This is a genomic window from Pseudomonas sp. A125 (genome assembly GCF_055409485.1).
Map to the genome: position 1 here is coordinate 1 of NZ_JBUZVP010000033.1, position 57671 is coordinate 57671.

Genomic DNA, 57671 nt, shown 5'->3' on the forward strand with positions numbered 1-57671 from the left:
GCGAGGCACCGAGTGGTGGGGCAAAGACCTTTTGGTTACTTTTGGGGCGTTTGCCAAAAGTGACCCGCTGTAAGAGCGGAACCATAAGAAGCCGTTACCTAAATAACGGATATGCCCACCCACCCACCCACCTTGAAAGGAGAACGATTGGGCTGCACAAACAACCCCCTCACCACAAAACCCCAATACATAAACCCGGGATAGGAAACATGAACTAAAAGCACCGACTGCTCCTGATCGCCAGCGACATATCGAACCTGCCCAGGCAGGCTATATGCAAGGCGCACGGCATGCCGCAAACGCCTTGCACTCAGGCCTTTGTGGCCAACTCGCGCAGCACCTTGAGCAACGTAGTTTCGCCCTTGACCACCTCGGCATACTCAAAACAGATCCAGCCTTCGTTGAACCCATCGACCATGCGCATCCGCGGCAGCGGATTCTGCGCACCTTGCTCACGAAACATCGGCTCCCAAGTATCGCGAGGCACCACCTGCGCGGTCACACCACGGTTGAGCACCTCGGTCAGCGTGCGGGCAATATCATTAGGGCTGACCCACTGGCCTTCCAGCTCAACCACCCGGCGCCCACTCCAGTGCTGCTGCAAAAGTTGCGCAGCGAGCCGGCCCACGTCGACGGTCGCAATCATCGGCACGGCTTTATCCAGCGGTTGCAGGAAACTGTGGATCACCCCGTGCTCACGGGCCGTGGCCACGTCATACGCCGCGTTCTCCATAAACCAGCCCGGGCGCAGGAAGGTCACCGGCACGTTCAACGCGTTCAGCGCCTGTTCCATCAAGGTGCGTTGGGTCAGCAGGTTAAGCTGCTCGGCCTGGGCGCCAATGGTCGAAAGGCACACCACTTTCTGCGGCGCTGCGGCTTCGATGGCTTGGGCGACAGCGGTAATCACCTTACGCGCTTCGGGAAAGCCTGGCTGCGGGTCGAAGTCCGAAGGCGGCAGGATGAACACGCCAGTGGCACCCTTGAACGCCTCGGTGAGGGCGGCTGCGTCGTCCATATGGGCGATGACCACCTCACAACCCAGCGCGGCCCATTCGGCGCCTTTGCCGGCATCGCGTATCACCGCGCGCACGGGTTGACGATCATTGAGCAGAAACCGCGCCAGGGCGCCGCCAACTTTGCCTGTGATTCCGGTAATGACATACATGGTGTTTACGCCTGTGGTTCCAATGTGTGGATCAAGCATAAACAGCGGGCCAGATGGACAGAATAGCGATCCCGTCACTGCATCAGTGACTCAAAGTCACGAGTCGCCCAGCGGCGGCAACCGGCGTTTTACCGGGGTTTTCTTGACGATGGCGGTGTTGGTTTCGGCATAGGCATTGAGCTTATCCAGCAGCGTGTCGAGTTGGTCCATGGTGCGCACATGCAAGCGCGCGATGAAGCAGTCATCGCCGGTCACCTTGTCGCATTCGGTAAACTCGGGGATGGCCTGGATCTGCCGTTCCACTTCCTGCAATTTCCCGGGCAACGGGCGAATACGCACGATGGCCTGCAGCAGATAGCCGAAGTGCCTGGGGTCGATGTCTACCGTGTAGTTTTTCAACACGCCACGTTCCTCAAGGCGCCGCAGTCGCTCGCTGACGCTGGGGGAGGAAAGGCCGGCGATGCCCGCCAAGGCCTTGAGCGAAAGACGGGAGTCATCCATCAGCGCCGCGATCAATTGCTGGTCAATACTGTCGATCATGCTTGCTCCTGAAGTGATTGCCTGGGTTCGCCTAATAAGAATAGGCGAAGTGCAAGTTCCGCCTTGTTTATGATCTGGAGTCGCTGCGCATCAGGTTGCCATAATTGGGCCTCACTTGAGGAGCTCAATCATGGACAAATCCATCCGTCGCGGGTCTTGGGAAATGGTCGCCGCCATGTTGATATCCGGCACCATCGGCTGGTTTGTGCTGGTGTCGGGCGTACCGGTTGTCGAGGTAGTGTTCTGGCGTTGCGTGATCGGCGCGGTGACATTGCTGGTGGTGTGCTGGCTGATGGGTTATCTGCATGTCGACCTGTTGAGCTACCCGAAACTCGGCCTGGCGATGCTCAGTGGCGTGGCGATTGTGGGCAATTGGCTGCTGCTGTTTGAGTCTTACTCCAGGGCTTCAATCGCTATCAGTACGGCGGTGTATAACGTGCAGCCGTTTATGTTGGTGATGTTGGCGGCAGTGTTTCTTGGCGAAAAAATCACCGTGCAAAAGCTCACCTGGTTGAGCATGGCATTTGTCGGGATGCTGGCGATTGTCACCGCCCATGGTGATCTGCAAAACACCGGGGATGACTACCTGGTGGGCGTGGCCTTAGCGCTGGGCGCAGCCTTTCTGTATGCGATTGCTGCGCTGATCATCAAGCGCTTGAAGGAAGTGCCGCCGCATTTGATGGCGCTGATTCAGGTGACTACAGGCGCCTTGTTGCTCGCGCCGTTGATGCAGTGGCAGAGCCTGTCGGCATCGATGGACGCGTGGGCGGCATTGCTGACCTTGGGCGTGGTGCATACCGGCGTGATGTACGTGTTGCTGTATGGGGCGATCCAGAAGTTGCCCACGGCAATCACCGGGGCGCTGTCGTTTATCTACCCGATCGCGGCCATTTTTGTGGACTGGATTGCCTTTGGGCATCGCCTGGGCTGGTTGCAATGGCTCGGCGTGGCGGCAATTCTGCTCGCGGCGGCGGGGCTGCAGCGGGGTTGGTGGTGGCGCCCGAAGGCCTTGACCGGGCATGTTTCATGAAGCAGTGATAGCACCTTGGTTACTATCTTGCGCTGTATATCTACCTTTACAGCGGAACCGCTCATGTTAAAGAAAACCCGTACCTGGCTGCTGAGTGGCCTGTTGCTGTCCACAGCACTGTCGGCCCAAGCCGAAAGCGCCATTCATGTGACCTACGCCGGCTCCATGGGCGTGGTGATGGACAAGGCCCTGGGCCCGGCCTTCGCCGAACGTGAACACCTGACGTACCAGGGGCAGGGCGAGGGCGCCTACGGGATGGCGCGGTTGCTGGCGTCGAAGAAGGTGGTGGCTGACGTGTTCGTCTCCATCACCCCTGGGCCTATCGAAGTGCTGCAAAAAGCCGGGTTGGTCGGGCAGGCGGTGCCGGTGGCCAGCACCCGGATGGTCATCGCCTATAACCCCAGGAGCGCGTTTGCGCCGGCGCTGCAAGCGAGCAAGAGCGCCAACTCGCCGGCCTGGTGGAAAGTGCTGCAAAGCCCGGGCCTGCGCTTTGGCCGCACCGATGCGGCCACTGACCCGCAAGGGCAGAACATCATTTTTACAGTGCAACTGGCCGAGAAGTATTACCAGCAACCGGGCCTGGCCCGGCAGATACTGGGCGAGCTGCAAAACCCGCAGCAGGTGTTTGGCGAAGGCGGCCTGTTGACCCGCCTGCAAGCCGGTCAGTTAGACGCGGCTTCCGGTTACGAGAGCGCGACGATCTCGGCCAAGCTGCCGTATATCGCGCTGCCGGACGAAATCAACCTGAGTAACCCGGCCTTCACCCAAGACTGGTACGACACGGTCAGCCTGCAACTGCCGGACAAGAACGGCCAGATGCAAACCCTCAAGCCGCAGCCGTTGGTGTTCTACGCCGCCGTACTGAAAAACGCACCCAATCCGCAAAAAGCCCAGGCGTTCGTGAGTTACCTGCAATCGCCTGAAGGCCAGAAGCTGTTTGCGGCCAACGGCTACGGCCAGCCAAAGGGCGGAGCGCTTTGATGTGCTGAAGGGCTCGCCCGCATTGTGGATGAGCGTGCCGGCGGCGGTGCTGCTGATCATTCCGTTTGTGGCGCTGGCCGGGGCGACGTCTTGGGGGCAGTTGCAACTGGCCTATGGTGACGGGTCGGCAGTGGGCGTGTCGTTGGGGTTGAGCAGTGTCTCGACGCTGTTGATTGTGCTGCTGGGCACGCCATTGGCCTTGTGGCTGGCCCGCACGGCATCACCCTTGCGCAGCGGGGTCGAGGCGCTATTGCTGGTTTCCCTGCTGACGCCGCCGCTGGCCATGGGCATTTTGCTGGTCACCGCCTATGGCCCCTATGCCACCTTGGGCGAAGCATTGGGGCGCCTGGGCATTTCCCTGAGCAACAACCTGCCGGCGTTTATCCTGGCGCAGCTCTACGGTGGCCTGGCCTATTACATCCTCTGTGCACGCACGGCGTTCGAGGCGGTGCCGCGTTCCCTGGAAGAAGCCGCCAAAGGACTGGGTTGTTCGCCGGTCGAGGTCTTTTTGCGGGTGACCTTGCCTGTCACCCGCAGGGCCCTGGCCAACGCCTTGGCGATTGTCTGGGTACGGGTAATTGGCGAGTTCGGGATCGTGATGGTGTTTGCGTATTTCCCGCAGGGCATTCCGGTCAAGCTGTACGTCAACCTGCAGAACGAAGGCGTAGACAGTGTCTACGCCTTGTTGTGGTTGCTGCTGCTGGTGACCTTGCCGTTTCCGCTGTGGTGCCTGCGGGTACGCAGCCGCGAGGGGATCAGTGCGGTGCGCGCGGGATGGTCTTGAGCAGGTCGTCCGGGCTGATGTAACCCACCACGCTGCCGGGTTGCGGCAGGCCGAGGATGTGGCCCTTGATCTTGCCGATCACGTGCATCTCACACGGCTTACAGTCGAACTTCAGGGTCAGTACTTCATCGCCGTGGATCAACTGCATCGGCGCCACCTTGGTCTTCACCCCCGTCACACCCTTGGCCTGTTTGGGGCACAGGTTGAACGAGAAGCGCAGGCAGTGCTTGGTGATCATCACCGGCACTTCGCCGGTTTCTTCGTGGGCTTCGTACGCCGCGTCGATCAGTTGTACGCCGTGACGGTGATAGAAGTCGCGGGCCTTCTGGTTGTAGACGTTGGCCAGGAACGACAGGTGTGATTCCGGGTACACCGGCGCCGGAGTGGTTTCTGCCTTGCGGCCGCCCCGTGGATGAGCCTGGATACGCGCCTCGGTCAGTGCCTCGATCACCTCGCGGCGCAAGGCCTTGAGCTGCGAGTTCGGAATGAACAACGCCTGCGGTGCATCCAGCTTGATCGCCGTAGCGTGGTATTGGGTGGTGCCCAGTTGGCCCAGCAGGTCGCGCAGGGTTTCCAGCGCCTGTTCCGGCTTGTTGGCCACGCCAAACGGGCCGGGCAGGGTCACACTGGCGCTGATGCCTTCCTCACTGGTGACGGTCAGGTCCAGGCGATCTTCCTGCAGGCGGGCCACCCACGACACACCAATACGGCGCTCGGCGGAGGTTTTGAGCAACGCCTGCTGCCAGTTATGGTCCAGGTTACGGTTCAACGGATGGTTCGGGCGCAGTTGGTGCAGGCCGGCCGGCATCTCGTTCGGCTCGACGCGGTAGCGGTAGCGCTTCTCGCCGTCTTCTTCGAACTCGCCTTTTGGCTCGGCAATGTTGGCGCGAAAACCCACCACTTCACGCTTGATCAGCACATTGAGGCCGTCGCCGTTGGACAGCGGCTCATGGGTAACCACTTGCAAGTCACGCTTGCCGGCTTTTTCCACCACACCCACCGGCAGGCCGGTAAAGGTCGGGGTGTCGAAGGCGCCGATGTCGACCTTGCGGTCGGTGACGAAGTAGTCGGTGCTGCCACGGTGGAAGGTCTTTTCCGGGTCCGGCAGGAAGAAATGCGCGGTGCGGCCGCTGGACGCGCGGGCCAGGTCGGGACGGTCTTCCAGAATCTCGTCCAGGCGCTGGCGGTAATAGGCCGTGATGTTTTTCACATAACCCATGTCCTTGTAGCGGCCTTCGATCTTGAACGAGCGCACGCCGGCATCCACCAGCGCGCGCAGGTTGGCGCTCTGGTTGTTGTCTTTCATCGACAACAGGTGCTTTTCAAAGGCAACCACACGGCCCTGGTCATCTTTCAAGGTGTAGGGCAGGCGGCAGGCCTGGGAGCAATCGCCACGGTTGGCGCTGCGGCCATTCTGGGCGTGGGAGATATTGCACTGGCCGGAGAAGGCCACGCACAACGCGCCATGGATGAAAAACTCGATGGCAGCATCGGTCTCGTCGGCAATCGCACGGATCTCTTGCAGGTTCAGCTCACGGGCCAATACCAACTGCGAGAACCCGGCCTGGTCGAGGAACTTGGCCCGGCCCAGGGTGCGGATGTCGGTCTGGGTGCTGGCGTGCAGTTCGATGGGCGGAATATCCAGCTCCATCACGCCCAAGTCCTGGACGATCAGCGCGTCGACACCGGCATCGTAAAGCTGGTGAATCAGCTTGCGCGCCGGCTCCAGTTCGTTGTCGTGCAGGATCGTGTTGAGGGTGGTGAAGACCCGTGCGTGGTAGCGCCGGGCGAACTCCACCAACTGCGCGATATCGCTCACCTCGTTGCAGGCGTTATGACGCGCACCGAAACTCGGGCCGCCGATGTACACGGCGTCGGCGCCATGCAGGATGGCCTCGCGGGCGATGGCGACATCGCGTGCAGGGCTGAGCAATTCCAGGTGATGCTTGGGCAAGGACATAGTTTTTTTAGTCAGGCTTGTCACGGAGGCGAGCATTGTAGCTGCGAAATGGCCTATCGACATCTCCCCAGCCCTGGAATGCACTCTCCTGTGGGAGCCGGGCTTGCCCGCGATGCAGGCGCCGCGGTGTATCAGTGAAACCGAAGCGACCCCATCGCAGCCTCGGCGGGGCTTCACAGCTTCCACATTTGATCATCGCGGGCCGATATAGAGCGTTCGGCTCAGGCCTTGGCAGCCATCGCGGTGACTTCAACGCGCATGCCTGCAACCGCCAGGGCTGCCACGCCAACTGCCGCACGTACTGGCCAGGGCTTGGCGAAATAGCGTTTGTAGACTTCGTTGAATGCGGCGCGATCGGCCATGTCTGTCAGGTAAATGGTCAGGTGCATCACCCGGTCAATCGAGCTGCCGGCGCGTTCCAGGGCAACTTTCAGGGCTTGCAGGGTGCACTCGCTTTGCAGCGTGATGTCGCCCAGTTCCAGGCTGCCATCGGCGCGGGTAGGGATTTGCGTAGAGACGAGGATGCCGTTGAAGCCGATGACGTCGCTGGAGATAGAGTCCGGGTCGAGGTCGGGGGTGAAGGCGAGGTCGTGGTTGGCCATGGGAGTCTCATGCAAGGAGGATGAAAGAAGGCCGCTATCGTCCCCGAAAAAAAGGCCTGGGGCAAACCCAGGCCTTTTCAGCTTTACAGCAACGTAAACGGATAATCCACGGTCAGGCGCAACTCACTCAGGTCACCTTCACCCTGATCGGCGTTGGCCACGTGGAACGCCTGGCGCAAGCGGAACGACAGGTTCTTCACCGGCCCTCCCTGCACGACATACTTGGCCTCCAGGTCCGTCTCGTGGTGCTTGCCATCCGCACCGTAATGGTCGAGGTACGCGCTGTTGGCCGGTGTGTGCGTGCCGTTGATATCCGAACCATCGATGTAGCGGGTCATGAAACTCAGCCCCGGCATGCCATAGTTCGCCATGTTCAGGTCGTAACGAATCCCCCACGATTGCTCGCCCGGCCCGTTGAAGTCAGACCATTGCACCGAGTTGGCCAGCAAGATCGAGTCGCCACCTTCGCCTGCGCCGTTGTTGCCGGTGCCCACGTAGTCGAATGGTGTGTCCCCGTGCACTTTCTGGAACGACAGCGTCAGCGTGTGCGCCGCCAGGAAGGAGTACGCCGCCGCGACCGAGTAGGTGGTGTTGTTGATCGCACCGGCCTTGGCGCTGCCGGTATCGAGGGTGCGGTACAGGTTGCCGTCAAAGGCCAGTGATTGGTCGCGGCCCAGCGGCAACACGTAGTTGAGGTTGGTGTAGTACTGGCGCCAGATGTCGGCCAACTCGCCGCCGTACAGCGTGGCGCTCAGGCCAGGGGTGAACGTGTACTTGCCACCGACGAAACTCGCGCTGGAGGCGGGCACGTTGGCGTACGTTGCATAGATTTCGTGGTCATGGTCGGCGGTCATGCCGCTGTTGGTGCTGGTGAAGTGACCGGCTTCCAGGTCCAGGTTGGCGATTTCACTGCTGGTCAGGTCAAAACCGGTGGCGGTCTGTGGCAGCAAGCGGGTGCCGCCGGTAGCAAACACCGGGGCGGTGGGTTGCATGTCGCCGTATTTGAGCTCGGTCTTGGAGACCCGGATCTTCACGTCTGCGCCGACCGAACCGTAGCTGTTCTCGGGGTCACCATGGCGATCTGTCGGCAGGTTGCCGGTGCCCGCGTATTGGCTTTGGGCATCGAGTTTAAGCCCGCCATAGGCGTACGCATCCACACCAAAGCCAAGGGTGCCCTGGGTAAATCCCGAGGCGTAATTGGCCATGACTCCCTGAGTCCAGTCACGGTTGTCAGCCTTGCCGTTTTCCCGGTTGCGGTTCAAGTAAAAGTTACGCAACAACCCCGTTACACTGCTGCCGTCGATAAAGCCCTTGGCGTCTGCCTGATCCGTTACTGAGTCTGCCAACGCCACTTGGCTCAGGCTGGTAGATACCACCAGCGCTAATAGGCTCCACTGTTTAACCATGGTTGTTACTTCCCCGAATTGATGAATCGCCACGCGTTACGTGCGCAGGTGCACGCCGTTGTTTTTATGGCGGATATAACGGTTGGGCAGGGATTGTTAAGGCTGGCGATGACGCCGGGTTCGCGTGTTGTTTTTTGCCGGGAACCAGACAGGCTGGTGGTTCTGGCTTTTGTGCGATGGGCGATTTTTAACCGGCTCGCAACAAAGGACCAGTGAAGGGATGGTTAAACTCGATTAATTAATATTCACTTTTTTTAACGGTGCGCTGGTGTAGCGTTAATGCTGTCTTAGCCGCTCTGCTTCGACAAAACCTTTGGTTTTCCGCCGCAGTTTCTGCGGCGGATTTTTTAAATATTGAATGTAGGTTTATTTAGTATTTATTTACACAGCGATTAACCAGCAACTTCTGGAACTCATTGACCTGCCTGTAACGGTCAAACACCAAGGTGTTTTGTATTTGTGCGTGAGGGGCCACGGCTCGGTCACTCCTGCGCGCCATCCCAACGTTTTAATATTTTCTTAAAAACATTTGTCTATGGTCCTGGCCTTTGCTCATCATCCGGTATTTGCGGATTGTGTTGCCCCATCCCAAGCAGCACACGAGGGCCTGCTGTGTACTTATTGTTGGTCGAAGACGATGCCATGCTGGCCGAAGCCATGTGCGATGGCGCGCGGCAAAACAGCTGGAACATAGACCACGTCAAGGACGCTTCCCAGGCGCGCCTGGCCTTGGTTGAACATACCTATAACGCGGTGTTGCTGGACCTTGGCCTGCCTGGCGAGTCCGGTTTAAGCGTGCTCAAGGCCATGCGCAAACAACACGACCCCACTCCCGTGGTGATCCTCACAGCCAGCGGGCAACTGAGTGCGCGCATCGTCGGCCTGGATGCCGGAGCCGATGATTATCTGGTCAAGCCGTTCCAACTCGATGAACTGTGGGCGCGGCTGCGGGCCGTGAGCCGGCGCAGTGAGGGCCGGGTGATTTCGTTGTTGACCCTGGGCGATATTGTCCTGGACCGCAGCCGCCACGTGGTGACCCGAGGCGGCCAGCGGGTGGCGTTGAGCGCGCATGAATACCGCACGCTGCTCGCGTTGCTGGAACGCCCTGGCCACGTGCTCGCCCGCGATCATTTGCAGGCGGTGGTCTATGGGCATGCCAGCAACATTGAAAGCAATACGATTGCCGTCTATATCCACCAACTGCGGCGCAAGCTGGGCGAGGAGCTGATCACGACGGTGCATGGCCAGGGCTATATGATCGTCGGGGCACGCAAATGAAATCGCTGCGCCAGCGCATGATGCGCGTGTTGTTGTTGACCATTGGTATTTGCTGGGCGCTGGCCCTGGCGGCGTTGTTGATTTACACCCAGGTCAGCTCCAGCAGCATCTGGGACAGTAAGCTGCAAACCATTGCCACCCAGTTGTTGCTGGCGATCCCGCACAATAATCAGCGGCTGCCAAACGGCGACGGTGGCCTGCGATTGAGCAGTACCGGGTTGGCCGAGGCGGGACTTTTAACGTACCAGGTGTGGGCGGGCCACGAACGCTTGTTGACCGGCGCGCCCGGGGCACCGCCAAGCCCATTGCAGGGCAGCTTCGAAGACGGTTTTTCGAGCCCGTTGATTGATGCAAGGAAGTGGCGGGTGTATTCCATCTCCGACAGCCGCCGGCAACTCACGGTCCAGGTAGGCTATTTGCACAGCGTCATCAGTGCGGATATGCGTCGAAAAGCATTCGTGGCCCTGTGTATCGCTTCATCACTGTTGGCGCTGGTGGGGCTGTTGATGTGGCAGGTTTTGCGGCGCGCGTTACGCCCGGTGCTGGTAATTGAACATGCCCTGCGCGGGCGCCGCCGCTTCGACCTGACGCCCTTGTCCGTGGTAGCGCTGCCCGGGGAGTTGCGACCGTTGGTGGAGGGGTTCAACCACTTGCTGCAGCAACTCGACCAGGCACTGGAAGGCGAACGGCGTTTTATCGCCAATGCGGCCCACGAGTTACGCACGCCGCTCTCGGCATTGCAGGCCCATGCGCAAATTGCACTGCGCGCCACCACACTGGCCGAAAAGGACGCGACCCTGCACAAACTGATGACAGTGGTCGCACGCAGCACACGCTTGTCCGAGCAGTTGCTGGACCTGGCAAGCCTGGATGCTTCTGTCCAGCGGCCACAGCGCACCCAGGTCGACCTGTGCGAGCTGGTCGGGTATGTGGCCGATGAGTTTGAAGTCCAGGCCGCTCAGTTGCAACGGGTGCTCCAGCTTCGGGTGCAACCGTGTTTGATCGACTGTGATATCGATGAAATCGGTATTTTGCTGCGCAACCTGATCGACAATGCGCTGCGTTATACCGGGCCAGGGCAGCGCGTCAGAATAAGCTGCGGCTCCTCGGCGCAGGGGCCCTGCCTGCAAGTCGCCGATGACGGGCCGGGCGTGGCGGCGGCTGAAAGAGACGCGATCTTCGAGCGCTTTTACCGGGTGCCCGGCAGCGGCGGGCAAGGCAGTGGGATCGGCCTGTCATTGGTGAAAAACATCGTTCAAGGGCACCGTGCCAATCTCGTCACCAGCAGCGGCCTGGCGGGCAAGGGGCTCGCCATCAGCGTGTACTTTCCAGAGGCTGCGACGCCTGCAGCACCTGCGTCATAACCTGGGCCTGCCATTCAAAATACGGGTTATACGTGAGGCGCGCATGTACCTTGCCCACCTCACGGTAACCCCAGTCTGAATACCACACGGCAGCCCCCGCCATGCAGTGCCGGTAGCCTTCGGCATTTTGCCCGTTGGAACACATCGGTTGCGTGCCGCGACGACCGTATTGGGGGTTTTCCGGGGAGAACAACACACTCATATGCGAAAACTGGCTGATATGTTCGCCAGGCAACTGGTCACTGCGCACCAGCATCCGCCCATTGCGCTGCGTGGACGCCAACTCGCCATACCAGATCATCCGTGACGCCGGGTTCGGGAAGCGTTGGCTGAAGGTTTCCCGCACAAACGCGACATCCACCACCGAATCATGTGCGGCGCTGACCAGCAGCACAGGCCGGTCAAACGTGTGCATCGCCAGCTTGGCGCGTACGGCAGTACTGCTCAGGTAGAACTGGGCAAACCCATGGGTCGGCACATTTTGATAGCGCAGCGGCGATTGCTGCGGCGCAGGGCCGTCGGGGTGGCGAAACCAGGGCTTGACCCAGGACACCCAGGGCAACAACCAATCGAAGGGCAGGCTGGCCTTGAACGCCGGGGAAAACAACAGCAGCCCGGCGATTGCCTGGTCATCCATGGCGTACTCCAGCACCAGGTTGGCGCCGGTGGAAAAACCGCCGAGGTACACCTGGCCGACCTCCTGGCGCAGCAACGCCACTTGCTGCGCCACGGTGAGCCGCCAGTCGTTGATGCTGACGTCCAGCATGTCGGAAGGTTGAGTCCCGTGCCCGGGCAGCAACAGTGTGCGTACCCGGTAACCCTGGCTTGCAAGCAGGGGGGCGATGTCGATGAAAGAGCCGGGCGAGTCACCCAGCCCGTGCACCAGCAAGATACCTTTGCCGTTAGGCTGATCGGGCGGCCATTCCCGCGGCGCGTTCCATGCCAGCTCCAGGGCATGGTCGGCGCTTTGAAAACGTCGGTCACGTTGCAGCAGCATGAGGGTTTGCTGGCGGTAGTCGGCAAACGTCGCCGGGGCAGTCGTGACAGTCCCGGTCGAAAGTTCGGCGCAACCGGCCAGGCAGGACAATAGCAGCGTCCCTAGTGTTTTCATTGGGGCTCCGTGTGAGCAAGCAAGCGAACGCAGGCAAGGCGTGTGGCGGCATTGGTGGTCAAAAACGGTACATGTACCAGAGCCGCGCCGCGCCGATGGTGGACCGGTCGACGATTGGGCTGTCTTCGATTTCACTGCCAAGGCGTGTGGCACTCAGGTCCAGGAAGACCTTCTGATTGGCCTCCAACTGGTAGCCGATGCGCAGCCCTGCCTCGATGTTGACGGTGGCATCGCCCGTGTAGGCGCGCCGCGCCGCAGTGGCTTCGCTGGCACGCACGCCGTAGTAGTAGTCGACGTAGTCTTCATTCAGGTGCACTGCCTCAAGGCGCGGGGTGAAGTCGAAGTTGTTCGCGGTAAACCGTCGCTCTACGGCCAGCCGGATCATTTGCCCGTCACTGTTGCCAGACGCATCGCCGGCCCACTGCGCGGAGAACTGCGCGACAGGGCTTTGCCAGATCGCCTTGCCTCCCAGCCAGACGCCCGGGTCGCGGTCGCGCATGCCGTCCAGGTCATCGGAGTCGGATGCGTCGTAGCCTTCACCCAGCCCATACCGGGCCTGCAAACGAAATGACAGCGCGCTGTCGCTGGGGATCTTGAAGTCAATGCCGGGGCCCATCACGCTGATCCAGCGATTTTCATAGGCCACCGCCGGCAACAATTGGCTGTCGTTGTCGTGCCCGCGGTAGGGGGAAGTGCTCACGCCGGCCCCAAGTCCCAGGCCCCAACCAAATTCCTTGTCGTTTTCTGGCGCTGCCTGGGTGGTGCCGGGCACCAGGGACAGGCCGGCCAGGAGCAGTGTCCCGACAAGCGCGGCCAAGGGGTTCACAGGCAGCGATTTAGTTTCGATGGGTGACATGTGTGTTTTCTCAGATGGGGGTCTGAGGCGGAGTATGTCGAGGAGGATTTAAGAAGTTTTTAGACGGATTAATCGCTGATTAAGATAACTGTCGATGGGGCGCCTCAAAAGAACAAATCCTTGGGCGACAGCATCTCGCTGAACGGTGAGCTGGGCTTGCGGGCGTGCTGCTTGATCACCTGTTTAACCACTGCGATGAAGGCAGTCGCGGCCTTGCTGCGCACGTTGCCCCGGCGGCTGACCACGCCGAGGATTCTCGACTTGGAGCCCTTGAAGGCGCTCAACGGCGCCACCGCACCGGCAAAACATTCGGACTTGAGCAGCAGGTTCGGCAGCACCGTCAGTGAGTCGGTCTGCAACAGCACCGGCAACAGGATCCCCGCCGAGTGCACGCTTACCACGTGGCTGGGCGGTGGAGACAAACGAAACTCGCGGTTCAGGTCGCTGATAAACGTGTTGTGCAGCGACGGTGGGTAGTTGGCCAGCCACTTCATGGCGTTCAGTTCATCGATGGAGCTGGAATGGCGCAGTGGGTGGTCTGTACGGCCCACCACATGGGCCTGGTAGGAAAACAGCGGCTCGATCGAGAACTCGTTTTCGGTAATGAAATTACTGGCCTGGATCAGCGCGAAATCCAGGTAGCCATCCCGAAGTTGTGGCACAGAAATGCCATGCAACCCCTCGAACACTTCCAGGAATACATGGGGATACTGCTGCTGGTAGAGGCTCAGGCACTCAGGCAAAAAGGTGAAATTGACAAAGGGCGCGATGGCGATGCGCAGTCGCTCGGCCTGCCCGCTGCGGATCAGGTTCAGGTCGGCCTTGGCCTTTTCGATCTCGCTGAGGATCAGCCGCGCATGGTGCAGCAGGCTTTTACCCGCCTCGGTAAAACGCACGCCGGTGTGGGTGCGCTCCAGCAGTTCCACGCCTTGTTGCTGTTCCAGGTCGCGCAGGGTGCGGGTGATTGCGGCTTGGGTCAGGCCGACGGATTTGGCTGCGCTGCGGATGCTTCCGGTTTCGGCGACTGCCACCAACGCGGTGAACTGATTGGTTTTCATCCTGCCCTCATGACAACGAAATGTTGTCACCGAGCCTAAAGCTTGTCTTTTCATTGTGTCAATACGAGGCAGAATCAAACCCGTATCGAGTCTGAGGAGACAACAAAAATGAAGATTCTGGCAGAGATCGAGCAGATTCAGGACGAGATGATAGCGATCAGGCACGCTATCCACGCGCATCCGGAATTGGGCTTTGAAGAGTTTGCAACCAGCGACCTGGTGGCGCAAAAACTTGCGCAGTGGGGCTACGAGGTGCATCGCGGCCTGGCTGGCACCGGCGTGGTAGGGCAATTGTGCAACGGTGATGGCCCGCGCATTGGTTTACGGGCCGACATGGACGCGCTGCCGATTACCGAGGAGACGGGCCTGGAATATGCCAGCACCCAGGCGGGCAAGATGCACGCCTGCGGCCATGACGGCCACACCGCCACCCTGCTGGCAGCGGCCAAGGTATTGGCGAGCACCCGGCGTTTCAGCGGCACCTTGAACGTGATCTTCCAGCCGGCGGAAGAAGGCCTGGGCGGTGCCCGCGAAATGGTCGAACAGGGTCTGTTTGAGCTGTTTCCGTGCGATGCGATCTTCGCCATGCACAACATGCCGGGCTTCCCGCAGGGCAAACTGGGTTTTCTCGCCGGGCCGTTCATGGCCTCATCCGACACGGCAACGATCACCCTGAACGGGGTCGGTGGCCACGGTGCGGTGCCCCACAAGACCGTAGACCCGGTGGTCATCGCGGCCACCTTGACCCTGTGCCTGCAAAGCGTGGTATCGCGCAATATCGACCCGCTCGATACCGCGATCGTCAGTGTTGGCTCCATTCATGCAGGTTCCGCTGCGAACGTGATACCGGCTTCCGCCAAATTGCAGGTCAGCGTGCGCTCTCTGCGCGCCGACACCCGCGACCTGTTGCAAACCCGCATCACGACGCTGGCGCAGCACATCGCACAAAGTTACGGCGGCAACGCAGACGTTCATTACAACCGCCGTTACCCGGTGCTGGTCAATGACGAGCTGGAAACCGAACTGGCGCGCAACGCAGCCCTGGAATGGTGCGGGGAAGAAGGTCTGATCGAGAATATGCGCCCGCTCACCGGCAGCGAGGACTTCGCCTTTATGTTGGCAAAGTGCCCGGGGTCGTACCTGATTATCGGCAATGGCGACAGTGCGCAGAACGTGATGTGTCACCATCCCAAATTCGATTTCAACGACCAGTGCCTTTTGGTCGGGGCGTCTTATTGGGTGAAACTGGTGGAAAAAATGCTCCAGCACACTGCTGCTGTTAATTGAGGCTCGGATTCGATCATGGAAACTACTTCATCTGAAGCGTCTGCCGTGCCCGCGCGTTCATCGGCGCCGGTCCAGCCCAGCAGGACCAAAAACATCGCGGCCGTCACTATCGGCAACGGCCTGGAGTTCTACGACTTCACGGTCTACAGCTTTTTTGCCACGGTTATCGGCAAACAGTTTTTCCCCATGGAAGGCTCAAACCAGCTGTTGTTGGCGTTCGCCACCTACGGCATCGGTTTTTTCATGCGCCCGCTAGGCAGCATTTTGCTCGGCCAATATGCCGACCGGGTAGGGCGCAAGGCCGCGATGGTATTGACCCTTTGGTTGATGGCCATCGGTTCACTGATTTTTGTGCTCACGCCCACCTATGGGCAAATCGGGATCGCCGCGCCGTTGCTGATCGTGTTCGCCCGGCTGCTGCAAGGTTTCGCGATTGGCGGCGAAGTCGGCGCTTCAACGACCTACCTGATGGAAAAAGCCGAGAGCCACGAGCGCGGTTATTTCACCAGTTGGCAGTTCTTCAGCCAAGGCCTGAGCGTGTTGCTCGGCGCCGTGGTGGGCCTGAGCGTGAACTACGCCCTGACCGAAGAACAGGTGATGGCCTGGGGCTGGCGCCTGCCGTTCGTGATCGGGCTGCTGGTAATCCCGGTGGGTTCGTACATGCGCCGCCACTTGCAGGAAAGTGACCAAGTGAAGCGCGGCGTCAGCCATCGCTTGCGCTGGAGCGAGCATAAGCGTGTGTTGGCCGCTGGAATCCTGATCGCCATCGGCGGCACGTCGGGCTCGTATGTGATCCTGCATTACCTGTCCAACTTTGCCGTGGCGCAGTTGCATCTGCCGCTGTCGGCGGGGATCTGGACAGGCTGCGCGGCGGGCGCCGTGCAAATCGCGCTGGCGGTGGCTTCCGGGCGGGCCTGCGATCGCTGGGGGCGCAAGCGGATGATCTTCTGGTCGCGGCTGGCGTTGTTGCTGTTGATCTACCCGGCGTTCGAGCTGGTGCAGCACTCGCCCACATTGCCCACGCTGGTGCTCGTGGCGAGCACCCTGGCCGCGCTGCTGGTGTGCAATACCGTACCGTCGCTGGTGTTGTTGGCGGAGATTTTTCCCGCTCAGGTCCGGGCCACCGGCCTTTCGGTTACCTATGCCCTGGCCAGCATCGTTTTCGGCGGCTTCGCGCAGTTCTTCTGCACGCTGCTGATCTCTCTTACCGGCAACCCCAGTGCGCCGGCGTTTTACCTGATTGTGTGCGGGCTGGTTTCCCTGCTGGGCCTCATGCTCGTCAAAGAACCCACTCAACGTTAACCCAGAAGTAACGGAGCTAATCATGACTACCTCAACTACGCGGTACGGGCGTGTTCGCCCTCAGTTCTTCCGGCTGTCGATGCTGGCAGCGGCAATGTTGTGTTCAACCCTGGCGGGCCAGTGCATGGCCAATGAGGCCAACGTGCGTGCTGAAGCCGATCAGGCACGGGTGGACGCCCTGCTGAAAAAGATGACCCTGGACGACAAGTTCAACCTGATCCGCGGCATGACCGAAGCCGATGCCACCAACCAGGGCCAGGCCGGCTACCTGCCGGGTGTACCGCGCCTCGGCGTGCCGGCCCTGCGCATGGCAGACGGCCCGCCCGGCATTTTGACCCGCAAGGCCTCGATCATTCCCACCTCGACCATGGGCCTGGCCGCCACCTTCAGCAAACAGGACGCCTTTGATAACGGCACGGTGATCGGCGAGGAGGCCAAGCGCCTGGGCATCGACGTAGCACTGGAACCCTTCATCAATATGTTCCGCGACTCGGGCTTCCGGCGCGGCTGGAACACCTACGGCGAGGACCCGCTGCTGACCGGCAGCATGGGCGCCGAGGTGATCAAGGGTATCCAGGGCCAGGGCGTGATGGCCCAGGCCAAGCACCTGGTCGGCTATGACATGACCGGCTTTGATGTGAGCATTCCCGAGCAGGCCCTGCACGAGGTGTACCTGGCGCCGTTCCAGGACGCGGTGGACGCGGGCGTGGCCTCGATCATGTGTTCCTACAACAAGCTCAATGGCGAATTTGCCTGCGGTAACGAGCAATTGCTGGAGCAGCTGTTGCGCAAACAGATGGGTTTCAAGGGCTTTGTCACCTCTGACTGGGGCGGCGTGCACAGTGCCCAGTACGTCAAGCGCGGCATGGACATGGAGATGCCCGGGCGCATCAATGAACAGCACCCGTTCTGGGACATCATGCGTTCCTACTACGACAACACCGAGCAGCAACAGCCGGCGTTGCACACGTCCATGGGCAGCATGAAAAAAGTCTTCGCCCGGCCAATGCCGGAGGAGTGGATGGTCGGCCAGCGGCCAAACGTGCTGCTGGGGCAGTTCCCCAACGACGAGAAGCCGAGCAACCTGTTTGAAGCCCTGCGGGACAAGACCGTCCGCGAGCAAGACATCGACAAGGCCGCCGGGCGGGTGCTGGGACAGATGGAACGTTTTGGCCTGCTGGACAAGGGCAGCCACCAGCCGCAGTCGACCCCGATGGTCGCCGGGTTGTCCGAAATCGTGCGCCGCACCAGCGAGCATTCGGCGGTACTGCTGAAGAACCAGGACCATGTGCTGCCCCTGTCGAAGGACGATCTCACAAGCCTGGCGATGATCGGCCCGGGCGCCTTGCAGCCGGTGGCACTGGGGGTTTCCGCCGAGCACGCAATCGGCATGCCCGAGCTGCAAGTCGGGCCGGCCAAGGCCCTCAAGGCCATTGAACCCAGCGCCGAGATCAGCGTGGCGGTAGCCAATGACATGACCGGCGTTGCTATCCCGGCAGACCGGGTGTCGTTTGAGGGCAAGCCTGGGTGGGTCAGAGTCGACGCAGGGCAGGGCAAGCGTGACAGCCAATTGCAATTCACCGGCGCGAACGCCCTGGCGGCCAACACCTTGCCGAGCTGGAAAACCCACCTGACGATTGACCAGGAAGGCGACTACAACCTCAACCTGCACATGCTCGGCGCGGGCGCCGTGCTGAAGGTCGACGGGAAAATCATCGGCGAAAGCAGTTCGTTGAAAAATGCCCTGCACGGTGATGTGGTGCACCCGGGGCAGGATGCCTTGATGCCGACCACCGATGGCCTCAACAACGTGCGGCGCATGGTCAAGTTAAGCCGTGGCGAGCATCTGCTCGAAGTCAGCACCTACAACGACACCTCCGCCGCACCGGTTCAAGTACGCCTGGCGTGGGTCACGCCGGCCATGCGCGAAGCCAACCGGGCCCAGGCACTGGCCGCCGCGCGCAACGCAAAAAAGGTGGTGTTTTTTGCCTGGGCGCGCACCGACCCGCAGTTCGGCTTGCCGGGTGACCAGGACAAACTGATCGAAGAGATCGCCGCAATCAACCCCAATGTAGTGGTGGTGCTCAACACCAGCACCCCGGTCGCCATGCCTTGGTTGGGCAAGGTCAAGGGCCTGGTGCAGATGTGGTGGACCGGCGATGAAGGCGGCCCGGCGACCGCGAACATCCTCACCGGGCACAGCAACCCGGCCGGCCGCTTGCCGTTTACCTGGGCCAGCAGCCTGCAGGATTATCCCGCCACCGACCCGCGCTTCCCCGAGCGTGGCCAGCAACTCGATGGCGTGGTCAGCTACACCGAAGGCGTCAATATCGGCTACCGCTGGTTTGAGTCCCAGCACAAGGCACCGCTGTTTGCATTCGGCTACGGGCTGTCCTATAGCCGCTTTGACTACAGCGCGCTGCAAACCCATCGCCTGGGCAATGGCGACCTCAAGGTCAATTTCAAACTGACCAACAGTGGTGGCGTTGCGGGGGATGAAGTGCCGCAGTTGTACCTGAGTGCGCCCCAACAGCAGGTCGACGGTGCCGAGTTCGCGCCGCAGACACTGGTGGGCTTTGATCGAGTCAGCCTCAAGGCCGGTGAGACCCGGGACGTGTCGATCATCGTGCCGCTGCGCAAGCTCCAGTACTGGGCCGTGAAGACTCAGTCCTGGGAACTGCCGCGAGGCCAGCGCACCGTAAAGCTTGCCAGCGCGTCAGACAACGTGAGGGTCAGCCAGCCCGTCTCGTTCTGATCGTTACACCCCATAAAAATAAAAATATCCAGGCTTTAGCGTCACCTACCTCTTGAACGTCTGCGCCATTGCCTGGTGGCGCAGCGGGAGCTTTTACCCATGAATTTCTCGATTCGTCCTGCGGGACAAGGCTTTTGCGTGCGTCATCGTTTTATCCTGGCATGCCTTCTGGCGCTGGGCAGTGTGCAGGCCGCCATGGCCATCGACCTGATCAAGACCGACAACGACCGCCTGGAGCTGCACGCCCAGGGCATTTTCGCGGCCAACGACAAGGTCTATATCCAGGGCCGCCACACCGGCAGCATCGGCCACCGTATCAACATGATCTACACCCATCAGCTCAACGCACAGTGGGCCGTGGGCATGCGCCAGGAGTGGGCCTACGACCCGTTCTACTACGACGGCAGCGCCGCCCAGACCAAGCGCTTCCAGTATGTGTTTGTGCGTAACGCGCGCTGGGGCCAACTGAGTTACGGGCAGCAAAAATCCCTGACCTTTGACATGGTTGGCTCGATCACTGATTGGTACCTGGGCTATGGCACCAAAGGCCAGGGCACGTTCAATGGGTACGGCGGCAACCAGTTGCTGGGTTTCTCGCGGCCGAACAAAACCTTGTATTACCGGGTAAGAAGCGACGATTTCGAATTTGGCGTGATGTATGGCATGGGCACCGGGCCGGTGCACAACTCCGTCAACCCAAGCAGCGTGGGTGCTGGCAAGTTTGTCGACAGCTCCCGCGATGCGTTGTACCAGGTCGGCACGGTCTGGCGCCCGGCGGAGCACTGGTCATTGCGCCTGGCCTATGGCTACACCGAAATGAGCGAACGCTCACTGGACGCACAGGCCCAGCTCAACACCCGGCACCCGAATGTCGAAGGCTGGTTGTCAGGGGTGACCTACACCAATGCACCCTGGTATCACGCCGTGGTGTATGGCGAGTACCGCAACCTGAACGCATCATCCCCAACTTCCAGTGGATACCGCGAGGCCAAGGCGCTGGAGTCCTACAGCAGCTATTCGTTTCCGGAAATGGGCGAACTGGGTTTTTTCAAGGCGTACGGCGGAATAAACCTGTTCTCTGACAAGAACAGCTCGGGGCGCAGCGGCTATTCGGTGGCCGGTTTTGCCCTGATCACCCTGCATGACAGCCTGGCCATCGGCCTGGAGCGTAAGTTCGACATGGCGAGGAACAAGCAGGGCGACTACACGGGCCAGGATGAGTACGAATTGGTTGCCAAGTACTACTTTTAACTAAGGTGCCTAGCCGTATCAGCATCCTGCTGGGCAATCGCCATTTCCCGCTGAAGCGTTCTTGATACCGATCCAGGACGCCGGGCTGCAAACCTACCTGCCCTCGACGGCTTCGACAAAGGCGGCCAATGCAACGAATGGCCGCTCGCGCCCTCATACACTAACCAACGGTGCGGCGATGCAAGTTCAAATGCAGTTGCCGGAATCGACTACTTCATGACGCAGGTGAGCGATGTATGACGGATGTTGAGCACAATCATGTGGCCTGGCTGGTAGAGCAATCGATGCTGCAGGCCGCCAAACAGCGCGCCAAACTCTACTCGGGGCAGGGCCGGTTATGGCAACAGCCTTACGCCCATACCCGGCCCCGTGATGCTTCAGCGCTGGCGTCCGTGTGGTTTACGGTGTACCCGGCGTCCATCGTCACCCGCGAAAACGGCAGCGTACTGGAAGCCCTGGGCGACGAAACCTTGTGGCATGCGCTGTCGAAAATCGGTATCCAGGGCATTCACAACGGCCCACTGAAACGCTCGGGCGGCCTCATGGGCACCGAGCACACGCCGACCATTGACGGCAACTTTGACCGCATCAGCTTCGACATCGACCCACAACTGGGCACTGAGGCACAGCTACAATCGCTGGTACGCATGGCTGCCGCGCACAACGCGGTGATCATCGACGACGTCATCCCGTCCCATACAGGCAAGGGCGCAGACTTCCGCCTGGCCGAAATGGCCTATGAAGACTACCCCGGGCTCTACCACATGGTGGAGATCCGCGAGGAAGACTGGCCGCTGCTGCCCGACATCAGTGAGGGCCGCGACGCGCAGAACCTCAGCCCGCAGCAGGTCGATGTGCTCAGAGACAAGCACTACATCGTCGGCCAGTTGCAACGGGTGATCTTCTTCGAACCCGGGGTCAAGGAGACCGACTGGAGCGCCACCGATGTGGTGGTGGGCGTGGACGGCAAGCCCCGGCGCTGGGTCTACCTGCATTATTTCAAGGAAGGCCAGCCATCGCTGAACTGGCTGGACCCCACCTTCGCCGCGCAGCAGATGATCATTGGCGACGCGTTGCATGCCATCGACGTGATGGGCGCAAAAATCCTGCGCCTGGACGCCAATGGCTTCCTCGGCGTGGAACGAAAACTGGAAGGTAACGCCTGGTCTGAAAGCCATCCGCTGTCGATCACCGGCAACCAGTTGCTCGGCGGTGCGATTCGCAAGGCCGGCGGCTTCAGCTTCCAGGAGTTGAACCTGACGGTGGACGATATCGCTGCCATGTCTCACGGCGGCGCCGACCTGTCCTACGACTTCATCACCCGGCCGGCGTACCAGCACGCGTTATTGACTGGCGACACTGAATTCCTGCGCCTGATGCTGCGCGAGATGCATACCCTGGGCATCGACCCGGGTTCGCTGATCCACGCCTTGCAGAACCATGACGAGCTGACCCTTGAGCTGGTGCACTTCTGGACGCTGCACGCCCATGACACCTACCTGTACCAGGGGCAGACCTTCCCCGGCGGCATCCTGCGCGAGCATATCCGCGAGCAGATGTACGAGCGCCTGGCTGGCGAACATGCACCGTATAACCTCAAGTTCGTGACCAATGGCGTGTCGTGCACCACCGTCAGCATCATCACGGCAGCGCTGGGCATTCGCGACCTTGAGGCGATTACCCCGGCAGACATCCAACAGATTCGCCAGATTCACCTGCTGCTGGTGATGTACAACGCGATGCAGCCGGGGGTGTTTGCGCTCTCCGGTTGGGACCTTGTCGGTGCGCTGCCATTGCCGGCAGAGCAGGTGGCGCACTTGATGCTCGATGGCGACACCCGCTGGATTCACCGCGGTGCCTACGACCTGGTAGACCTGAACCCCGATGCGTCGCACTCCGCCGGCCAGATGCCACGCCCGAAAACCCTGTATGGCAGCCTGCCCCGTCAATTGAACGAGCCGGATTCGTTTGCCTCCCAGCTGCAAAGAATCCTCGCGGTGCGCCGTGCCTACGACATCGCCGCGAGCCGCCAGATCCTGGTACCTGACGTGCAACACCCGGGCCTGTTGATCATGGTCCACGAACTGCCGGCGGGCAAAGGTACCCAGATCACCGCACTGAACTTTGGCGCTACACCCATCACGGAAACCTTGCACCTGCCCAATATTGCGCCTGGGCCTGTGGTGGACATCATCAATGAGCGGGTGGAAGGAGATTTGACCCCGGAGGGTGACTTCACCATTACGCTGGATGCGTATGAAGGGTTGGCATTGCGGGTGGTCAGCAGCTCGCCGATGATCTAGTCCGGGCCTCAAACAATCATCCGGCGAGGACTTGCTGGCCCACTCACAGGTGGTGCAAGACCTTGCAACCAGGTCGCGAGCATCCGTTGTTTATTTGCGCGCGGCAGCGGGACCAATCGAGGGTCTGGACGTCGGCATTGTTTCTGACCTTACCCTAACGTTCCCGGTCTCTAGCCACCATGGGCTGATACTTCATTATTCTGGCCAGGGACCGGCCGCCCCACCTCCTGATGGTGCGTGGAGCCAATAAACATATACATCGCCGGCACCATGAACAGCGTCAGCACGGTGCCGATCGACAACCCGGCAAAGATCACCAGCCCCATGTCATGCCGCCCCGCAGCCCCCGCGCCGGAAGCCCACACCAGCGGCACCACGCCCAGCACCATTGCGGCCGTGGTCATCAAAATTGGCCGCAGGCGCACGCCGGCCGCTTCTTCTATTGCCTCGCGCTTGCTGTGGCCCGCGCGCTGCAGCTCGTTGGCAAACTGCACGATCAGAATCCCGTGCTTGGTGATCAACCCCAACAACGTCACCAGGCCTACCTGGGTGTACACGTTGATGGAGGCGAAGCCCATGGTGATGAAAGCAAGTGCGCCAAACAGTGCAGGCGGCACCGAAAACAGGATCACCACCGGGTCGCGAAAGCTCTCGAACTGGAACGCCAGCGCCAGGTAGACGATCAGGATCGAGAACATCAGCAAGCCGAAGAACCCACCGGATTCCTGCATGAACTGGCGCGACTCGCCGGAGAAGTCCGAGGTGTAGCCCGAAGGTGCAATGTTGGTGAGGATCGTGTTGAGTTTCGCCAGCAGTTCGCCCTGGGCCACGCCACTCACGCCCGACAGGGTCGCGGAGTTGAGTTGCTGGAAGTGGTTGATTGACTCGGGCTGCGTCGAGGTCTCGATATGCGCCACGGTACGCGCCTGGATCATCGCGCCTGCGGGCGTGCGAATGTAGTAATCGAGGATCTGGTCGGGGTTGAGCCGGTCGACTTGCAGTACCTGGGGAATGACTTTGTACGAGCGCCCGGCGGTGGAGAAGTAGTTCACGTAGTTGCCGCCCAATGCGGCAGACAGTGCCGCGCCCACGTCAGCCTGGGTCATACCCAGTGCGGCGATTTTTTCTCGGTCCACCACCAGCTTGGCTTGCGGCTTGTCGAGTTTCAGGTCCATGTCGGAAAAGTAAAACAGCTGTTGTTTCTGGGCCTCGGCCACCACCGCCTGGGCGACTTCATTGAGGTTTTCCACCGAGTCGGTGGTGGTGATTACAAACTGCACCGGCAAACCTTGGGCGCCCGGCAGCGACGGCAACGGGAAAGCCGCGATGGTGGCACCCGGTACCTGGTTCCATTTTTGCTGCAGTTCCAGTATCACCTGGGCTTGGGAACGCGTGCGGTCATCCCAGGTTTTGAGCAGTACACCGCCCAGGCCCTGGTTGAGAATAGGCAGCCCGGTCAGCTGGAACATCTGCGCGTATTCAGGCTCTTTGTTGGCGATCTGGAAAGCCTGGTCGGCAATGCGCTCCATCTGCTGTGGCGAGGCAGTCGGCGGGCCTTTGATCTGCATGAACACCAGGCCCTGGTCCTCGGTGGGCGACAGTTCGCTTTTGGCGGTCAGGCCACTGGCGGCCACCAACAGGAACAGCACGAAGCCAAACGTGACCAGCACCGGCCACACGTTCAACCCGCCTGAGAGCACACGGTGGTAACGGCCCCGCAGCCAGTCAAAATACTGATCGAGCTTGCGCGCGAAGCGTCCTTCTTCCTGGCCGGACTTAAACAACCTTGAGGTCATCATCGGCGAGAGCGTCAATGCCACCACCGCCGAGACGGTCACCGCACCCGCCAGCGAGAAACAGAATTCCTTGAACAATGCACCGGTGAGGCCGCTGCGCAGCCCGATGGGCACGTACGCGGCAATCAACACCACGGTCATCGCGAGGATCGGGCCACCCAGTTCCCGCGCGGCGATCAGCGCGGCCTCCAGCACGCCTTTGCCTTCCTCCTTGATATGCCGGTCGACGTTTTCCACCACGATAATTGCGTCGTCCACCACCAGGCCGATGGCCAATACCAGCGCAAGCAGCGTCAGCAGGTTAATCGAGTACCCCAGCAGGTACATGATGAAGAACGTCCCGACCAGCGACAGCGGGATCGCCACCAACGGCACGATCACCGCACGGAACGAGCCGAGGAACAAGTAAATCACCACCGACACAATGATCATCGCCTCGACCAGGGTTTTCACCACCTCATAGATCGAGGTGTTGATGAACGCCGTTGAGTCGTAGACGATCTCGCCGCGCACCCCGGCGGGCAGTTGGGATTGCAGCTCGGGGAAGGCCTCGCGCACGCTGTCGGCGACCGTCAGGATGTTCGCATTCGGCGCCGCCTTGATGCCGATGAACACCGAGCGCTTGCCGGAGAACGCCACGCTGCTGTCGTAGCTTTCGGCGCCCAGGGTGACGGTAGCCACATCCTCAAGGTACACCAGTGCATCGCCTTTCTGCTTGACCACCAGCCGCTTGAATTCATCCACCGTGTGCAAGTCGGTGCCGGCCGTGAGGTCCACCGTCACCGTTTGCCCGCGGGTAGAACCGACGGCAGACAAGTAGTTGTTGTTGGCCAGCGCGGTGGAGACGTCCTGCGCCGTTACGTTGTGCGCCGCCAGCTTGTTGGGGTCCATCCAGGCGCGCAGGGCGAACTGGCGCCCGCCGAGGATTTCTGCGGTCTGTACGCCCTGGATCGAGTCCAGCTTGGGCTTGACTACTCGCACCAGGTAATCGGTGATGTTATTGGTGGCCAGGGTGTCGCTGTAGAAACCCAGGTACATCGCGTCTGTGGTCTGCCCGACCGCCACCGTCAGCACCGGCTCCTGGGACTGTGCCGGCAGCTGGTTCTTGACCGAGTTGACCTGGGTATTGATCTCGGTGAGCGCCTTGCTGGCCTCGTAGTTCAGCCGCAACGTGGCGGTGATCGTCGAGACGCCGGTAATACTCGTTGAAGACAGGTAGTCGATGCCCTGGGCCTGGGCGATGGCCGATTCAAGCGGCTGGGTGATAAAACCGGCCACGGTGGATGCGTCCGCGCCGTAGTAGGCGGTGGTGATGGTGACCACGGTATTTTCGGTGCGCGGCCATTGGTTCACCGGCAATTCGAAGATCGAACGCAGCCCCAGGATCAGGATGAACAGCGAGACCACGATGGCCCAGACCGGCCGATGAATAAAGGTATCGGTAAGCTTCATGGGACACCTTTAGTGTTCTTGGGGAGTCGGCGCTGGATCGTTCAGCGGGGCCGTGCTGTTATCGACTTTAACCGGCGAGCCGTTCTTGAGCTTCATCTGCCCGCTGGTGATTAACAGGTCGCCTTCCTTCACGCCGGACAGGATCGCGACCTGGTCGCCCCGGGTCGGCCCGGTGGTAATGAAGGTCTGCTGTGCGGTGAGTGTTTCCTCACCCTGGTCGTTCTTGCTCGACGTGGCGATGAACACCGTGGTGCCGTAAGGGTTGTAGGTGACCGATGTCTGCGGAACCGTGAGGTAGCGCTGCGTCACCCCGGCGGTGACCACGGCGCGGGCAAACATCCCGGGCACCAGGCTTTGTTTTGGATTATCGACGGTCGCTTCCACGGTGACGTTGCGCGTGGTCGAGTCGAACTGAGTGTCGATGGTGCTGATCTTGCCCGTGAACGTTTGCTTGGACAGGCCGTCAGCCGTGACGGCAACCCCTTGGCCGATGGCGATGGCTTCCAGTTGGGTCTGGGGCACCGTGAAGTCGATGTAGATCGGGTCAAAGGTTTGCAGCGTGGCGATCTTGTCGCCGGGGTTGAGGTATTGGCCGGGATTGACGCTGGTAATCCCGATGCGCCCGGCAAACGGTGCACGGATGGTTTTTTTCGCCACCAGTGCGCGCTGTTGTTCGGCGGCGGCGAGTTTGGCCTTAAGGTCAGCGGTGTCTGTGTCGACTTGGGCCTGGGATATGGCGTTGACGGCCAGTTGGGCCTTGTCGCGCTTAAGGACGATCACCGCCAGGTCGGCCGTGGCCTCCAGGGAATGCAGTTGCGCGATGTCCGAGTCGGCATTCAACTGCACCAGCAGCGCCTGGGCCGCCACCTCCTGGCCGGGCGTAAAGCCGAGGGTGCGTACGATGCCGCCCACTTCAGTGGTCACATCCACCCCTCTGACGGCCTTCATCGAGCCCACGGCGGTGACATTCGGTTGCCAATCGCTGAACGGTACCTGCATGGCTGTGACTATGGAGGCGGGCAACGGCTTCTTGGACTGGGCGATCAGCGCCGAAATCTGCACGTACTTCACCCCGGCAATGATCGCCACAATCACCAGCACCACCACGATCATGATGATCATCGGCCGCCACAGGCGACGCTTGCGCGGCGCGTCGGGTTCGGGAGGCAGGGCAGAGGCAGTCATCATGTCAGCCATGGGGCTTCTCGCTGTTTCAAGAGTTCAGTTCAGTCGAACCGTGCCGAATCGGCAGGCGCTGCTTTTTTGTTGGCCGGCATGATCTCTTCCCACGACGGCAGGCCGTATCGATCGGGGCGGCCCTTCGTGGCCGGATCCACATCCGTGCGGTTCCACCAGCCACCGCCCAAGGCCTGGAAGAGCGCGGTGGTATCGCTGTAGCGGGAAGCCTGCGCCTTGACGCGAGCAAGCACGGTGTTCTGGTAGGTTTGTTGCGCCGTGAGCAGGTTGATGTAGGCCACGGCTCCCAGCTTGAACTGGGCCTGCACCAGGTCGAGGTTGGCTTGCGCGGAGCGCTCGGCCACCACCTGCTGGTTCAGCGCATCGGCGTCGGATTCCAGTGCCCGCAGCGCGTTGGCCACGTCCTGGAACGCACCAATTACCGTGCCACGGTAGCGGGCGGCCGACTCGTCATACGCTGCCACGGCGGCGCGTTTGCGATGTTCGAGTGCGCCGGCATCAAAGATCGGCTGGGTGATCGAACCGGCCAGGCTCCACACGCCGCTGCCCGCCGAAAACAGCTTGGTCCCGCTGGCCACCGTAGAGCCCACCGACCCGGTGATGCTGAACTGTGGCAACTGATTGGCGACGGCCACCCCGATGTCGGCACTGGCCTGATGCAGTTGCGCCTGCGCAGAGCGCACATCCGGCCGCTGACCGACAATCGCCGAAGGCAGGCTTAAGGGCAGTTCTTCGGGCAAATGCAGGGAAGCCAGGTTAAAGCGCTCGTCCCGGTCCTGGTTGGGAAACCGCCCGAGGTAGGCCATCAACTGGTTGCGGGTCTGCGCCAGCTGCTTTTGCAGGGACGGCAGGCTGGCACGGGTTTGCGCGAGTGCGGTCTGCTGCGTAAGCACATCGGTATCGCCAATGGCGCCCAGCCGGCGCTGGGCCTGCAACAGATCCAGCTGGCCACTCTGGATGCGGATGATTTCCTCGGTGGCGGCGACTTGATCACGTACCGACGCCAGGCTGACGGCGGTGTTCACTACATTGGAGGTCAACGTGAGGTACGTCGCCTCCAACTGAAAGCGTTCGTACTCGGCCTGGGCCGAGGTGGATTCGATTTGCCGGCGGGTGCCACCGAATACGTCGGGCGCATAGGAAACACTCAGCGAAGCCGAACTTACCGTGAGAATCGGCGACTGCTCAATGCCCGAGGTGACGCCCGAGACTTTCTCGCGGGCCTTCTGCACATTGCCGCTCACGGAAGGGAACAGTGAGGCCTGGTCGGCATACACCTGCTCGTTGGCTTGGCGCAATGCGGCTTGGGCGGCGCTGACATCCGGGTTGGCGCGCAAGGCTTCCTCCACCAGCGCGTTCAGCGCCGGCGAGCGGAACAACGTCCACCATTGCCCGGGAATATCCATCCCGGCGATCAGCCGCTGCGCCGCACCGCCGGTATCAATGTCGGCCTTGGCGGTTGCGGTTAGCTTTTCACGTGAATAATCGGCGTTTGCGGGCACATCGGGCCGCGCGAAATCAGGCCCGACGGTGCAGCCGGCGAGGGCGATACACAGCAGGCTCAATGGGGCCAGAAGGTGTGGTTGTTGAAAAAGGGCGCGGATGTGCGCCACCTGTTGCGGTCCCGATGCAAGCTGCCGAGGCTGCTCTTTCATATTTACTCTGATTAATCAGTTGGTTAACTGCTTTATTTGTTGAGCAACGAATGCAGGTGCATCGGGCCAGACAGCCGAAAAGTGGCTCGATCGCAGCGGAATTCAAATCAGTGTAGGTGGTGCAGGCCGGTACGCAATGTCAGTGCACGATGATCCTTATTAAAAATGCATCACTCGCATTAATATTGAATTAGGTTATGCGTTATGGGTATTTTACAGGTGGCCGTTAGAGCCTCATCGTAGGTGCCCCTACGAATACTGCCGAGACCGTGTGCGCGGATCGACTTGAAATGCCTGAGAGGGCATCTGGAGCGAACGTGCGTTACCTGACAAAACTGGCGGCCGGGTTGGCTGCCACATTGCTGTGCCTGGGCGCGAACGCGCAAACGCTGGTGGTCGGAGACCAAAGCTACAACGCCCAGGCCGTGATGGAAGCGGCGGGGGTGCTCGATGACCTGCCCTATACCCTTGAATGGAAGCAATTCACGGCTGGGTCACCGGTCGCCGAAGCGCTCAACACCAACAGCCTGGACATCGGCTTGCTCGGAGATGCGCCCGTTCTGTTCCTGGGCGCACTGGGCGCGCCGATCAAGGTGATTGCCATCAGCCAGCAAAACCTCGACGGCGTGGCCATCCTGGTGAAAAAGGATTCGTCGATCCACACCCTTGCCGACCTGAAAGGCAAGCGCGCCGCCATCTGGAAAGGCTCCTGGAGCCAGCAATTGCTGCTGACCGCGCTGGATAAGGCGGGTGTGCCAAAGGACTCACTGGAACTGCGCTACCTCAGCGCACTGGATGCCTCCCACGCGCTGGAAGGTGGTTCCGTTGACGTCATCGCCACCTGGGAACCCTACGTCACACAACAAGAACGCCAGGGTGCACGCGTTCTGGCGACGGCTGACGGGTTGATCCCGGCCCAGAGTTTCATTGCCGCCAGCACCAAAGCCGTCGATACCAAGCGTGCGCAAATCAGCGATTTTCTCCAACGCTTGAAAAAGGCGCGTGACTGGACTCGCCAAAGCGAGGCCAACGCGGATGCTTATGCCGACGCCTGGGCCAAACGCACCCGGGCAGACGCGGACATCGCCCGCGCCTGGTTCGCCCGGGCGCGCACGACGGTTGAGCCAGTGACGGCACAGTCGCCTGTGGAAGCGCAAACGACCGTGGACTTTTTCGCACGCCAGGGCCTGGTCAAGTCGTACCCGGCAGCCACGCTGTTCGACGACTCCTTCGCGGCGTCGTTGCAGCCAGCCGTCGCCAAAACCCAGCCCTGAACAGTTCAAGGAATACGTTAGCCATGACCAAAAGACAGCTCAAACTTGGCGCCCTGACCATGGGTTGTGGCGGGCCAGGCCGCCACAATCTTTGGCTCGACCCGCAATTGCCGGCCGATGCCAGCGTCAACGTCGACTGGTACATCGACATTGCGCGCCAGGCCGAGGCGGCACTGTTCGACTTGATGTTCATCGTCGACAGCCAGTTCATCACACCGGGCTCGCCGTCCCACTACCTCAATCGCCTGGAACCGCTCACGCTGTTATCGGCACTGGCCGTGAGCACCCGGCACCTGGGTTTGGTCGGCACGCTGACCACCTCTTACAACTCGCCCTATAACGTGGCGCGACGCCTGGCCTCGCTCGACCTGATCAGCAAAGGCCGCGCGGGCTGGAACGTGGTCACCAGCGGCGACGCCGGCACCGCCGGCAACTACAGCCGCGACGAACATTATGACTACGACACGCGCTATGGCCGGGCAGCCGAGCACGTGCAGGTTGTGCAGGGGCTTTGGAACTCGTACGAGGAAGATGCCTTCGTGCGCGACCGTGCCACGGGCCAGTTCCTCGACCCGAGCAAACTGCACAGCCTCTATCACAAGGGCGAACACTTTTGCGTGGTCGGGCCACTGAATATCCAGCGCTCACCCCAAGGCCAGCCGGTGATCTTCCAGGCCGGTGATTCAGAGCAAGGCCGCGACCTGGGCGCCGCCACGGCCGATGTCATCTTCACCCACGCGGCCAGCATCGAGCAGGGCCAGGCGTTCTACCAGGACATAAAGGGCAGGGCGGCGAAACATGGGCGTGATCCAGAGCAGTTGCTGGTCATGCCGGGGGCGGAAATCTATGTGGGCGACACCGATCAGCATGCCCGTGAAATCGAACAGCACTACCATCACGCCGATCATAGTTTTGAATTGGCGCTGAAGGAGTTTGGTCGCAACTTCGGCTGGCATGATTTCAGCCAGTACGAGCTTGATGCACCGTTTCCCCAGGAGAGCCTGGAGGCCGCACGCAGCAGCTTTTTTACCGCCGCCAAACGCATTGCCGACCAGGCGCGAGAGAAGGCGTTTACGTTGCGCCAGGCCGTAGAGTTTGGACGGCAATTGCGCCCGGGGGCGTTCGTGGGTACAGCTGAAACGGTCGCGCGCAAGATGGCCGACTGGCTGCAAGCCCGGGCGGTGGATGGGTTCAATATCTACATCGGGCACCCCGAGCAGTTCAAACGGTTCACCCAGCACGTCATCCCGTTGTTGCAGGAGCGTGGCGTGTATCGCACCGCGTATGAAGGCACGACGTTACGTGAAAGCCTGGGGCTGGACATTCCGCGGTTCGCCAATAAAGCGCAGTAGAGGCGGTACATGCCGCTAACGTTTGTCTGCCAACCGCCGGCTGTAACGCCGCGCAAGCCTGCTGCAGGCGATGCAGGCCGGGAAAATAAATACCAGGTAAAAACACAGCGCCATGAGCGTGATAATAAAAAGTGCAGAAAACCTTATTTTCCGATGGTTCATGATGCCTTCCCTACTCGCGGCGGTATCACCAGTGTGAGTTTCGTGGCGGAGTATGGCGGGGCGTTTTTAAGAAAGTATTAGAGCTAATTCCTGCAATTGCTCGAAGTCCTCACCGCCCGTGACGTAGTGCGGTGTGAGGCGCAACAACACAGAGGTGCGCCATGTTTGCGCGCCTTGCCACATACAAATCGCAATAGTGATAGCCTCCAGCATTTTAAATGTGCTGAATGCTGAAGCGTTCTGGCCGGAGATCCAATGAATCGTCAGCTGTTTATTTCGCTGGATGGGCCCAAGGGAACCGGCAAAACCACGCTGTTGGAAGCCATTACGAAAGTACTGAGGGCCGACGACAAAAAGGTGATCCGACTGTGCGAGAAAAAAAGCGATCCCTACAGGGCTGAAACCATGGCCCTCGTTAACAGACTCGTCAGGAACCCTGACCGCGATTTGGAGTTAAAGGTTTGTGAGCGCCTTGCAGACAGCCGTGCCTGGATCTCCCAACACGTACTGCCTGAACAGCCAGCAGGCAGCATCGTGTTGATTGATCGCTGGTACCCGTCTGACGCCGCGTTTCGCCGGATACTCCCGTTTGCCGAGATTCTACAGTTGAACATTGAGCGAAACGTGCGAGTGCCAGACCTGCATGTGGGGGTTGTGACCGCGCCAGAAACTTCATGGGCGAGGGCAGCCGCACGGCGGCGAGGACTGAGCAGTACCGTGATCCATAAGCTGGAAGAACAGGTCGCGTGTACTAAGGCGTTCGAGCAAGCAGTGGCGGATCACAATTGGGTTTTATGCCGCAACGAAGGATCGATTGAGGACGCAACACTGCAAGTAGTTTCCCGGATTTATAAAGTCCTTGCGCTTGCCTCTGACGACTAGATCACCGGCTCCCGGACGGCCCACCGGACAACGAGTCGCTGCAACACAACCTCATATGCATGTATAGCCAGCATCGGCCGTGATGATTGAACCCGTCAGGAGGCTGGACGCATCCGATGCAAGAAATTGAACAAGCGAAGCGACTTCATGGGGCTGCCCCATCCGTTCGGTGGGCGTCATGTCCAGCCACTTCTGAATCAGGCCCGGCGGATTTTCCAGCCCGTGCAGCAGTGGCGTCTCTATATACGTGGGGGCTACGGCGTTGACCCGAACGCCGCGTTTTGCCCATTCCACCGCCAACGACTTGGTCAGCTGATGCACGCCTGCCTTCGATGCGTTGTAGTGGCACTGCGGCTGGGGTACGTTCACCACCAGCCCGGACATCGAGCCGATATTGATGATTGAGCCGCGCCCGGCCTCCAGCATTCGCCGCCCGAAGCCGCGGCACGTGCGGAATACGCCCGTCAGGTTGACGGTAATGACCTTGTCCCATTCCTCATCGGTCATTGCTTCAGCGGGGGTGTTGGTAACGATTCCCGCGTTACACACCAATATGTCCAGCGCCGGCAGGGAGGCAGCCAGGGTGTTGATCGCTGCGCTGTCAGTCACGTCCAGCGCTTCGGCCCGCGCTTTATAGCCTTTGGCGTTCAGGTCCTGCGCGGTAGCCTGGGCGCGCTCACTCAAAATGTCGGTGCAGATGACTTCGGCGCCGGTGGCGGCCAACGCCTCGGCGATGGCCGCCCCAATGCCTTGGCCAGCCCCGGTTACCAGGGCGAGCTTGCCGCTCAACGATTGTTTTTCACGGTAGTTCATCGTCGGTCTCTCAGGTCAGTGGGCAGCGCAGGGCTTCGCCACGAAGGCCACGCAGGGCTTCTTCGCTGGCCAGTCGTTGCAGTGCATCCACTGACGCGTCCGAGAAGAAGGCCGCATGCGGCGACATAAGCACATGCGGCGCTGTGCGCAGGGGCGAAGTGGCGGGCAGGGGCTCTTGTTCAAACACATCAAGCCCGGCGCCCGTCAGGTGCCCGCTGACCAGCGCGGCAGCCAACGCCACTTCATCGATCAGCCCACCGCGTGAGCAGTTGATCAGGATAGCGCCCTTGGGCATGCGAGCGATGGCGTCAGCGTCGATGACATGGCGCGTCTCGGGCGTCAGTGGCACGTGCAGTGATAACACGTTGGCGCAGTTGATCACCTCTTCGCGTGACAACGGTTCAATCCCGGCAGCGCGAGCCTGTTGGTTGGTGACGTAGGGATCATAGCCGACGACGGTACAGCCGAATGCCGCCATGCGCGCGGCGTAGGCACGGGCAATACGGCCCAGGCCGATCAGGCCGACGGTGGTGTCGCGCAAGGAGCGTATGCCGTCGACCATCTGCGCGATTTTCCATTCGCCGCCCTGAATGCCAGCGCCGTAATAATCCAGCTTGCGGGCCAGTGCCAGGGTCATGGCGGCGGCGTGGTCGGCCACTTCTTCAACCCCGTAGTCCGGCACATTGCACACCCGTATGCCCAAGGCCTTGGCGGCGGCCAGGTCGACGTTATCCACCCCGACGCCGTAACGCACTACCACCGCGCCCGGCGCCATGGCCTCCATTACGCGGTGGGTCATCGGCGCAAAATTATTCAACACGGCCTGCGCGCCACGCACGGCTTCCAGGGTTTCATCTTCAGTGCGGCACTGGTGTTCAAAGAATGCAGCGCCGGCGGCGGCGGCGGCAGCCTGTTCATGGCGGGTATTGCCGAAGGCCTGGTCGGTGACCACGAATTTCAGGTTTGCCTGACTCATAACAACCCCCGTTTTGCCAGGTTGCGCATCAGGGCGCGTGTGCCATAGGTCCATGGCGCTGCTTCGTCGCAATAGACCACCGTGTTGCGCAGGGTGCCGAGCAGCGGTGTGGATATATTCACCAGGTCGCCAGGCTTGTGGGTGAAGCCGGAACCTTTTTTCTCGCGGTCCTGGGTCGGCGCGAACATCGTACCGAGGAACAACATGAAGCCATCGGGATACTGGTGCGAGTCGTTGCACGCCTGCGCCACCAGGTTGGCCGGCTTGCGGCTGATCTCGGCCATGTCGGAGCCGCCGGACATCTCAAAACCGTCGAGGCCGCTGACCGACAGGGTCAAGGTCGCGTTTTCAATGTCGGTGAGGGTGAAGTGTTCATCAAACAGGCGGATAAACGGGCCTATCGAGCAGGAAGCGTTGTTGTCTTTTGCCTTGCCCAGCAGCAGGGCGGAGCGGCCCTCAACATCGCGCAGGTTCACGTCATTGCCAAGGGTGGCGCCGCGGATGTTGCCTTGGCTGTCCACCGCCAGTACCACTTCCGGCTCAGGGTTGTTCCATTGCGAGATACGGTTGATACCGACCTGTGCGCCATAACCCACTGCCGCCATGGGCTGGGATTTGGTGAACACCTCGGCGTCGGGACCGATGCCCACCTCCAGGTATTGGGACCACAACCCTTCGGCAATCAAGGCGGCCTTGATTTCGGCGGCCTTTGGCGAGCCGGCCTGAACATTGGACAGGCTATCGCCGATCAGCGAGCCGATCAGCGCGCGCAATTCGTTGGCGCGGCCCGGGTCGCCGGCAGTTCGCTCGTCGATCACGCGTTCGACCATACTTCTGGCAAAGGTCACGCCGCAGGCTTTCAAGGCTTGGAAGTCGCAGGGCGCCAGCAGGCATGGGCGGTTTGAGTGATAGCCCATCTCGGAGGGTTCAAGGATCAGGTCGGCGAGGTCGCCAACGGGTTCGCCGGAAAGTGTGTCGTAGCGTTCGGCGGGATTACTGTCGAGAAAATCGGCCATCGAGACCACTGAAGAGGTGACATCGATCAGCACGTTTTCCCGCAGGATAACCACGCAGGGGCCTTTGCCGGGAAGCCAGACCCGACCGACCAGTTTGGCGTTTTTAAGTGAGATGGGCAGCATGAGCAGGTTTCCTTATTGTTGATATCTAGTAATGCTACGTTTTGATTTTAATCACGGTCAAGCCATCTCGCATGAAAGAAATCGTTTTTTTCCGGTAAAAACCTGCTTTTAAGCACTAATATATTGAAATTTAAGACGAATATTAAGTGTTTCAGCCTTAAGCGATCCATTTGAGTGCGCAGCCGAGAGGAATGAATTTTCGGCGGGCTATTGCAAAAAGCTAGCAATACTATATTTTTGAATTAAGTCAGTGGTTCAACCGCAGAGATAGGTGACGGAGCAGTCCCATGCATAACAATAATTCTCTCTCCGAGTCGATTGCCGCGCTGCAAGGCGCTTTGTTCATCAATGGTGAATTGCGCCAAGGCGCTGGCGCCCGCTTGCCGGTGGAGAACCCGGCGACAGGCGAAGTGCTCGGCCACATCGCAGCCGCCACCGCGCAGGAAATACAAGAGGCGGTGTCTGGCGCCCATCACGCTTTTACCGCCTGGTCCCGCGAGCTACCGAAAACCCGCGCCAGTGCCCTGCATCGGTTGGGCGACCTGATCAGTGCCGATGCGCTGAACATGGCGCAGATCATGACGGCAGAACAAGGCAAGCCCGTGAACGAGGCCAAGGGCGAAGTGCTCAAGCTCGCCGAGGCCTGCCACTTCTATGCGCAGGAGGCGACCCGCGTACACGGCGAGATCGTGCCCAACGACCAGCCAGGTTTCCAGAGCCTTGTGGTGCGTGAACCGATCGGTGTGGTTGCGGCGATTACGCCGTGGAACTACCCGGCAGAGCTGGTGGGCTGGAAACTCTGCGCCAGCCTCGCGGCGGGTTGCACGATAGTGATCAAACCCGCCGAATTGACGCCCTATACCGCATTGGCGATTGCGCAAAAATGCATGGAAGCCGGGATTCCGGCCGGCGTGGTCAATGTGTTGACCGGCAAGGGCTCACACGTTGGACAAGCCTTGGTTGAACACCCGCAGATCAGCAAAGTGGCCTTTACCGGCTCCAGCGCCGTGGGCCTGCATATCCAGCGCACCTGCCCGCAGGTCAAGCGCCTGTCGCTGGAGTTGGGTGGCAATTGCCCGATGGTGGTGACGGCCAGCGCCGACCTCGACGCCGCCGTGAAAGGCGCGGCCCGCCGTAGCTTTCGTAACTGCGGGCAGATTTGTATCGCCATCAACCGCATCTATGTCCACCGCTCTCTTTACCAGGCATTCCTCAGCAAGTTGGGCGCCGCCGCCGATGCCCTGAGTGTGCACAACGGTCTGGAATATCCAGCTGCGGACCTCGGCGCGATGGCCTCCGCCGAACCCCTGAATAAAACCCGCGCGCACCTGGCGGACGCACTGGCCAAGGGCGCTCGCTTGATCGCCGGTGGCAAGGCGCCTGAAGGCGCGGAATATGCGAAGGGGCATTTTATGCGCCCGACCGTCGTCGCCGATTGCACGCATCAAATGCTGGTCATGAGCGAAGAAACCTTCGGCCCGCTGGTGGGTGTTGCACCGTTCGACGACCTGGCCGAAGCGATCGAATTGGCCAACGACACCCCCTATGGCCTGGCGTCTTACGCCTATACCCGCGACCTGACCGAGATTCATACGCTGTCAGCCCGGCTGGACTACGGCAACGTGGCCATCAACAACGTCGACGCCGGGATCATGAATGCGCCCTACGGTGGCCGCAAACAGAGCGGTGTGGGTTACGAGCATGGTCGCGAAGGGTTGCTGGAGTACTTCAACTTCAAGCATGTCCGTCTGCACCATGGCGTAGGGAATTGAGCCATGCAGGCACTCATTGGCATTGATATAGGCACCTCGGGTTGCAAGGCATTGCTGCTCGACATCCACGGCACGGTGATTGCTACCGACACGGCGATGTACCCGCTCTCGCAACCCAGGCCCGGCTGGACTGAACAAGACCCTGAACTGTGGATCGAAGGCGCACGCAGCGCCATTGCCGGCGTGCTGGCCAGGACGCCCGGAGTGGAGTTGCTGTGTGTGGGGCTGTCCGGGCAAATGCACGGGCTGGTGCCGCTGGATGCGTCGCAGCGCGTGTTGCGCCCGGCAATCCTGTGGAACGATCAGCGCAATGCCGCCGAATGTGAATGGATCACCGAGACTGCGGGTGGCATCGAGCGTTTGTTGGCGGCCACCAATAATCGGATGCTGGTGGGTTACACCGGCGGCAAGATCCTCTGGATGCAACGCCACGAGCCGCAACTGTTTGCACGCACGACCTGCGTGCTCAACCCCAAGGATTACCTGCGCCTGCGCCTGACCGGCGAGGTCGCCAGCGAAGTCTCGGATGCCTCGGGTACCGGGCTGTTCAATGTGCGCTCGCGGCAATGGGCGACCGGGCTGGTCGAGACGCTGGGGATTGACCCGGTCTTGCTGCCGCCGGTGTTTGAGTCCCAAGTGATTTCGGGCCGCATCAGTGCGACAGGCGCGCAGTTGTTCGGCCTGCCCGTAGGCTTGCCGGTGGCCGGCGGCGGGGGGGATTCGGTGATCCAGACCATCGGCTCCGGGGTGATTGCGCCGGGCGAATTGCAAACCACCATCGGCACCGCCGGGATCCTCGCGGCGGCCCTGGATGCGCCTCAGGACAACCCCGACGGTCGCTTGCAGGTGTTTTGCAACGTCGCGGCGGACAAGTGGCATTGCATGGGCGTGTCCTTGAATGCCGGTGGTGCGATGAACTGGTTCCGCGACACCTTTTGTGCCGGTGCTTCGTTCGATCAGGTCATGGCCGAGGCGGGCGACAGCGCGCCGGGCGCCCATGGCCTGTTGTTCCTGCCTTATTTGAACGGTGAACGCTGCCCCTATCCAGACCCGGAACTGCGCGCGGCCTTCGTTGGCCTGACTGGCCGTCATACCCGTGGCGACATGGCGCGTGCCGTGATGGAGGGAGCCGTGCACGCGCTCGCCGACATGCACGCGCTGATGCAGCCACTGGGCATTGCCGGCCGTGTGATCAAAGCCTCCGGCGGCGGCGCGCGTTCGCCGCTGTGGCGCCAGCTTCAGGCGGATATTTTCGGCTGCGATGTACTGACCACCGAGGGTGCCGCCGAAGGGGCCGCGTTCGGTGCCGCGCTGGTGGCCGGGCTGGCCGTGGGTGTGTGGGCCGATTCGGCCAGCGCGGCGGCAAGCTGCCGGGCGATTACGCGCCAGGCACCGGATGCGGCCACGGCCGAGGTCTTCGCTCAGGCGCATCGCATCTATCACAGTCTTTATCCGACGCTCAGGGAAACCTTTGTCGAGCTCGGTGCCCCTCTTTTTGATTAGGAGTCTTTTCATGTCCGTCTATAGCGCGCTCATTTTCGATCTTGACGGGACGCTCATCGACAGCGCATTCGATATCGCCAAAGCCCTGAATGTCGGCTTTGCGCTGAACGACTGGCCTGAACTGGACCCCGTGCATGTCGAAAGTTTTCTCGGCAACGGGCCTCGGCGCTTGATCGTCGACATCCTCGAAGACCTCGGCATTGCTTATGACGAGGAGCAGGTGCAGCGCGCGCTTGACGGCTATTTGCAGGCTTACATGGACGACCCGGCGGGCAGTACGCGGTTTTACCCGCATGTGCGTGACGACCTTCAGGCACTGCGCGATGCGGGGATACGCCTGGGGATCTGCACCAACAAAAACCACGCCGTCACCGGCAAGTTGCTGGAGCAGCTGGGCTTGGCCGGGTTGTTCGACGTGGCCTTGGGCGCCGACGCGGTACCGGCATGCAAACCGGACCCCGGGCACCTGCTCGCGGTGGCCGAGGCCATGAACCTGGTAGACCAGGCCTGGGCCTATGTGGGTGACACCCGGGTGGACCAGGTGACGGCGCAGGCGGCGGGCGTGGTGTTTTTTGCAGTGCCTTGGGGCGGTGGTCCCAATGTGGAAGTTTCTCGTGAGCAGCGCTTGAACCGTTTGGCTGATCTGTTACAACGCAGCCCACAAATCGCCAAGGAGCGGATATGAGCGACAGTTTGCTGCAACGCATTATTGATGAAAGCAAAGACATGCACCGGGCCGAGCGACGGGTGGCGAACTTTGTCTCTACCTCGCCGGCCAAGGTCCTGCAAATGAGCATGGCCAAGCTCTCGGAAACCTGTGCGGTCAGCGACCCGACCGTGATGCGGTTCTGCCGACGTTTTGGTTTTGAGAGTTACCAGGCATTCAAGCTGCACTTGGTGCAGAGCCTGGTGCCGTCGGCGCCGTTTGCCTACGAGCAAATCATCCCTGATGACAGCATCGAAAACATTGTGCGCAAGACCTGCCGCAATTCGCTGAACGCGATCCAGCGGCTGGAGGAAGACCTTCAGCCGGAAAAAGTCGCCGACGCTGCCCGCCTGTTGCTGGCCGCCAGTTGGACCGGGATCTACGCCACCGGCATTTCCGTGGTCAACGCGCTGGACGCCGAGCACAAGTTTCAGCGCCTGGGCATGCGTTGCCAGGCCCTGTTGGGTGGCAAGCGCCAGGAAATGCATGCCGAAGGCGCACGTGCCGGCGAAGTCGCGCTGATTTTTTCCCAGTCGGGGCACACCCGCCAGATGGTCGATGTGGCCATCGCGGCACGCAAGGCCGGGGCGAAAGTGGTGTCGATTGCTGCCGATGACAGCCCGCTGGCGAAGGTCAGCGACGTGCTGATCGCGGTAAAGCCCTATGAACATACCGAGCTGATGACGCCCCTGGCGTCGCGGCTCAACCATCACCTGGTGACCAACATGCTGGTCGCGGCGATTGCGATTGCCAGTGGCAGTCAGTTCCCCGACCAACTGACCGCCTTGGACTCATGGCGAACCGACAAGATTTGACCCACAGCCTGTGGGAACACTGCCCAAGTAGGAGGCGTAAATGAGTAACCAACAGAACGAAGCCAAGAAAGTCGCGGCGCGCCGAGTGATCGAAGAGTTCGTGCACGACGGCATGAAGCTGGGCCTCGGTTCCGGGACCACTTCGCACTTCTTCGTTCGTGAGCTGGGCAAGCTGGTTGCCGAAGGCCTGCAAGTGACCTGCACCACCACCTCCCGCTCCACCAACGACGTGGCGCGTGAAGTGGGCATCGAGATTACCGACCCGAACGAAATCGGTGAGCTGGACCTGACCGTCGACGGCCCCGACGAGATTGATCGCCAGTTCAACATGATCAAGGGTGGCGGTGCTTGCTTGCTATGGGAAAAGATCATTGCCCACGCCTCCAAACGCATGATCTGCGTGTGTGACGAAACCAAAATCGTCGATAGCCTGGGGCAGTTCCCGCTGCCGGTGGAAGTGGTGCAGTTTGGCTGGAAGCAGACCGAGCGCCTGGTGAAGCGGGTATTGGCAGAGCAGGGCATTACCGAGGTCAACATCATCCGCCGCCTGCGCAACGCTGAACCGGTGGTCACTGACAGCGGCAACTTTATTCTCGATTGCCATTGTGGCCCGGTCATCAGCGACCCGGCAGCGTTGGAGATCGAACTCAACCGTATTCCTGGCGTAGTGGAAAACGGCCTGTTCACCCGAGAGGCGGTGGGCATGGTGGTGGGATGTTTCGACGGGTCTTCCTACGTGCGGATGCGATAACTGTATCCGCTGCCTGGAGCAAGGCTGCACCTGCGTGAAAGAAGGCGAAAGACAGTATTAAACCTACAATAATAAGTCGGAGATACTTCCATGAAAAAAGTCGATCTATCAAACGTAAGCCGCCGTAACGTGCTGGCTGGCGGTGTAGTCCTTGGGTTGGGCGCGATGCTTGGGCGCAGCGCCTTTGCAGCGACGCCACTGTCGATTGCCTACTCCAACAAGAGTTTGGACTACTACTTCTTCGTGATCCAGGAGGAGTCAGTCAAGCGAGCCGTGCAGGCACTTTCCGGAAAATTCCAGGCGACCAACGCCAGCTTCGACACCACCACCCAGCTGGGGCAGTGGCAGAGCCTGATGCTGTCCCAGCCGACGGCGATCATCAGTGACCCCATCGACAGCCAGGCGATTGTTTCGGCGATCAAGCGCTACAACCAACGCAAGATTCCGGTGGGCATCATTGATACCCCGGCCGACGGCGGCGATGTGGCGATCACCGTCAGCTTCGATAACTTCAAGGGTGGCGTGATGGCCGCCGAAGAAATCGTCAAGCGCCTGGTGGACAAATACGGCAGCCCCAAAGGCACGGTTCTCAACTGTTTCGGCGCCCTGGCGTCGGTGGCCTGGCGCCTGCGCAAGGAAGGTATGGACTCGGTATTTGCCAAGTACCCAGAGATCAAATACCTGGCCCGGCCGACCGAAGGCCAGTTGGACAAAATGCAATCGGTAACGCTGTCCACCCTCTCGGAATTCCCCGACCTGGACGCGGTGCATGCCCCTTCGGACTCACCTTCGCGCGGTATCGTCGCGGCCCTGAAACAGAAAGACCGCTGGAAGAAAATCGGTGAAAAAGGCCATGTCATTTTCATCAACATCGATGGCGAGCCGGCAGCCCTTGAGTGGATCAAGGACCGCTACATGGACGGGTGCGTGTCCCAGGACCCAGTGGCTTACGGCCAGATTGCCGTCGAGATGATCACCAAGCACGCGCTCAAGGGCGAGGCCGTTCCCCTGGGCACCTACCAGAACAAGGATTACTTCTGGGAGACCGGTGAAATTGTGCAGAGCAAGACCGGTCCTGCGCTGATTATTCCGGCGTTCCTGATCACCCCGGAAAACGCCGACGACAAACGCCACTGGGGCTACGTCGCCGAGAAAGTGTGGGGTGTGTCCTCCAAGTGATGGGCTGTCGTTGCAGAGTGAACCTCTGCTGCGATGTTTCTGCGACATGGTGATGGTGAGAACAATAAAATGACCTTACACCCAACGCCCGCCGACACGATTCTTGCGATCGATAACGTCGCCAAAAGCTATGGCCCGGTGCACGCCTTGCGGGGGGTGTCCACGCAGATTCGTCGCGGCTCGATCCATGGGCTGCTGGGCGAAAACGGCGCGGGCAAGTCCACGCTGGTCGGGATCATCTCGGGCCAGGTCATCCCAACCTCCGGGCAGATCCTGCTGGATGGGCGTGTGCTCAAACAGGTGGACGTCAAGGCGATGGAGCAGGCCGGGGTGTTTCTGGTGACCCAGGAGCCGATGATCATCGGCAACCTGACGGCGGCAGAAAACCTGATGCTGGGCATCTGGCCGACCCGTAACGGGCTGATCGACTGGAAACAGTTGGGGGCCGATGCGGCGCGGATGCTCGATGGTTCGGGCATCGACCCCCGGTCCCTGGCCGGCAGCCTCGACGCGGTGGCGCGGCGCAAGCTGAACATCCTGCGGGCGATGTTTTCCGGGGGCAAGGTCATCATTCTCGACGAACCAACGGCGTCGTTGACGGTGGTCGACCGGCGACAGCTGTTCGAATTCATGCTGCGCCTGAAAAGCGAAGGCGTGACCTTCATCTTCATTTCCCACTACAACGACGAAATTCTCGAGATCTGCGACGCGGTCACCGTGTTGCGTGACGGCAGCCTGGCCGGCACGCGCGATGACCTCACCGCGTTGACCTCCGAGCAGCTCACCGAATTGGTGATTGGCCACGGCGTGGCGTTGTTCCAGCGCAAGCGCCGTGACCATGACGGCAAGGCCCCGGCGGTTTCGTTGCGCGGTGTGCGGGGCAAATGCCTGGCGTTGGAACGCCTCGATATTGCCCCCGGCGAAGTGGTGGGGTTCACCGGCCTCCCGGGCGCGGGTGCCAAGGAAATGGCCCGTGCGATCTTCGGGCTGCACCCGTCGATGGGCACGCTTTCGATCAATGGCGAGGCCGTGCGGCCGTTGCCCAGGTCTCCCAGCGACGCCTTCGCGGCGGGCATCGCCTACCTCTCCGATGATCGGCGCAAGGACGGGGCGGTAGGGCAGATGTCGATCGGCAGCAATATCGCCATGTCCTCACTGGGCGCACGGACCCGGCTGGGTTTCATCGACACCCAGGCTGAAACCTCGGTGATCGATCACTATTTTACGGCGATGGGGGTCAAGTCGCCCAACCCGGATTACTCGGTCAACACCCTCAGCGGCGGCAACCAGCAGAAGGTCTGCCTGGGCCGGGTGCTTGCCACTCGGCCACGCTTGCTGATGGTCGACGAGCCGACCCGAGGCATCGACATGGGGGTGAAACAGGACGTGCTGCGCATCATCGACGCACTCAGCGATGCCGGCGTAGCGGTGATCATCGTCTCCAGCGACACCGATGAACTGGTACGCGCGGTGGACCGGGTGTGCATCTTCGACCAAGGCACGATCAAGGAAACATTGACGGGAGAGGACATCACCGTCGAGCGCATTCGCGCATCCGTACAAGGATCCAGCAGTTGAAAAAGAATAAGAGTGGAGACGCCGAAATGGAAACTATCGCCAGGCCTGTCAACCGGGTGTCGCCTGCCGCGACCAAAGTCAACGGCCCCGCTGTATTGGGCTGGGTTTTACACAATGTGGTGTGGATTTGGCTGATCGCGCTGGTGGCCCTGTTCGGTGCCTTCAACGAGTTCTTCTTCACCCTGTTCAACCTGCAGAACGTGATGGTGCAGGCCACGGTGCTGGGCACCCTGGGGTTAGCGGTAGCGTTGCCGCTGCTGGTGGCGGAAATCGACCTGTCGATCCCGGCCAATGCCGGATTTTCCTCGGCGGTGGGGGCACTGGCCTACTCCAGCTGGGGTTTGCCGTGGTACCTGGCCGTGGCCATCGGCCTGCTGGTGGGCACCTTGATCGGGTTCTTCAACGGGTTGTGCATTACTCGCCTGAAGATGGTCTCGCTGATTGAAACCCTGGCGATGATGATCATTTTGCAAGGTGCCTTGCTGGCCCTGACCCAGGGCACCACGTTGACCAACATGGCCGACGGTTATATCTGGATCGGCCAGGTGACGATTGATGGCTGGCCGCTGATGCCGGTGGTGTTTCTGCTGGCGCTGGTGGTGATGGGCGTCGTGCTGCGGCGCACGGTGCTGGGCCGTTCGATCTACGCGGTGGGCGGTAACCCGATTGCGTCGAACTCCGCCGGTATTCGCGTGGACCGGGTGAAGATCATCACTTACACCATTTCAGGCTTTTTGGCCGCGCTGGCAGGCTTTCTGCTGGCCTCCTGGCAGATGGCGATTACGTCGAGCCAAGGCTCCAGCTACCTGCTTTATGCCATTGCGGCGCCGATTATCGGCGGCGTCAGTGTGTTTGGCGGGCGCGGCAACGTGAAGGGGGTACTGGGCGGTGTGTTACTGCTGACGGTCATCCAGGTCGGCCTGGCCATTGTGAATGTGCCTTCGTTCTACGTCGGCATGATAGGTGGCGTGATGATTTTTATCGCGGTCGCCATCGACGCCATCCGCGTGCGTTATTTCGGTTAACTCAACCCATTTCAGGAAACGCCAATGTCTTTTACTGCGCACGGCAAGCACCTTATCGCGGGGCAGTGGGTCGCGACCGACACGACCTTTTCCAACGCGCCTACCCACGGCCCGGCCAGTGACTTTTCGGCCGGTAGCGTCGAACTGGTGAACCGGGCCTGTGAAGCGGCCGAGGAGGCTTTCTGGAGTTTTGGCTACTCGACGCGGGAAGCGCGGGCGACGTTTCTGAATACGATTGCCGATGAAATCGAGGCGCGCGCCGAGACGATCACCGCCATCGGTTCACTGGAAACCGGCTTGCCCGAGGCACGGCTCCAGGGCGAACGTGGGCGCACCGTAGGGCAACTTCGGCTGTTTGCCGCGCATATTCTGGCGGGCGATTACCTCGACCGCCGGCATGACGTGCCACTGCCGGATCGTCAGCCGCTGCCGCGTCCGGACATTCGATTGATGCAGCGTCCCCTCGGGCCTGTAGCGGTGTTTGGGGCGTCGAACTTCCCCCTTGCGTTCTCCACTGCGGGAGGTGACGTAGCCTCTGCGCTGGCCGCCGGTTGCCCGGTGGTGGTCAAGGGGCACGAGGCGCACCCGGGGACGAGTGAGATCGTGGCCGAAGCGATTCACGCTGCGATTGAAAAATGTGCGGTTCACCCAGGCGTGTTCAGCCTTGTCCACGGAGGCTCCCGGGCGGTGGGGCAGCGCCTGGTGCAGCATCCGCTGATCAAGGCGGTCGGCTTTACCGGTTCGCTTGCCGCAGGCCGGGCGCTGTTCGACCTGTGCGCCAAGCGCTTTGAGCCGATTGCGTTTTATGGTGAGTTGGGCTCGGTGAACCCGATGTTTCTGATGCCTCACGCCTTACGCGAACGTGGGTTGGAGATTGCCAGGGGCTGGGCCGGTTCGCTGACCCAGGGCGCCGGGCAGTTCTGCACCAACCCGGGGGTTGCCGTGCTGGTCGAGGGCGAGGAGGCCACTGCGTTTATCCGGGCGGTAGTACAGGCGCTGGGACCGGTGGGCGCGCAAGTCATGCTTACCGAGGGAATTGCCGCGGCCTATCGGGCCGGGCGTGATCGGCTGGCGGAGTCGGTCGGTGTGCGCGAGGTGCTGACCACCACCTGTGAGCTGCGCCAGGCAACGCCCTATCTGTTTGCCACAACGGGCCGCGAATGGCTGGCCAATGCCTCACTCGGGCACGAAGTGTTTGGCCCGCTTGGCCTGGTTGTGACCGTGGCGAATGTTGATGAGTTATTGCAGGTGGCGCGTTCGCTTGAGGGGCAACTGACCTGCACCCTCCATATGGATGCGGCCGATACCGATGAAGTCCGGCGCCTGCTGCCGATTCTGGAGCGCAAGGCTGGGCGCATCCTGGCCAATGGTTTCCCGACGGGGGTCGAGGTGAGCGAGGCGATGGTGCATGGCGGGCCGTATCCGGCGTCGACCAACTTTGGCGCCACATCAGTGGGCACCATGGCTATCCGCAGATTCCTGCGGCCGGTCAGCTATCAGAACATTCCGAGCACGTTATTACCTTTGGATTTGCGGTACTTGTCGGCGCCATAGCAAGCGTTGAGATTGGCGGCGGTAAACGAAGTTTTTTGGGGCTTGTGTCGTTCCGTCGCCACAAAGCTTTTGCCACGGTTTTTGCGATAGCCATAGATTCAACTGCTTTGCAGCCATTAAACCCGGCAATACCGGTGGTGGCCGTTCAGCGTCATTGAACTCAATTTAAGGTAAAGACGTGCGCAGCGTGTATTCCGTAGCTGACTCTTGAAGCATATTACGCATCCAACGATGGGCCGGGTCACTGTCGAGCACCTTGTTCCACAGGGTGAACTCGCGTAGCAGCGGCAGTTCAAACGGCGGCGTCAGTGCGCGCAATGACAAAAAGTCGCCGTACAGGGTCGCCAGGCTGCGGGGTATCACCGCCACCCGCTGAGTGCCCACCAACAGGTGAGGCACGGTGTTGAAGCTGCTGGTAGTCAGCTCCACACGACGGGCCTGGCCGTAGCCCTGCAGGATTTTTTCGCTGAAGCTTGGTTCGCGGGCGCTGCCGAAGTTGACCGCGATATGGCCCAGCTTCAAATACCCTTCCAGGCTCAGGTGCTCACCCACCTGGCTGTTTTGCGCCCAGACTACACACTGGTAGTCGTCCTCAAATAACAACTCCTTGGCATGCAGGTCGGACAAGTACTGGTCCGGCATGATCACAAAGTCCACTTCGCCCTGGGTAAGCATCTGGTTGTAGTGATCGGAGGCGTGTTGGATGTCCAGCGTGATGTACGGCGCGCGTTGCTGCAGGCGCTGCGCCAGCGGGCCGAGAATCACCGTGGTCACAAAGTCGGTGGCAATCAGCTTGAAGTGCCGCTTGCAGGTCAGCGGGTCGAATTCGGGCTTGTTGACGATGGTCGACTGAATGTCCAGCAACACCCGCCGCACCGGCTCGGCCAGGCCTTGGGCGAGTGGCGTCGGCAACATCTTGCGCCCCACCTGCACCAGCAACTCATCATCGAAATAATCGCGCAGGCGCCCGAGCAGGCCGCTGGCCGCCGACTGGCTGACGTTCAGGCGCGCGGCGGCGCGGGTGATGTTCTGCTCGGTAAGCAGCGTATCGAGCACCACCAGCAAGTTTAAATCCAGGTGATGAAAACGCATGGTCTTGCCTCTAGGTGAGCGTGGTGCGTTGTATCACTTTTTATGGATGGATGGCATCCCGATAATCGATTGTTCGGATTGTTTGACCGTCCCTATGATTGATCCAGAGCCTGCAGGAGCGCAGCTTCGCAACAGACCTTTCAAGACAAAAATAACAAGTCAGAGGTTGGTACAGATGAGACGGATACCTATGAGTAGCCGCCAAGCGGCGGCCCTGGCTACTGCGCTGGCCGCAGTTGGCTGCCTGCCTCACGCGGGCGCTTTTGAAATCGACACTGGTGACTCCGACCTGCGCCTGCGGTGGGACAACACCCTCAAGTACAACGCTGCCTGGCGTGTCAAAGACCGGGACAGCAAGCTCGTCAACACAGTCAACCAGGACGACAGTGACCGTAACTTCAACAAGGGCCTGATCTCCAACAGGCTGAATATCCTGTCTGAATTTGATGCGCGCTATAACAACTTCGGCGCCCGCGTGAGTGCGGCCGGTTGGTATGACAGCGTGTACGAAGGCGGCAACGATAACGACTCCCCGGCCACCGCCAATCAGCGCTCAGTGCGCTATGACCACTTCACGGACGACACCCGCAAGCTGCACGGCAGCAATGCCGAGATCCTCGATGCGTTTGTCTTCGGCAAGGGCAACGTCGGCGAGCTGCCCACCAGCTTCCGCCTGGGCCGGCACACCGTGTTGTGGGGCGAAAGCCTGTTTTTCGGGGCCAATGGCATTGCGGGTGGGCAGGCCCCGGTGGACATCATCAAGGCCACCTCGGTGCCCAATACGCCGTTCAAGGAACTGATTCGCCCGGTCAATCAATTCTCCGGGCAGGTCCAGTTGCGGCCGAACGTCTCGGTGGCGGCGTACTACCAGTTTGCGTGGGAAGAGAACCGCATCCCCGCGGTAGGCAGTTATTTTTCCACCTCGGATGTGGTGGGCGAGGGCGGTGAACGCTTGATCGTGGGTGGCCCGATCGGCCCCAACCAACAACCGCTGGCGTTCTTCCACGGCAAGGACATCAAGGCGGACGACAAGGGCCAGTACGGTCTGTCGCTGCGGTTTTCGCCTGAAGACTGGAACACCGATTTTGGCCTCTATGCGATCCGCTACCACGCCAAGGACCCGATGGTTTATACCCGCGCCAATCCGGGCGGCCCCAACCCGTTGACCGGTCAACTGGGCGAATACCAATTGGTGTACGCCGAAGGGATTCGCGCATTTGGCGCCAGCTTCAGCACCTCGGTGGGCGATGCCAACGTTGCCGGTGAAGTCTCGGTACGGCGCAATACGCCGCTGGTGAGCGTGTCCCAGGCTAACCCGACGGGCCTGGGAGACAACGACAGCCATGCCTTGTACGCCGTGGGCAACTCGCTGCATGCCCAGCTCTCCAGCCTCTACTCGTTCAACAGCAACGGCATTTGGGATTCCGCCAGCCTGGCGGGTGAAGTGGCCTGGCACCGGCGTACCAGCATCACCAAAAACGCTGCCGCGCTCGACCCCAACAGCGAGCGCGATGCCTGGGGACTGCGCATGAGCTTCACCCCCAACTTCTTCCAGGTGTACCCCGGCGTCGACCTGAGTGTGCCGCTGGGGCTGGGCTACAACCCGAAAGGGCGCTCGTCGGTGATCAGCAAATTCAACAACGGCGTGGGCGACAAAGGCGGCGATCTGAGCATCGGCCTGCAGCTTGAATACCTGCAAACCTGGAAGGCCGGCCTCAACTACACGCACTACATCGGCGGCAGCGACAACTTCCTCGATAGCCACAACGCCAACACCTATGGGCAACCGCTCAAGGACCGCGACTTTATCGCCTTCACCGTCCAGCGATCATTTTGACCGTGGCTGCACAACAACAATAAATAGAGGTGCGTTTCATGAAATTCCAACCGTTGATGCTTGCAGGTCTGTTGGTGGCTGTTGCGCCCGCAGGCTGGGCTGCAACTGATGCCCAGGCCCAGCAACTCAAGTCCACGCTGACGCCGTTGGGCGCCGAGCGCGCCGGTAACGCCGATGGCAGTATTCCCGCATGGGACAAGGGTTTTGCCCAGGTTCCGGCTGGCATCAACCCGGGCCCGCGCCTGCCGGACTACTTTGCCAGTGACAAGCCGCTGTACTCGGTCACCCCGCAAAACGTGGCGCAGTACGCCGACAAACTCAGCGACGGGCAAAAAGCGTTGTTCGCCAAATACCCGACCTACCGCATCGACGTGTACCCGAGCCGGCGCACCGCCGCCGCGCCGCAATGGGTCTACGACAACACCCTGAAAAACGCCACGGCCGCGCACCTCACCCATGAGGGCAACACGCTGGAAGGCGCCAGTGGCGGCATACCGTTCCCGATTCCGACCACCGGCGCCGAAGTGATCTGGAACCATCACCTGAGCTGGCGCGGCGTGGCCTGGAGGAACGACTACAACGTGTACGTGATCACCGCCAGCGGCCAGCGCATTCTGTCAGCCACAGTACAGGCGCAGCGCGAGATGCCGTATTACTTCCAGGACGGTAAACCCGAATACAAAGGGGTGTACTGGATGACACGCCTGGTCAACCTCGGCCCGCCGCAACGTGCCGGTGAAGCCTTGCTGGGCCGTGAACCGCTGGATTACGCCAACGGCGGGCCGCAATCCTGGGTCTACCTGGCCGGTCAGCGTCGTGTGCGCAAGCTGCCGGTGTCGTCTTACGACACGCCCACGCCCACCAGTTCCGGCGTGGCCAACTTCGACGAGGTCTCGGTGTTCACCGGCCCGCTCGACCGCTATGACTGGAAGATAGTCGGCAAGCAGGAAATGCTGATTCCCTACAACAGCAACAAGATCCTGCCACCGGCCAAAGACGACGCGATCCTCGGCGAACGCTTCCTCAACCCCGACCACATGCGCTGGGAACTGCATCGCGTGTGGGTGATTGAAGGCAACCTGGTCGCCGGCAAACGCCACAGCATGCCCAAGCGCCGCTTCTACGTAGACGAAGACACCTGGATGGCCGTACTCGGCGACAGCTGGGATGCCAACCACCAACTGTGGCGCACCTACTTTCAACTGCCGTACCTGATGCCGCAATTGCCGGGGTTGGTGCGTGGTTTGTACGGCCAGTACGACCTGCAGACCGGTGCGTGGATGGCTCACAACGTGGTCACCGAAAAACGCGTGCACAACGACGTCGTCGCACCGTTCCCCGACAGTGATTTCAGCCCGGACGGCCTGGCTGCCGATGGTGTGCGTTGATGCCTGGTTATCCGTTCTGGCTGGCGCTGGGAATGCTCGGTGTGAGCCTGGCAACCCAGGCCGCTGATGCGCCGGTCAGCGATGTTTTGCTGCGCCCGGCGCTCAAGGTCAGCGCGCCGGAACGAGCGGTGCTGATCGACATCACCCGCGCCGGCAACCGCCTGGTGGCCGTCGGCGAGCGAGGGCTGATTCTGCTCTCGGACGACAACGGCCAACATTGGCGCCAAGCCTCGGTACCTGCCAGCGTGAGCCTCACGTCGGTGAGCTTTGCGACGGCCTTGCAAGGCTGGGCAGCCGGGCATGCGGGCGTGGTACTGCACACCGTCGATGCCGGTGAGCACTGGACGCTTCAGCTGGACGGCAAACTCGCCGCGCAACAAGTGCTTGATGCGGTGCCGGCGGGCAATCAGCTGCAGCTCAAAGTTGCTCAAGGGTTCGTCGCCGACGGCGCCGACAAACCCTGGCTGGCAGTCAACTTCAGCAACGAGCTCGAAGGCACCGTGGTGGGCGCTTTCGGCCTGATCCTGCACACCACGGACGGCGGTGCCACCTGGCACTCCTGGGTCGACCGCCTGCCCAATCCGGCAGGCAATCACCTGTACGCAATCGCTGCCCGGGGCTCGCGCATCTACATCGCCGGCGAGCAGGGCAGCCTGTGGACATCGGCGGACGGCGGCGCAAATTTCACTCGCTTGAGCCTCCCCTATGACGGCAGTTTTTTTGCCATCGACCTGGCTCCGGGCGGCGAGGTTTTAGTTGCCGGCTTGAAGGGCAACGTTTGGCGCAGCAGCGATCAAGGCGAGCACTGGCAAGCCGTGAGCAATCCGTTCAACAGCAGTGTGATGGCCGCGCGGTCGCTGGGCGGCGTGGGCGTGCTGCTCGCCGACCAAAGCGGCCATTTGCTGCTCTGCACGCCGGGCGCTGCGTTGCGTGAGCAAGGGAAGTCGAGCGCCGTGGCGTCATTTACCCAGGCGGCAGACGGCCAATGGATCACGGTAGGCGCTCGGGGCATCCAGCGCGTGGAACAGGTGAAAGCGCAATGACTGATCTGAGTAATCCCGCGCTACAGAATCTCAAGGCATTCGACCGTCGTTCCGGTTCGCTGGTCGAGCGCGCGCTGTTCAACCATCGCGGGCTAGTGCTGTGGCTGTGCCTGCTGCTGACCCTCGGCCTGGGCGCCGCGGGCACGCGCCTGGGGCTCAACGCCAGCTTCGAAAAAATGATCCCCACCGGGCACCCCTACATTGCCAACTACCTGGCCAACCGACAGGAACTCACTGGCCTGGGCAACGCCGTGCGCATCGCCGTCGAAGCGCCGGGCGGTTCGATCTACGACACGCACTACCTGGAGTTGCTGGCGCGTCTCAACGACAAAGTGTTCCTGTTACCGGGTGTCGACCGGCCCTTCATGAAGTCGCTGTGGACCCCCAACATGCGCTGGATGGCCGTGACCGAAGAGGGCGTGGAGGGCGGTCGGGTGATCCCCGACGACTACGACGGCTCGCCCGACAGCCTGGAAACCGTACGCCTGAACGCCGCGCGCTCGGGTGAGATCGGCCAGACCATCGCGCTCGACGGCCACTCCAGCCTGATCTTTGTGCCCTTGATGGACATCGACACGCAAACCAGCAAGCCGCTGGACTACAGCGCCTTGTCGCAACAATTGGAACAACTGCGCAGCGAGTTCCAGGCCCAGGGGCTGACCCTGCACATCACCGGTTTCGTCAAAGTGGTGGGCGACCTGATCGAGGGCTTGCGCCAGGTGCTGCTGTTTTTTGCCGCAGCGATCGTGATCGCCACTCTCATGCTCTACGTGTTCACCCGATGCCTGCGCAGCACCTTGCTGGTGATGGCCTGTTCGTTGGTTGCCGTGGTGTGGCAACTGGGCTTGGTGGCGTTACTCGGGTTTGAGCTTGACCCGTATTCGGTGCTGGTGCCGTTTCTGGTGTTGGCCATCGGTATGAGCCACGGCGCGCAGAAAATGAACGGCATCATGCAAGACATCGGGCGCGGCATGCACCGCCAGGTAGCGGTGCGTTTTACCTTTCGGCGGCTGTTCCTCGCCGGCCTCACCGCGTTGTTGTGCGATGCGGTGGGCTTCGGCGTGTTGATGCTGATCGATATCAAGGTCATTCAAGACCTGGCGTTGATCGCCAGCATCGGCGTCGCGGTACTGGTGTTTACCAACCTCATCCTGCTGCCGATTCTACTCAGCTATTGCGGGGTCAGCGCCCGCGCTGCAACCCGCAGCCTGCGCAGTGAAGAGGCCGCCCGGCACGGGCAAAAGCATACGCTGTGGGCGTTTCTGGATCGCTTCACGCAGCGCCGTTGGGCGACGGTCACATTGATCGTCAGCGCATTGCTCGGCGGTGGTGGCTGGTGGATCAGCCAGCAACTGCAAGTCGGCGACCTCGACGCCGGCGCGCCGGAGCTGCGTGCCGACTCACGCTACAACCGCGACAACGGGTTTATGGTGGCGCACTACGGCGCCAGCAGCGATGTATTCGCGGTGATCGTGCGTACGCCCGAGAGCACCTGCTCCGACTACACCACCCTGATGCGCGTGGATGCGCTGGAGTGGCGCCTACGTCAACTGCCGGGCGTGGAGGCCACTGCCTCGCTGGCCAGCCTCAACCGCAGCCTGCTGGTGGGCATGAGCGAAGGCAACCCGAAGTGGTACGACCTGACGCAGAACCAGGCGCTGCTCAATTCGATCACCGAGCGGGCGCCGCGCGAGCTGTTCAATCAGAGCTGCAACACCCTCACGCTCTACGCCTACCTACGCGACCACAAGGCGGTGACGCTCACGCGTCTGGTGGACGAAGTGCAAGCGTTCGCCCAGGCCAACGACACTCAGGATGTGAAGTTTTTGCTGGCCGCCGGCAATGCCGGAATCGAGGCCGCGACCAACATCGTCGTCAAGCAGGCCAACCACGACATGCTCTATTGGGTGTACGGCGCGGTGATCGTGCTGTGCCTGCTGACTTTCCGTTCGGTGGCGGCGGTGGTCTGCGTGATTCTTCCGCTGATGCTCACCTCTATTTTGTGCGAAGTGCTGATGGTGTGGCTGGGCATCGGCGTCAAGGTCGCGACCCTGCCGGTGATTGCGCTGGGCGTAGGCATCGGCGTGGATTACGCGCTGTATGTAATGAGCATAGTGCTGGCGCGACGCAAGGCCGGGGACAGCCTGTCCCAGGCGTATTACCAGGCGCTGCTGTTTACGGGCAAAGTGGTGATGCTGACCGGCGTGACCCTGGCAGTCGGCGTCGCCACCTGGGCGTTTTCGCCGATCAAGTTCCAGGCCGACATGGGCATTCTGCTGGCGTTCATGTTTGTGCTGAACATGGTGGGCGCGCTGGTGCTGCTGCCGGCCCTGGCGCACTTCCTGCTACCCGCGCGGGCAGCGGTTGTCTCTTCTGAACACTCGATAACAACAACAGGAAAAGCCTCATGAGTCAGTTCTCGCAAGCCGCTCCCGTGCCGCGTCGGCGCGGTTCTGGCGCATTGTTGTTGCTGGGCAGTTGCCTGCCGGTGCTGGGCGGCGTGTTGATTGCACCGGTGTTGCCACGTATCGCCGACCACTTCGCCGGCACGGCCAATGTCGGGCTGCTGGTGCCCATCGTGCTGACATTGCCGGCGCTGATGATCGCGCTGTTTTCGCCGTTCGCCGGCTGGCTCTCCGACCGCATCGGGCGCAAGCGCCTTTTGGTCTTGGCGATGCTGTTGTATGGCATCTGCGGGCCGCTGCCGTTGTTACTGGATGACCTCAACGTGATCCTGCTCAGTCGTGCCGGGTTGGGGCTTGCGGAGGCGGCGATCATGACCTGCTGCACGGCGCTGATCGGTGACTACTACGAGGGCCGCAAGCGCATGCAATTGCTCTCCTGGCAGACCATCGTCACGTCGCTCTCGGCCACCGCGTTTTTCATGCTCGGCGGGCTTATCGGCGAGCACGGCTGGCGCGTGCCGTTTGCGCTGTACATCGTTGGCCTGGTGTTTGCGCCGCTGATGCATCTGGCCTTGAGCGAACCTCTGCGCCGCGCCAGTGCGGTGGTTCAAGCGCAACAGACCAGTGAGTTTCCGCTGCGTTCGCTCTCGGTGATTTGTGGCATGACGATCCTCGTCGCGCTGGGCTTTTTTATCGTGCCGGTACAAACCGGTTTCCTGTTGGAACACATTGGCATCGACTCGCCGCAACGCATCGGCATGGCGATCGGCCTGGGTCATTCGGCAGTGTTTCTCGGCGCGCTGCTGTTCCGCCGCTTGAGTCGCTTCGGGCCGGGTTTGCTGCTTGCGCTGGGGTTTCTGATCTCCGGCGCTGGCATCCTGATGCTGGCCAATGCGGTGGATTACCGCACGGCCATCATCGCGGTGATGGTCAACGGATTAGGCGGGGGCCTGGCGTTACCTACGGTGCTGAGTTGGGCGCTGTCGACCTTGAGCATCGAGCACCGAGGCAAGGGTACAGGCCTGTTCAACGCGGGTTTTTTCGGCGGTCAGTTTGCCAGCCCGTTATTGGTGATGGCGCTGTCTGGCGCGGCGGATGGTCGAGTTGGCGCGGTAGCGCTGCTGGGCTGGGGGCTGTTGCTGGCGGCGTTGGTGTCGCTGATTGCTCCGGCCATTGCAGGCAGGCGCCTACTAGACCCGATTCAGGTCGCCGATGACTTGGTGCTGCATTGATGCAACCGCTGTTTGCCCATTAGAAGGAGGCTATGATGAAACTCGCTACGTTAAAAAACGGTCGGCGCGACGGCCAGTTGGTAGTGGTCGCCCAGGACTTGCGCCACGCCGTGATCGCGCAACGCTTTGCAACTTTACAACAGGCTCTGGAAAACTGGGCTCTGGCCGAACCGGTGTTGAGACAGCAGTATCAAGCACTCAATCAGGGCAACGCGCCCGAGGCGTTTGCCTTTGATCCAGCTTTCGCCGCTGCACCGCTGCCGCGCGCCTACCAATGGTGTGACGGTTCGGCATTTCTCAATCACGCGCACCTGTTGCAAAAAGCCTTCGATCTGGCGCCGATCAAAGACCAACGCATCCCGCTGATGTACCAAGGCGCCAGCGATGACTTCCTCGGGCCTTGCGACGATGTGCGGTTGCCGGACGTAAACCACAACATTGATTTTGAGGGCGAATTCGCGGTGATCGTCGACGAGGTGCCAATGGGCTGCCCCGTCGACCAGGCGCTGCAATACGTACGGCTTGTGCTGCTGGTCAACGACGTGAGCCTGCGCGGGTTTCTGCTGCATGAAGTAAGCACCGGTTTCGGCTTTTTGCAGGCCAAGCCCTCATCGAGTTTTTCGCCGGTGGCTGTCACTCCGCATGCGCTCGGCAATGCCTGGCGCGACGGGCGGGTGTGCCTGCCATTGAGCGTGAGCTGGAACCAGACATGGTTCGGTTCGCCCAGCGGCGCGGAAATGAGCTTCAGCTTTGCCGACCTGATCGCACACGCCGCGCGCACTCGGCGCCTGCGGGCCGGGACCATTATCGGGTCGGGCACCGTGTCCAATGTCGACCGCACCGTGGGCTCGGCGTGCATCAGCGAGCGCCGCGCCATCGAGATGATCGAGCAGGGCAAACCGTTGACGGGGTTCATGAGTTTTGGCGACCGGATTCGCATCGAGGCGCTGGACGCAGAGGGCCAGTCGGTGTTCGGTGCGATCGACCAACGCGTAGTGGAGGCCTTGTCATGAGCACACGTAATCGTCGCCTGGTGGACCTGTCCGTCGCCCTCGAAAACAATCCTTACACCGATCCGCCACCGTTGCTGCCGAAGATCGATTACATGGACCACCAGGCCGGTATCGATGAGCTGTTGGCGATGTTCCCCGGGTTGAACATCAAAGACATGCCTGGCCAGGAAGCCTGGGCGGCCGAACGCCTGAACATAACCACCCATAGCGGCACGCACATGGACGCACCATGGCACTATGCTTCCACCACCGATGGTGGCAAGCCGGCCTATGGCATTGACGAACTGCCGTTGGATTGGTGTTTGCGACCCGGAGTTAAGCTTGATTTTCGGTATTTACCTGATGGGCATGTAGTGACCGCTGCAGAGATCGAAACTGAGCTCAAGCGCATTGAATATGTGCTGCAACCGCTGGACATCGTGCTGGTGAATACCCGTGCCGGCGCGTTGTTTGGGCAGCCGGGCTACCTCGATGCCGGCGTGGGTATCGGCCGCGAGGCTACGCTCTATCTGCTGGAGCGCGGGGTACGCGTAGTGGGAACTGACGCATGGAGTTGGGACGCACCGTTCAGCTATACCCGTGCGCGTTTTGCTGCCACTGGAGATAGTTCTCTTATCTGGGAAGGTCACAAGGCTGGGCGCGACATTGGCTACGGGCAGATGGAAAAACTGGCCAATCTCGACTTACTTCCTGCTCATGGTTTCGAGGTGTCGTGTTTCCCCTATAAAATCAAACACGCCTCGGCAGGTTTTGTTCGGGCGGTTGCGATCTTTGAGGATTGTCTGTGAGGGCGGTGACTCAACAGTAGCTCTTCAGTCATAAATTCCGAGCCTAGACAATGAATCAACATCCAGGGTGTCGAGCGCTTCAATTGAGCAGAGCAGGGCGTCGATGAAAGCCCGTACTTTGGTCGAGAGACTGTGGTGATCCGCATAGACTGCATATACCTCTACACTCAGAGGCGGCTGATCAGAAAATAGACGAACCAGTTCGCCATGCGCAATGGTTGGCAGGGCTAAGTAGTCAGGGAGCAGCCCAATGCCGCCG

Annotated in this window: 46 protein-coding genes (1 of these 46 running past the window's edge); 30 read left to right on the forward strand and 16 right to left on the reverse strand. The window is 60.9% G+C overall.

Annotation, left to right across the window (positions count from 1 at the left end; translation table 11 throughout):
• Nucleotides 1-310 precede the first annotated feature (310 nt).
• Together ACZRN6_RS30685 and ACZRN6_RS30690 are read right to left on the reverse strand one after the other, a co-directional pair.
• Nucleotides 311-1165, reverse strand: a complete 855-nt coding sequence (locus ACZRN6_RS30685; RefSeq protein WP_464009590.1) for an NmrA family NAD(P)-binding protein — start codon at nucleotides 1163-1165, stop codon at nucleotides 311-313.
• A 96-nt stretch (nucleotides 1166-1261) separates the two neighbouring features.
• Nucleotides 1262-1705, reverse strand: a complete 444-nt coding sequence (locus ACZRN6_RS30690) for an Lrp/AsnC family transcriptional regulator (RefSeq protein WP_464009591.1) — start codon at nucleotides 1703-1705, stop codon at nucleotides 1262-1264.
• Between the two features lie 130 nt (nucleotides 1706-1835).
• On the opposite strand from ACZRN6_RS30690, the gene ACZRN6_RS30695 reads away from it, so the two are divergent.
• From ACZRN6_RS30695 to ACZRN6_RS30705, 3 genes are all read left to right on the forward strand, one after another.
• A complete protein-coding gene (locus tag ACZRN6_RS30695) occupies nucleotides 1836-2735 on the forward strand; it encodes a DMT family transporter (RefSeq protein ID WP_464009592.1) in 900 nt (299 codons plus the stop codon).
• A gap of 63 nt (nucleotides 2736-2798) precedes the next feature.
• Entirely contained in the window at nucleotides 2799-3716 is a 918-nt protein-coding gene (locus ACZRN6_RS30700) for an extracellular solute-binding protein (protein WP_464009593.1), read from the forward strand.
• Between the two features lies 1 nt (nucleotide 3717).
• Nucleotides 3718-4500 (forward strand): ABC transporter permease subunit, encoded by a 783-nt coding sequence (locus ACZRN6_RS30705; RefSeq protein WP_322145114.1) that lies wholly within the window; start codon nucleotides 3718-3720, stop codon nucleotides 4498-4500.
• On the opposite strand, the gene ACZRN6_RS30710 is transcribed toward ACZRN6_RS30705, so the two are convergent.
• The 3 genes from ACZRN6_RS30710 to ACZRN6_RS30720 all read right to left on the reverse strand — a co-directional run bounded on the left by ACZRN6_RS30710 (nucleotide 4472) and on the right by ACZRN6_RS30720 (nucleotide 8468).
• Nucleotides 4472-6460, reverse strand: a complete 1989-nt coding sequence (locus ACZRN6_RS30710) for a peptidase U32 family protein (protein WP_464009594.1) — start codon at nucleotides 6458-6460, stop codon at nucleotides 4472-4474. The two genes, ACZRN6_RS30705 and ACZRN6_RS30710, sit on opposite strands and share 29 nt — an antisense overlap.
• 221 nt (nucleotides 6461-6681) lie before the next feature.
• The gene (locus ACZRN6_RS30715; RefSeq protein WP_322145116.1) at nucleotides 6682-7062 is read right to left on the reverse strand and encodes a RidA family protein; all 381 of its coding nucleotides are present in this window, start codon (nucleotides 7060-7062) and stop codon (nucleotides 6682-6684) included.
• An 83-nt stretch (nucleotides 7063-7145) separates the two neighbouring features.
• A complete protein-coding gene (locus ACZRN6_RS30720; protein ID WP_464009595.1) occupies nucleotides 7146-8468 on the reverse strand; it encodes an OprD family porin in 1323 nt (440 codons plus the stop codon).
• Between the two features lie 612 nt (nucleotides 8469-9080).
• Between ACZRN6_RS30720 and ACZRN6_RS30725 the strand changes: the two genes are divergently transcribed.
• Nucleotides 9081-9746 carry a response regulator transcription factor gene (locus ACZRN6_RS30725; protein WP_464009596.1) on the forward strand — a complete coding sequence of 222 codons (666 nt, stop codon included), beginning with the start codon at nucleotides 9081-9083 and terminating at the stop codon, nucleotides 9744-9746.
• Nucleotides 9743-11110 carry a sensor histidine kinase gene (locus ACZRN6_RS30730; RefSeq protein ID WP_464009597.1) on the forward strand — a complete coding sequence of 456 codons (1368 nt, stop codon included), beginning with the start codon at nucleotides 9743-9745 and terminating at the stop codon, nucleotides 11108-11110. The genes ACZRN6_RS30725 and ACZRN6_RS30730 overlap by 4 nt, the downstream gene beginning before the upstream one ends.
• Here the strand turns inward: ACZRN6_RS30730 and ACZRN6_RS30735 are convergent.
• From ACZRN6_RS30735 to ACZRN6_RS30745, 3 genes are all read right to left on the reverse strand, one after another.
• Entirely contained in the window at nucleotides 11061-12107 is a 1047-nt protein-coding gene (locus ACZRN6_RS30735; RefSeq protein ID WP_464009629.1) for an alpha/beta hydrolase, read from the reverse strand. The two genes, ACZRN6_RS30730 and ACZRN6_RS30735, sit on opposite strands and share 50 nt — an antisense overlap.
• A gap of 172 nt (nucleotides 12108-12279) precedes the next feature.
• Complete coding sequence (locus tag ACZRN6_RS30740; protein ID WP_322145120.1) at nucleotides 12280-13077, reverse strand: MipA/OmpV family protein; 798 nt, start codon at nucleotides 13075-13077, stop codon at nucleotides 12280-12282.
• A gap of 104 nt (nucleotides 13078-13181) precedes the next feature.
• Nucleotides 13182-14135, reverse strand: coding sequence for a LysR family transcriptional regulator (locus ACZRN6_RS30745; RefSeq protein ID WP_322145121.1), 954 nt, complete (start codon nucleotides 14133-14135; stop codon nucleotides 13182-13184).
• Between the two features lie 108 nt (nucleotides 14136-14243).
• On the opposite strand from ACZRN6_RS30745, the gene ACZRN6_RS30750 reads away from it, so the two are divergent.
• From ACZRN6_RS30750 to treS, 5 genes are all read left to right on the forward strand, one after another.
• Nucleotides 14244-15422 (forward strand): M20 aminoacylase family protein, encoded by a 1179-nt coding sequence (locus tag ACZRN6_RS30750; protein WP_322145122.1) that lies wholly within the window; start codon nucleotides 14244-14246, stop codon nucleotides 15420-15422.
• 15 nt (nucleotides 15423-15437) lie between these two features.
• The gene (locus ACZRN6_RS30755) at nucleotides 15438-16724 is read left to right on the forward strand and encodes an MFS transporter (RefSeq protein ID WP_322145123.1); all 1287 of its coding nucleotides are present in this window, start codon (nucleotides 15438-15440) and stop codon (nucleotides 16722-16724) included.
• Nucleotides 16725-16746: 22 nt separating this feature from the next.
• Nucleotides 16747-19479 (forward strand): glycoside hydrolase family 3 protein, encoded by a 2733-nt coding sequence (locus ACZRN6_RS30760; protein ID WP_464009598.1) that lies wholly within the window; start codon nucleotides 16747-16749, stop codon nucleotides 19477-19479.
• A 99-nt stretch (nucleotides 19480-19578) separates the two neighbouring features.
• Nucleotides 19579-20730, forward strand: coding sequence for a porin (locus ACZRN6_RS30765; protein WP_464009599.1), 1152 nt, complete (start codon nucleotides 19579-19581; stop codon nucleotides 20728-20730).
• Nucleotides 20731-20966: 236 nt separating this feature from the next.
• Complete coding sequence (treS, locus tag ACZRN6_RS30770) at nucleotides 20967-23033, forward strand: maltose alpha-D-glucosyltransferase (RefSeq protein ID WP_464009600.1); 2067 nt, start codon at nucleotides 20967-20969, stop codon at nucleotides 23031-23033.
• Between the two features lie 170 nt (nucleotides 23034-23203).
• Here the strand turns inward: treS and ACZRN6_RS30775 are convergent, their stop codons facing one another.
• From ACZRN6_RS30775 to ACZRN6_RS30785, 3 genes are all read right to left on the reverse strand, one after another.
• Nucleotides 23204-26281 (reverse strand): efflux RND transporter permease subunit, encoded by a 3078-nt coding sequence (locus ACZRN6_RS30775; RefSeq protein ID WP_464009601.1) that lies wholly within the window; start codon nucleotides 26279-26281, stop codon nucleotides 23204-23206.
• A gap of 9 nt (nucleotides 26282-26290) precedes the next feature.
• Nucleotides 26291-27403 carry an efflux RND transporter periplasmic adaptor subunit gene (locus ACZRN6_RS30780; RefSeq protein ID WP_464009630.1) on the reverse strand — a complete coding sequence of 371 codons (1113 nt, stop codon included), beginning with the start codon at nucleotides 27401-27403 and terminating at the stop codon, nucleotides 26291-26293.
• A gap of 104 nt (nucleotides 27404-27507) precedes the next feature.
• Nucleotides 27508-29133 carry an efflux transporter outer membrane subunit gene (locus ACZRN6_RS30785; protein WP_464009602.1) on the reverse strand — a complete coding sequence of 542 codons (1626 nt, stop codon included), beginning with the start codon at nucleotides 29131-29133 and terminating at the stop codon, nucleotides 27508-27510.
• 317 nt (nucleotides 29134-29450) lie between these two features.
• Here ACZRN6_RS30785 and ACZRN6_RS30790 point away from each other — a divergent pair, with 317 nt between their 5' ends.
• The 4 genes from ACZRN6_RS30790 (at nucleotide 29451) to ACZRN6_RS30805 (ending at nucleotide 32803) form a co-directional block, all read left to right on the forward strand.
• Nucleotides 29451-30407: an ABC transporter substrate-binding protein gene (locus ACZRN6_RS30790; protein WP_464009603.1), complete on the forward strand. Its 957-nt coding sequence runs from the start codon at nucleotides 29451-29453 to the stop codon at nucleotides 30405-30407.
• A 23-nt stretch (nucleotides 30408-30430) separates the two neighbouring features.
• A complete protein-coding gene (locus ACZRN6_RS30795) occupies nucleotides 30431-31759 on the forward strand; it encodes an LLM class flavin-dependent oxidoreductase (RefSeq protein ID WP_464009604.1) in 1329 nt (442 codons plus the stop codon).
• Between the two features lie 9 nt (nucleotides 31760-31768).
• Nucleotides 31769-32002, forward strand: coding sequence for a hypothetical protein (locus tag ACZRN6_RS30800; protein ID WP_464009605.1), 234 nt, complete (start codon nucleotides 31769-31771; stop codon nucleotides 32000-32002).
• Between the two features lie 174 nt (nucleotides 32003-32176).
• Nucleotides 32177-32803 (forward strand): dTMP kinase, encoded by a 627-nt coding sequence (locus tag ACZRN6_RS30805; RefSeq protein WP_464009606.1) that lies wholly within the window; start codon nucleotides 32177-32179, stop codon nucleotides 32801-32803.
• Nucleotides 32804-32854: 51 nt separating this feature from the next.
• On the opposite strand, the gene ACZRN6_RS30810 is transcribed toward ACZRN6_RS30805, so the two are convergent.
• From ACZRN6_RS30810 to ACZRN6_RS30820, 3 genes are read right to left on the reverse strand one after another with little or no spacing between them, the layout of a single operon-like run.
• On the reverse strand, nucleotides 32855-33616 hold the full coding sequence (locus tag ACZRN6_RS30810; protein ID WP_464009607.1) for an SDR family NAD(P)-dependent oxidoreductase: 762 nt from the start codon (nucleotides 33614-33616) through the stop codon (nucleotides 32855-32857).
• A 10-nt stretch (nucleotides 33617-33626) separates the two neighbouring features.
• Entirely contained in the window at nucleotides 33627-34592 is a 966-nt protein-coding gene (locus ACZRN6_RS30815; protein WP_464009608.1) for a C-terminal binding protein, read from the reverse strand.
• The gene (locus tag ACZRN6_RS30820; RefSeq protein WP_322145141.1) at nucleotides 34589-35731 is read right to left on the reverse strand and encodes a fumarylacetoacetate hydrolase family protein; all 1143 of its coding nucleotides are present in this window, start codon (nucleotides 35729-35731) and stop codon (nucleotides 34589-34591) included. Before ACZRN6_RS30820 ends, ACZRN6_RS30815 begins: the two co-directional genes overlap by 4 nt.
• A gap of 287 nt (nucleotides 35732-36018) precedes the next feature.
• Between ACZRN6_RS30820 and ACZRN6_RS30825 the strand changes: the two genes are divergently transcribed.
• From ACZRN6_RS30825 to ACZRN6_RS30865, 9 genes are all read left to right on the forward strand, one after another.
• The gene (locus ACZRN6_RS30825) at nucleotides 36019-37503 is read left to right on the forward strand and encodes an aldehyde dehydrogenase family protein (RefSeq protein ID WP_464009609.1); all 1485 of its coding nucleotides are present in this window, start codon (nucleotides 36019-36021) and stop codon (nucleotides 37501-37503) included.
• Between the two features lie 3 nt (nucleotides 37504-37506).
• Nucleotides 37507-39006, forward strand: coding sequence for a xylulokinase (xylB, locus tag ACZRN6_RS30830; RefSeq protein WP_464009610.1), 1500 nt, complete (start codon nucleotides 37507-37509; stop codon nucleotides 39004-39006).
• A gap of 10 nt (nucleotides 39007-39016) precedes the next feature.
• The gene (locus tag ACZRN6_RS30835) at nucleotides 39017-39691 is read left to right on the forward strand and encodes an HAD family hydrolase (protein WP_322145144.1); all 675 of its coding nucleotides are present in this window, start codon (nucleotides 39017-39019) and stop codon (nucleotides 39689-39691) included.
• The gene (locus tag ACZRN6_RS30840; protein ID WP_322145145.1) at nucleotides 39688-40527 is read left to right on the forward strand and encodes a MurR/RpiR family transcriptional regulator; all 840 of its coding nucleotides are present in this window, start codon (nucleotides 39688-39690) and stop codon (nucleotides 40525-40527) included. Before ACZRN6_RS30835 ends, ACZRN6_RS30840 begins: the two co-directional genes overlap by 4 nt.
• Nucleotides 40528-40567: 40 nt before the next feature.
• Nucleotides 40568-41278, forward strand: a complete 711-nt coding sequence (gene rpiA, locus ACZRN6_RS30845; RefSeq protein ID WP_464009611.1) for a ribose 5-phosphate isomerase A — start codon at nucleotides 40568-40570, stop codon at nucleotides 41276-41278.
• Between the two features lie 90 nt (nucleotides 41279-41368).
• Nucleotides 41369-42457: a sugar ABC transporter substrate-binding protein gene (locus ACZRN6_RS30850; protein WP_322145147.1), complete on the forward strand. Its 1089-nt coding sequence runs from the start codon at nucleotides 41369-41371 to the stop codon at nucleotides 42455-42457.
• Between the two features lie 69 nt (nucleotides 42458-42526).
• Nucleotides 42527-44035 (forward strand): sugar ABC transporter ATP-binding protein, encoded by a 1509-nt coding sequence (locus ACZRN6_RS30855; RefSeq protein ID WP_464009612.1) that lies wholly within the window; start codon nucleotides 42527-42529, stop codon nucleotides 44033-44035.
• Nucleotides 44036-44061: 26 nt separating this feature from the next.
• The gene (locus ACZRN6_RS30860) at nucleotides 44062-45060 is read left to right on the forward strand and encodes an ABC transporter permease (RefSeq protein WP_322145149.1); all 999 of its coding nucleotides are present in this window, start codon (nucleotides 44062-44064) and stop codon (nucleotides 45058-45060) included.
• A gap of 24 nt (nucleotides 45061-45084) precedes the next feature.
• A complete protein-coding gene (locus tag ACZRN6_RS30865; RefSeq protein WP_464009613.1) occupies nucleotides 45085-46614 on the forward strand; it encodes an aldehyde dehydrogenase (NADP(+)) in 1530 nt (509 codons plus the stop codon).
• Nucleotides 46615-46779: 165 nt separating this feature from the next.
• Here the strand turns inward: ACZRN6_RS30865 and ACZRN6_RS30870 are convergent, their stop codons facing one another.
• Nucleotides 46780-47706, reverse strand: coding sequence for a LysR family transcriptional regulator (locus ACZRN6_RS30870; RefSeq protein WP_322145151.1), 927 nt, complete (start codon nucleotides 47704-47706; stop codon nucleotides 46780-46782).
• 190 nt (nucleotides 47707-47896) lie between these two features.
• On the opposite strand from ACZRN6_RS30870, the gene ACZRN6_RS30875 reads away from it, so the two are divergent.
• The 7 genes from ACZRN6_RS30875 to ACZRN6_RS30905 are packed head-to-tail and all read left to right on the forward strand — an operon-like array spanning nucleotide 47897 to nucleotide 57412.
• Nucleotides 47897-49543 carry a DUF1302 domain-containing protein gene (locus ACZRN6_RS30875; RefSeq protein WP_464009614.1) on the forward strand — a complete coding sequence of 549 codons (1647 nt, stop codon included), beginning with the start codon at nucleotides 47897-47899 and terminating at the stop codon, nucleotides 49541-49543.
• Between the two features lie 38 nt (nucleotides 49544-49581).
• On the forward strand, nucleotides 49582-50931 hold the full coding sequence (locus ACZRN6_RS30880; RefSeq protein WP_464009615.1) for a DUF1329 domain-containing protein: 1350 nt from the start codon (nucleotides 49582-49584) through the stop codon (nucleotides 50929-50931).
• Nucleotides 50931-51974 carry a WD40/YVTN/BNR-like repeat-containing protein gene (locus tag ACZRN6_RS30885; RefSeq protein WP_464009616.1) on the forward strand — a complete coding sequence of 348 codons (1044 nt, stop codon included), beginning with the start codon at nucleotides 50931-50933 and terminating at the stop codon, nucleotides 51972-51974. Before ACZRN6_RS30880 ends, ACZRN6_RS30885 begins: the two co-directional genes overlap by 1 nt.
• Nucleotides 51971-54385 carry an efflux RND transporter permease subunit gene (locus tag ACZRN6_RS30890; protein WP_464009617.1) on the forward strand — a complete coding sequence of 805 codons (2415 nt, stop codon included), beginning with the start codon at nucleotides 51971-51973 and terminating at the stop codon, nucleotides 54383-54385. The genes ACZRN6_RS30885 and ACZRN6_RS30890 overlap by 4 nt, the downstream gene beginning before the upstream one ends.
• Complete coding sequence (locus ACZRN6_RS30895; protein ID WP_464009618.1) at nucleotides 54382-55611, forward strand: MFS transporter; 1230 nt, start codon at nucleotides 54382-54384, stop codon at nucleotides 55609-55611. The genes ACZRN6_RS30890 and ACZRN6_RS30895 overlap by 4 nt, the downstream gene beginning before the upstream one ends.
• A gap of 35 nt (nucleotides 55612-55646) precedes the next feature.
• A complete protein-coding gene (locus ACZRN6_RS30900) occupies nucleotides 55647-56624 on the forward strand; it encodes a fumarylacetoacetate hydrolase family protein (protein ID WP_464009619.1) in 978 nt (325 codons plus the stop codon).
• Nucleotides 56621-57412: a cyclase family protein gene (locus ACZRN6_RS30905; RefSeq protein ID WP_322145158.1), complete on the forward strand. Its 792-nt coding sequence runs from the start codon at nucleotides 56621-56623 to the stop codon at nucleotides 57410-57412. The genes ACZRN6_RS30900 and ACZRN6_RS30905 overlap by 4 nt, the downstream gene beginning before the upstream one ends.
• A gap of 24 nt (nucleotides 57413-57436) precedes the next feature.
• Here the strand turns inward: ACZRN6_RS30905 and ACZRN6_RS30910 are convergent, their stop codons facing one another.
• Nucleotides 57437-57671: the 3' end of a LysR family transcriptional regulator gene (locus ACZRN6_RS30910; RefSeq protein WP_464009620.1), read on the reverse strand. The gene runs 695 nt beyond the window's last position; the window shows 235 of its 930 coding nt (coding positions 696-930); the start codon falls outside the window, past its right edge; the stop codon is at nucleotides 57437-57439.

Coding starts and splice junctions, on each gene's coding strand:
- ACZRN6_RS30860 (WP_322145149.1), top strand. CDS start 44,062: ATGGAAACTATCGCCAGGCCTGTCAACCGGGTGTCGCCTGCCGCGACC.
- ACZRN6_RS30840 (WP_322145145.1), top strand. CDS start 39,688: ATGAGCGACAGTTTGCTGCAACGCATTATTGATGAAAGCAAAGACATG.
- ACZRN6_RS30885 (WP_464009616.1), top strand. CDS start 50,931: ATGCCTGGTTATCCGTTCTGGCTGGCGCTGGGAATGCTCGGTGTGAGC.
- ACZRN6_RS30810 (WP_464009607.1), bottom strand. CDS start 33,616: ATGAACTACCGTGAAAAACAATCGTTGAGCGGCAAGCTCGCCCTGGTA.
- ACZRN6_RS30815 (WP_464009608.1), bottom strand. CDS start 34,592: ATGAGTCAGGCAAACCTGAAATTCGTGGTCACCGACCAGGCCTTCGGC.
- ACZRN6_RS30880 (WP_464009615.1), top strand. CDS start 49,582: ATGAAATTCCAACCGTTGATGCTTGCAGGTCTGTTGGTGGCTGTTGCG.
- ACZRN6_RS30895 (WP_464009618.1), top strand. CDS start 54,382: ATGAGTCAGTTCTCGCAAGCCGCTCCCGTGCCGCGTCGGCGCGGTTCT.
- treS (WP_464009600.1), top strand. CDS start 20,967: ATGACGGATGTTGAGCACAATCATGTGGCCTGGCTGGTAGAGCAATCG.
- ACZRN6_RS30700 (WP_464009593.1), top strand. CDS start 2,799: ATGTTAAAGAAAACCCGTACCTGGCTGCTGAGTGGCCTGTTGCTGTCC.
- ACZRN6_RS30875 (WP_464009614.1), top strand. CDS start 47,897: ATGAGTAGCCGCCAAGCGGCGGCCCTGGCTACTGCGCTGGCCGCAGTT.
- ACZRN6_RS30710 (WP_464009594.1), bottom strand. CDS start 6,460: ATGTCCTTGCCCAAGCATCACCTGGAATTGCTCAGCCCTGCACGCGAT.
- rpiA (WP_464009611.1), top strand. CDS start 40,568: ATGAGTAACCAACAGAACGAAGCCAAGAAAGTCGCGGCGCGCCGAGTG.
- xylB (WP_464009610.1), top strand. CDS start 37,507: ATGCAGGCACTCATTGGCATTGATATAGGCACCTCGGGTTGCAAGGCA.
- ACZRN6_RS30900 (WP_464009619.1), top strand. CDS start 55,647: ATGAAACTCGCTACGTTAAAAAACGGTCGGCGCGACGGCCAGTTGGTA.
- ACZRN6_RS30820 (WP_322145141.1), bottom strand. CDS start 35,731: ATGCTGCCCATCTCACTTAAAAACGCCAAACTGGTCGGTCGGGTCTGG.
- ACZRN6_RS30795 (WP_464009604.1), top strand. CDS start 30,431: ATGACCAAAAGACAGCTCAAACTTGGCGCCCTGACCATGGGTTGTGGC.
- ACZRN6_RS30850 (WP_322145147.1), top strand. CDS start 41,369: ATGAAAAAAGTCGATCTATCAAACGTAAGCCGCCGTAACGTGCTGGCT.
- ACZRN6_RS30755 (WP_322145123.1), top strand. CDS start 15,438: ATGGAAACTACTTCATCTGAAGCGTCTGCCGTGCCCGCGCGTTCATCG.
- ACZRN6_RS30695 (WP_464009592.1), top strand. CDS start 1,836: ATGGACAAATCCATCCGTCGCGGGTCTTGGGAAATGGTCGCCGCCATG.
- ACZRN6_RS30780 (WP_464009630.1), bottom strand. CDS start 27,403: ATGATCATCATGATCGTGGTGGTGCTGGTGATTGTGGCGATCATTGCC.
- ACZRN6_RS30685 (WP_464009590.1), bottom strand. CDS start 1,165: ATGTATGTCATTACCGGAATCACAGGCAAAGTTGGCGGCGCCCTGGCG.
- ACZRN6_RS30855 (WP_464009612.1), top strand. CDS start 42,527: ATGACCTTACACCCAACGCCCGCCGACACGATTCTTGCGATCGATAAC.
- ACZRN6_RS30760 (WP_464009598.1), top strand. CDS start 16,747: ATGACTACCTCAACTACGCGGTACGGGCGTGTTCGCCCTCAGTTCTTC.
- ACZRN6_RS30825 (WP_464009609.1), top strand. CDS start 36,019: ATGCATAACAATAATTCTCTCTCCGAGTCGATTGCCGCGCTGCAAGGC.
- ACZRN6_RS30750 (WP_322145122.1), top strand. CDS start 14,244: ATGAAGATTCTGGCAGAGATCGAGCAGATTCAGGACGAGATGATAGCG.
- ACZRN6_RS30720 (WP_464009595.1), bottom strand. CDS start 8,468: ATGGTTAAACAGTGGAGCCTATTAGCGCTGGTGGTATCTACCAGCCTG.
- ACZRN6_RS30690 (WP_464009591.1), bottom strand. CDS start 1,705: ATGATCGACAGTATTGACCAGCAATTGATCGCGGCGCTGATGGATGAC.
- ACZRN6_RS30715 (WP_322145116.1), bottom strand. CDS start 7,062: ATGGCCAACCACGACCTCGCCTTCACCCCCGACCTCGACCCGGACTCT.
- ACZRN6_RS30730 (WP_464009597.1), top strand. CDS start 9,743: ATGAAATCGCTGCGCCAGCGCATGATGCGCGTGTTGTTGTTGACCATT.
- ACZRN6_RS30865 (WP_464009613.1), top strand. CDS start 45,085: ATGTCTTTTACTGCGCACGGCAAGCACCTTATCGCGGGGCAGTGGGTC.
- ACZRN6_RS30765 (WP_464009599.1), top strand. CDS start 19,579: ATGAATTTCTCGATTCGTCCTGCGGGACAAGGCTTTTGCGTGCGTCAT.
- ACZRN6_RS30805 (WP_464009606.1), top strand. CDS start 32,177: ATGAATCGTCAGCTGTTTATTTCGCTGGATGGGCCCAAGGGAACCGGC.
- ACZRN6_RS30890 (WP_464009617.1), top strand. CDS start 51,971: ATGACTGATCTGAGTAATCCCGCGCTACAGAATCTCAAGGCATTCGAC.
- ACZRN6_RS30870 (WP_322145151.1), bottom strand. CDS start 47,706: ATGCGTTTTCATCACCTGGATTTAAACTTGCTGGTGGTGCTCGATACG.
- ACZRN6_RS30905 (WP_322145158.1), top strand. CDS start 56,621: ATGAGCACACGTAATCGTCGCCTGGTGGACCTGTCCGTCGCCCTCGAA.
- ACZRN6_RS30740 (WP_322145120.1), bottom strand. CDS start 13,077: ATGTCACCCATCGAAACTAAATCGCTGCCTGTGAACCCCTTGGCCGCG.
- ACZRN6_RS30745 (WP_322145121.1), bottom strand. CDS start 14,135: ATGAAAACCAATCAGTTCACCGCGTTGGTGGCAGTCGCCGAAACCGGA.
- ACZRN6_RS30735 (WP_464009629.1), bottom strand. CDS start 12,107: ATGCTGCTGCAACGTGACCGACGTTTTCAAAGCGCCGACCATGCCCTG.
- ACZRN6_RS30800 (WP_464009605.1), top strand. CDS start 31,769: ATGCCGCTAACGTTTGTCTGCCAACCGCCGGCTGTAACGCCGCGCAAG.
- ACZRN6_RS30785 (WP_464009602.1), bottom strand. CDS start 29,133: ATGAAAGAGCAGCCTCGGCAGCTTGCATCGGGACCGCAACAGGTGGCG.
- ACZRN6_RS30775 (WP_464009601.1), bottom strand. CDS start 26,281: ATGAAGCTTACCGATACCTTTATTCATCGGCCGGTCTGGGCCATCGTG.
- ACZRN6_RS30835 (WP_322145144.1), top strand. CDS start 39,017: ATGTCCGTCTATAGCGCGCTCATTTTCGATCTTGACGGGACGCTCATC.